Raw genomic sequence first — 57,671 nt, forward strand, 5'->3', positions numbered from 1 at the left:
TAACTTGACTCACAAAGATGCTACGCGTCCACTGTGCAGTTCCCGAGATACAAACGGGAACGCAACCACGACACCACCCGACGGGTGAGCTGTCCGCGTCCATGAAGATTTTGATATCTCCATAGAGTTTCGGCTGTCATAGCGAAGGGGAAACGCCCGGCTCCATTCCGAACCCGGAAGCTAAGCCCTTCAGCGCCGATGGTACTGCACTGGTGACGGTGTGGGAGAGTAGGACGCAGCCGGACACACTTTGTCAGAGCGCCCCAGACGGAACTTCATTGATCCGACTGGGGCGCTCTTTCTTTGTGCCCGATGAACGTAGAGGTGGCGCCGACCGAGGTCGGCGCGGAAGGATGCTGAACATGAGTGACCAGGACGGCAACGACAGCCGTAACGAGCGCCGCGACCGCGACGGCGGTCAGCGAGGCCCGGCGCGGGGCCATGGCGCCGGCCGTGGCTCCGGTGCTCCCCGGTCCGGTGGGCAGCGTCGCGACGACCGGGGGGGCTACCGGTCGGATGACCGCCGTTCCGGTGGCGGCCGCGACGACCGTGGCGGCTACCGCTCCGATGACCGCCGCTCCGGTGGCGGCCGCGACGACCGTGGCGGCTACCGCTCGGACGACCGCCGCTCCGGTGGCGGCCGCGACGACCGTGGCGGCTACCGCTCCGATGACCGCCGCTCCGGTGGCGGCCGCGACGACCGTGGCGGCTACCGCTCCGATGACCGCCGCTCCGGTGGCGGCCGCGATGACCGTGGTGGCTACCGCTCCGGCGGTGGCCGTGATGACCGTGGGCCTCGCCGCTACGACGACCGGCCGCGTCGGGACGACCGGCCCCGTGGCGGCGCCGGGCGACCGCACGAGGAGGAGCGCCGTGGTGGTCCCCGCCTGACGCCGAAGAGCCCCCGCAAGCCGGAACCGGCCATCCGGGAGGGCGTGACCGGCCATGAGGTGGACCGCGGCGTCAAGAACCAGCTGCGCACGCTGTCCAAGGAGAACGCCGAGGGTGTGGCCCAGCACCTTGTCATGGTGGCCGAGCTGCTCGACGTCGAGCCCGAGGCCGCCCTGGCGCACGCCGAGACCGCGGTACGTCGCGCCGGCCGTGTCCCGGCGGCGCGAGAGGCCCTCGGGCTCGTCGCCTACCGCCTCGGCGACTGGGCGCGGGCGCTGGGGGAGTTCCGCACCGTTCGCCGCCTCTCCGGGTCGAGCCACCTGCTGCCGCTCATGGTCGACTGCGAGCGGGCGCTGGGCCGCCACACCAAGGCGCTCGAGCTCGCCCAGACCGAGGAGGCGAACAACCTCGCCATCGACGACAGGGTGGAGCTGGCGATCGTCGTCTCGGGCATCCGCCGCGACCTCGGCCAGCTGGATGCTGCGGCCGCAGGGCTCAGCGACCTGGTCAAGCGGATCAACCCCAACCGACCGTCGGCTGCCCGGCTCTTCTACGCCTACGCGGACGCGAAGCTGGCTGCGGGTGACGCCGAGGCGGCTCGCGACTGGTTCGCCCGTGCCGCCGAGGCCGACCACGAGCTGACCACCGACGCCGCTGAGCGCCTGGAGGAGCTCGACGGCGTCGACGTCACCGACCTGCTCGGCGACGAGGACGACGAGGGCCACGACGAGGGCCACGACGAGGGCCACGAGTCCTGAGCGTGGCTGCCGGCGGATGGCTGAGGACGTGAAGGACGCCGCACTCATCGCGGCATACGACGGCGTGGTCTGCGACCTGGACGGCGTCGTCTACCGTGGTGACGACCCGGTGCCAGACGCCCCAAAGGTGCTGCGGGACTTGCGGACTCGGGGCGTCCAGGTCATCTATGCGACGAACAATGCGTCTCGGGTGGTGGCCGAGGTCGCCGAGCACCTCGCCGGTCTGGGCGTGCCCGCGACGCCGGACGACGTGGTCACCAGCGCCGAGGCCGGAGCAGCACAGCTCGCGCGGAGCCTTCCCGCAGGGACGCGGGTGCTCGCCCTCGGCGGTGAGGGCGTCGCGGAGGCCCTCACCCGGGCCGGCCTCGAACCCGTGCGGCCGCGGGACCGCGGCGACGACGCCGGGCCCAACCGTGTGGCGGCCGTGCTTCAGGGCCTCGGGCGCGACCTGACGGTGTGGGACTTCGAGACCGCGGCGCGGCTGCTCGGCACCGGTCTGCCCTGGGTCGCCACGAACGACGACGCGACCCTGCCGCTTCCGTGGGGGCAGGCGCCGGGCAACGGCGCCTACGTCGACCTGCTCGTCACGGCGCTCGGACGTCGCCCCGACGTCGTGGGCAAACCCCACCCGCCGCTCTACCGGCTCGCCCTCGACCACCTCGGCACCGATGCGTCGCGCACCCTCGCGATCGGCGACCGGCTGGCGACGGACATCGACGGCGCCGCCGCGGCTGGTCTCGACTCCGCCTGGGTGCTCACAGGCGTCGACCTGCCCTCCGACCTCATGCAGACGCAGGCCACGCCGACCTACGTGATCGGCTCGTTGACCGACCTGTTCCGGCCGTACGCGGCACCGGTGGAGAAGCACGGAAGCTGGCACTGCGGTTCGGCGCGCGCGCGGTTCGCCGACGGTGAGCTGCGTCTCGACGCCGGCGGGGCGAGCCCGGTCGAGGCCGTCCGGGCGGGAGTCGCAGCCCTGCTGGGGGAGCGTGAGGCCGGACGGTCGCCGGACGAGCTCTCCCACGCCGCTGAGGTCGTACTGAACCGCCTCCTCTGAGCCGTCGTGACGGGAGGACATCGTGACTCGAGGACGCGCGTGCCTGCTCGTCCGGTCGTTGCCAGCGACGGGGTAGCGTGAGCGGACGCAGGACTCGGCACGTACCGCACGGAGGAACCCATGTTTGGCGACACTGACGCCCGCCGCGAGGAGCACGAGGACGTCGACCACCCGGTCCCGCCCGTCACCGGCGACGAGGCCGTCGACGAGGCGATGATGCAGCTCGCCCGGTCGCAAGCGGGGTCGTTCGCCGAGCGCATCGAGTCGGGGGAACACGCGCACCGCAGCCTTCAGAGCCGCCTCGGCGGACTCGGTGGGGCGTGACGGCGCGTCGACTCGACGTCGAGCTCGTGGCCCGAGGCCTGGCCCGGTCACGCACCCAGGCCCGTGAGCTCGTCGCGGCCGGCGTCGTCCTCGTCGACGGCCGACCTGCCGCGAAGCCGGCCCAGCACGTGGACGACGCGTCCGCCGTCGAGCTGACGCGCGAGCCGGACCGGTGGGTCGGGCGCGCCGCGCTCAAGCTGCTGCACGCCGTGCAGCGGTGGCCCATCGAGGTTGCCGGACGCCGGTGCCTCGACGTCGGCGCGAGCACCGGTGGGTTCACGCAGGTGCTGCTGGAGCACGGCGCGGCCCACGTGACGGCCCTCGACGTCGGCCACGGGCAGCTGGTCTCGTCGGTGGCGTCCGACGAGCGGGTCCGTGACCTGCCGGGCACGAACATCCGCGACGTCGACGCCGACGCCCTCGGCGGGCAGTTCGACCTGGTCGTCTCGGACCTCAGCTTCATCTCGCTGGCCATAGCGCTGCCGGCCATGCGACCCCTCGTCACCGACGACGGCGACCTCGTCGTGCTCGTCAAGCCGCAGTTCGAGGTGGGCCGTGAGCGGCTCAGCCGCACCGGGGTCGTCACGTCACGGCACGAGCACCGCAGGGTGCTGCGCGACGTCGCCGAGGTCGCGACCGGGCAGGGGCTGCACCTGCACGGCGCCACGGCGAGCCCGATCACCGGGGGAGACGGCAACCGCGAGTTCCTCTTCTGGCTGGCGCCCCGGCCGGTCCCCGACGCGTCCCCGACCTCGACGGATGACATGCTGGAGGCCATCGACCTGGAGGGAGACCCGTGACGCGCCGGATCCTGCTCGTGGCACACCCGCGCCGTCCCGAGGCTCTCGCGGTCGCCAAGGGGGTGGTCCGTCGGCTCACCCACCTCGGCATCGAGGTGTCACTGCAGGCCGACGAGGCGAAGGCACTCGACCTCAAGGACACCGCCCGCGTCCACATCGCCCCCGCCGAGGAGCAGGTCGCCGAGGGGTGCGATCTCGTCGTCGTGCTCGGTGGCGACGGCACCATCCTTCGCGGCGCAGAGTTCGCCCGGAGCGTCGACGTGCCGCTGCTCGGCGTCAACCTCGGACACGTCGGCTTCCTCGCCGAGGCCGAGCGCGACCGTCTCGACGCGACCGTCGAGCACATCGCCAACAACGACTACGCCGTCGAGGAGCGCATGACGCTCCACGTCGACGCCAAGCTGCACGGAGAGCTCATCGCCAGCAGCTGGGCGCTCAACGAGGTGAGCGTCGAGAAGGCCGCCCGCGAGCGGATGCTCGAGGTGACGGTCGAGGTCGACGGTCGACCTCTCTCGAGCTGGGGCTGCGACGGGGTTATCGTGTCGACGCCGACGGGCTCGACGGCATACGCCTTCTCCGCCGGCGGACCGGTCGTGTGGCCGCAGGTCCAGGCGATGCTGCTCGTGCCGAGTGCAGCCCACGCCCTGTTCGCCCGGCCGCTCGTGCTCGGTCCGGACACCCACCTCGCCGTCGAGATCAAGGCGGCGACCGAGGGCGCCGGCGTCATGTGGTGCGACGGGCGCCGACACGTCGACCTGCCACCGGGCGCACGCATCGAGGTGCGGCGCGGCATCCGGCCGATCCGGCTGGCCCGGCTCACGAGCGCACCCTTCACCGACCGGCTCGTCGCGAAGTTCAACCTCTCGGTCGAGGGCTGGCGCGGCAACGGCGACACGGCGCTCACGGTGGACGGCGTCGACGGCGGTGAGGGTGCCCGGCCCTAAGGTGGTCCCGTGTTCAGCCAGATGAGGATCCGTGGCGTCGGCGTCATCGACGACGCCGTCCTCGAGCTGAGCCCCGGGCTCAACGTGCTCACCGGCGAGACCGGCGCCGGCAAGACCATGGTCGTCTCGGGGCTCGGGCTGCTGCTCGGCGAGCGCGCCGACTCCGGGCTCGTCCGCACCGGGTCCGACTCGGCCCTCGTCGAAGGCGTCGTCCAGCTGCCGGTCGACCACCCGGCGCTGGCCCGCGCCGACGAGGCCGGCGCCGACCACGACGAGGGCGAGCTCGTCATCGCGCGCACCATCGCCGCGGCCGGCCGCTCGCGCGCGCACGTCGGTGGCCGCACGGCGCCCGTCTCGGTCCTGGCCGACCTCGGGCAGCTGCTCGTCGCGGTCCACGGACAGGCCGACCAGTGGCGGCTCAAGCAGGGCGATGCCCACCGCGAGGTCCTCGACGACTTCGGCGGCTCCGAGGTCGTCGCCCTGCGAGACCGGGTGGCCGAGCTCTACGACCGGTGGCGCGACGCCGCCCGCGAGCACGACCGTCTCGTCGCCGAGGCACGTGACCGAGCCCGCGAGATCGACTCCCTCACGGCCTCGCTCGAGGAGATCGAGTCGGTCGACCCCCAGCCCGGCGAGGACCTCGCGTTGCGCGCCGAGGACGCGCGCCTCGCGCACGCCGACACCCTCCGTCTCGCCGCTGCACAGGCGCTGGCCGACCTCAGCGGCGACGAGTATGCCGCCGAGCCGGCTCCCAACGTGCGTGACCTCATCGGGTCGGCCAGGGGAGCCCTCGCGCCGGCCACCACCCACGACGACGCACTGTCCGGGTTCGACACCCGCCTGCACGAGCTGGGCACCCTGGTCACCGACCTGTCCGCCGACCTCACGGCATACCTCGAGGACGTCGAGCTCGACCCTGAGCGTCTCGGCTTCGTCCAGGAGCGCAGGGCGGCGTTGGGGGTGCTCACCCGCAAGTACGGCGAGACCGTCGACGAGGTGCTCGACTGGTCGCAGCGCGCCGCCGCGCGCCTCGACGAGCTCGTCACGGCCGACGACCGTGTCGAACGCCTCGGGGCCGAGGTCGCCGAGCTGCAGGAGGCCGTCGTCACGGCGTCGCTCGCCCTGTCGGACGCGCGGCGCTCGGCGGGGACCGACTTCGGCGGCAGGGTCTCCCAGGAGCTCGCCCACCTGGCCATGGGCAAGGCGGTCGTCCACGTCGACGTGCGACGCCGCACCGACCCCGAGGGTGTCGGCCTCCCGGACGGCGAGAAGGTGCGCCTCTCGCGTCACGGCATCGACGACGTCGAGATCCTCCTCGCCGCCAACCCGGGTGCCGCACCGCGCAGCGTCGCCAAGGCGGCGTCGGGCGGTGAGCTCTCCCGCGTCATGCTCGCGCTCGAGGTCGTCGGGTCGCGCAGCGCGGCGGCCGACGGAGTGAGCGGCCCGCCGACCTTCGTCTTCGACGAGGTCGACGCCGGCGTGGGCGGACGGGCGGCACTCGACGTCGGGGCACGCCTCGCCGCCCTGGCCCAGCACGCACAGGTCATCGTCGTCACCCACCTGGCCCAGGTGGCGGCGTTCGCCGACCGGCACCTCGTCGTGCACAAGGCCGACGACGGCCGCATCACCTCGAGCAGCGTGTCGGTCGTCGAGGGCGACGCGCGTCTGCGCGAGCTGTCGCGGATGATGGGCGGCGACCCTCACTCCGAGGCCGGCCTCGCCCACGCCGGCGACCTCCTCGAGCAGACCGGCGAGGCGCGGGCCGCCTCCCGCGGCTCGGCCAAGCGCGCCTCGTCACGCGCGTCGTCAGGCACGCCGGCGAGCACGTCGGCGAGCACGTCGGCGAGCACGTCGTCCGGTGGGCGGCGCACCCGGGCACGCAGCGGCGCCACGTCCTGACCGCCTCGGCCCCGGGGCGTCCGACGTGGCACGATTGAGCGCATCATGGCTCTCCCGATCCGCCGCCGCCCCGGCGCCCGCGACACCGCTCCAGGCGTCACCGGCCCGGCACGCGTCGACCGCCGCACCAAGCGCCTGACGAAGCGGCTCCAGCCGGGCGACATCGCCGTGATCGACCACGCCGACCTCGACAAGGTCAGCGCCGACGCCCTGGTGTCGATCCGCCCCGCCGCAGTGGTCAACGCCAGCGCCTCCATCACGGGGCGCTACCCCAACCTCGGGCCCCAGATCCTCGTCGACGCCGGCATCCCGGTGCTCGACGCCGCCGGTCCCGAGGTCATGGCGATCACCGACGGGGTGCCGCTGCGCCTCGATGGGACGGATCTCTGGTCGGGAGAGAGCAAGGTCGCGACGGGCGCCCTTCTCGACGGCCCTGCGGTGGCGGCGCAGATGCACGACGCGCGCGCGGGGCTGGCCGTCCAGATCGAGGCCTTCGCGACGAACACGATGGAGTTCATCCGCAAGGAGCGCGACCTCCTGCTCGACGGCATCGGGGTCCCGCCCATCACCACCGACCTCGACGGGCGGCACTGCCTCATCGTGGTGCGTGGCTACCACTACAAGGAGGACCTCGAGGCCCTCAAGCCCTACATCCGCGAGTACCGCCCCGTCCTCATCGGCGTGGACGGGGGCGCGGACGCCATCCTCGAGTCCGGGCACCGTCCCGACCTCATCGTCGGCGACATGGACTCCGTCTCCGACAAGGCGCTGCGCAGCGGCGCCGAGATCGTCGTGCACGCCTACCGCGACGGCAGAGCACCGGGGCTCGCCCGGGTCGAGGCGCTCGGCATCAGCCCCGTCGTCTTCCCCGCTGCCGGCACGAGCGAGGACGTCGCGATGCTCCTCGCCGACGACTCCGGTGCCGAGCTGATCGTCGCCGTGGGCACCCACGTGACCCTCGTCGAGTTCCTCGACAAGGGCCGGGACGGGCAGGCCTCGACCTTCCTCACGCGGCTGCGCGTCGGCGGCAAGCTCGTCGACGCCAAGGGCGTCAGCCAGCTCTACCGCGCCCGCATCCCCGGGCGGCTGCTCGTGACCATGCTGCTCGTCGGCATGCTGGCCTTCTTCGCCGCCCTCGCCTCCACCCCGGCCGGGCAAGCCTGGCTGCAGGTCCTCGCCGCCCGCTGGGACGACCTCTGGACCGCCGTCGTTGGGATCTTCGCGTGATCGACTTCCGCTACCACCTCGTCTCGATCATCTCGGTGTTCCTGGCCCTCGCGGTGGGCATCGTGCTGGGCGCCGGCCCCCTGCAGGCCAACCTCGGCGACCAGCTGAGCGACCAGGTGGCGGCGCTGCGCACCGAGAAGCAGGGCCTCAACGACAAGCTCACGACGAGCGAGAAGCTCGTCGACGCCTCCGACGAGTTCGCCACGGCCGTGCAGCCGCGTGTCGTCGGCGGGCGCCTCACCGGCCACCGCGTCGTCGTCGTCGTGATGCCCTCCGCCGACGGCACCATGGTCACGAACCTCGAAGAGGTCGTCCGCCAGAGCGGGGCCGCCCTCACCGGCACCGTGTCGATCGGGCCCGACTGGTTCGACGCCGGCCGGGCCACCGAGCGCGACCAGGCCGCGCGCGCCGGCGCCACGGCGCTCGGTCTCGACTCCACGGCGACCGGCGACGACCTGCTCACGACGGTGCTCACGCAGCTCACCGTCTCCAAGGCGCCGGCCAACGCGTCGCCGGCACGCGCCGCCGGGCTCAAGGCCCTCGTCGACGCCGACCTGCTCGACTCGTCCGTGGCCGACCTGCCCACCGCCGACGTGGCGATCGTCGTGTCGGGCGACTTCGCGGGCGACGACAGGGTGGTCGCCGCCCGGTCCGACGCGATCCGTTCCCTCGTCGAGGCGATGGCGGGCTCCTCGCGGGCCACGGTCGTGGCCGGTGGCAGCACCGTCGCCGCGGCCGGCCAGCCTGTCACGTCCAACGCCGTCCAGGCAGTCCGTGAGAAGTCCGAGACCGCGGGCGTCGTCGCCACGGTCGACCACGCCCGCTCGGGCGACGGTCCCGCCGCGGTCGTGCTCGCCGTCGAGGACGTCCTCGACGAGCGCATCGGTCACTACGGCGTCGACGCGGGTGCGACCGCCACCGTCCCGAGAGTGCTCCCGTGAGGTCCGGGCGCCGGCGCGCCGGTTCGGTCGCCGGGCCCGGCGACGAGCACCGCACCTCCTCCGCTTCGTCCGTCAGGTCGTCCGTCGGGTCGACCGTGGTGCCGTTGCTGGTGTCCGCGGCCACGTCCGCGGCGCTGTTGCGCCTCGGGCAACGCCTGCCCCGCGCGGCCGCCCAGCCGTGGGAACGCACCAACCACGCCGGACGTCCCGTCACCCTCCTCGAGGGGCCGGCCTGGGTCGGCGGCGCTGTTGGTGGGGCTCTCGCGGGCGCGGCCCTCGGCGCGCGGACGGGTGGGGTCGCGGCAGGCAGCGCCGTCGTGGTGGCCGTCGCCGCCGGGGCGCTCGGCGCACTCGACGACCTCACCGGCGGCGCCGACGACAAAGGCCTCAAGGGGCACCTCGGGGCTCTCTCCCGCGGTCAGGTGACCACCGGCGCGGTCAAGATCGTGGGCCTCGCGGCCTCCGGCCTCGTGGGTGCGGCCATGGCCGACGCCCGGACGGCCGACGGTGGCGGTCGCGGGGGAGCGCTCGCCACGCTGGTCGGCGGCGCCGTGGTCGCCGGTGCTGCGAACGCCGTCAACCTCTTCGACCTGCGTCCGGGGCGTGCGCTCAAGGTGACCACCCTCGCCGGACTGCCGCTCCTCGGCACGCTTCCCGGGGCCGTCGCCGTCGGGTCGTCGGCCGGCGTGGTGCGCGACGACCTCGCGGCCCGCTCGATGCTCGGCGACACGGGCGCCAACGCCGCCGGCGCGCTCGTCGGCCTGGCCCTCGTCGAGCGCACCCGCCTGCCCGGCCGGGTCGTCGCCCTCGCGGGGCTGGCCGCCCTGACACTCGCGTCGGAGCGGGTCAGCTTCACCCGCGTCATCGACGGCCATCCGGTGCTGCGGCGGCTCGACCGGTGGGGCCGGGGGAGCCGGTGACCCCCGCGGCCCCGGCGCGCAGTGGGTCCGCGCGCAGAGGTCTCCCGCGTGGGGGGCTCCTCGCCGCGGCCGGCACGATCGCCGTGCTCACGCTCCTCGCGCGCGTTGTCGGCTTCGGCCGCTGGTTCGCCTTCTCGCACTCGGTCGGCGCGACGTGCGTCGGCAGCGTCTACCAGTCCGTCAACGCCGTGCCCAACGTGCTGTTCGAGATCGCGGCGGGTGGCGTGCTCGCCGCCGTCGTGGTGCCCCTCGTCGCCGGTGCGCTGGCCCGCGGCGACCGTGCCCACGCCGACGAGACGGCCTCCGCGCTGCTCAGCTGGGCCGTGGTCGTGCTCGTGCCCCTCGGCGCCGTCGTGGCGCTGGCGGCGCGGCCCCTGGCGTCCGCGTTGCTCGGCACCGGCTGCTCGGGCGAGGTCGACCTCGGCGCCGAGCTGCTGCGCGTCTTCGCCGTGCAGATCCCGCTCTACGGCGTCGCGATCGTGCTGGCCGGCGTGCTGCAGTCGCACCGTCGCTTCGTCGGCGCCGCACTGGCTCCGCTGCTCTCCAGCGTCGTCGTCATCGCCGCCTACCTCGCCTACCGCGCGCTCGTGCCCGACCCGGCCGCAGCGATCGGCGACGTGCCGGGGTCGGCGACGGCCGTGCTCGGTGCCGGCACGACGTTCGGGGTCGTCGCGCTCGCGCTGCCTCTCGTCGTCCCCGTGCGCCGCGCCGGCATCCGCCTGAGGCCCCGGCTCAGGTTTCCCGACGGTGTGGCGCGGCGGGTGAGGGCCCTGGCCGTGGCCGGCCTGCTGGCGGTGGCGGGACAGCAGCTCGCGACGCTCGTCGTCATCCGGCTCGCCAACGACCGCGGCGGCTCGGGCACGCTCAACGTCTACACGTACGCCCAGGCGGTGACCCTCCTGCCGTATGCCGTCCTCGCCGTTCCGCTCGCCACCGCCGCGTTCCCGTCGCTGGCCGGCGCACAGGCCGCCGGAGGGACCGCCGGGCAGGGCGGCGACCAGACGGGGTCGGCCTCAGGAGGCGGCACGTCCACCGACAAGAGCGTCGACGCGTCCGCGACGCTGCGCCGGGCGTGGCTCGCCACGGTCGTCGTGTCGCTCTTCGGCGTGGCCGCGCTCGTCGCGGTCGCCGTGCCGGTCGGCGCGTTCTTCAGCGCCCTCGATGCCGGTTCAGACCGGGCCGCCTCGCTAGGGACGCTCTCGGCGATGGGTGACGCGGTCACCGCCTTCGCCCCCTCGGTGCTGGCCCTCGGCGCCATCGGGCTGCTCACGCGCGCGTCCTACGTGCGTGGCCGGGCCGTGGTCGCCGGTGGCCTCGCGGGCCTCGGGTGGCTGTCCACCGTCGTGGTGCCGCTCCTCGTCCTCGAGCCGGACGGGGCGGGGGGACCGGACACGCTCCGCGCCCTGGCCGCCGGGTCGAGCGCGGGCCTCGCGCTGGGCGCGGTGCTGCTCGTCGCGCTGGTCGCCCGCAGCTGGGGCTGGTCGTCGCTGCGGCTGCCGTGGCGGCCACTCGGCGCGGCACTCGCCGGGTCCGTCGCGGCCGCGGCCGCGGGCCGAGCGGTGAGCTCGTGGCTGGCGGCGCGGGGGGTCGGGCACACGCTGGGCTCGAGCCTCGTGGTGGGCGTCGGCGCGGGACTGCTGGCACTTGCCGTCATGGTCGGGGTGGCCCTGGCCATCGACCCGTCGCTCGGGCACCGGGTGCGTCGATCGCGCGCGGCCGTCGTCGCTGCCTCCGACGTCGAGGAGGTCGCCCCGTGAGGGTGCTCATGGTCGTCGGGCGTGCAGCGGGAGGGGTCGGCGCCCACGTCGACGCGCTCGTCTCCGGCCTGCGGGCCGAAGGCCATGACGTCCAGGTCGTGGCGGCCGGGTCGACCGCGGACACCTTCGGCTGGCACGACGCGCACCGGCTGTGGCCGGTCCATGCCGGCGCGCGCGCACCGCGAGGTCTGCTCGACTGGCACCGGATCATGCAGCTCGCCGGAACGGTCGACGTCGTCCACGCCCACGGCCACCAGGCCGCGGTCGTGGCTGCCGTCGCCGTGCTCCGCGCGCGTCCGCAACCGCGGCTGGTGGCGTCGTTGCACAACGACCTCCCGCCGGCGACCGGGGGACTGGGTGGCCTGAAGTCCTCGGTGGGGCGCTCCGCCGTCGGCTGGGCGCTGCGTCGGGCCGACCTCGTCACCGGGGCCAGCGACGACCTCGTCGCGCTGGCCGAGTCGCTCGGAGCCCAGCGCGCCGAGATCGCCCACGTCCCCTCGGCCCGAGTCGCCCCACTGCTCGACGCCGACCGCCTGACGCCCGACGAGCGGGCGCTGCTGCTCTCCGGAGCGGGCATCCCCTCCGGACCTCCCGTCGTGCTCGTGGTCTCGAGGATCGCCCCGCAGAAGGACCTCGGGACGCTGGTCGCCGCGGCGGGACTGTCGACGTCGGCCGCGTCCTGGGTCGTCGTGGGCGACGGAGACGCCGGCCTGCGCAGCCGCCTCGAGGAGGTCGCACACGGCATACGTGGACCCGAAGGACAGCCCGCCGGCGCGACACGCCCGAACGTGCACTTCGTCGGGGCTCGTGACGACGTCACGAGCTGGCTGCGTCTCGCGGACCTGTTCGTCCTCACGAGCCGCTGGGAGGCGCGAGCGCTCGTCGTGCAGGAGGCGATGGCGGCCGGAGTGCCGGTCGTCGCGACGCGGACCGGGGGCCTGCCCGGGCTGCTCGCCGGGGCGGGTGTGCTGGTGCCGGTGGGCGACCCGGCAGCCGCGGCAACCGCGGTCGACCGGCTCCTCGAAGACCCGGACGAGCGGGCCAGGCTGGGTGCCGCGGGCCGTGCCGTCGCGGCGTCCTGGGACTCGCCGCAGGACGAGGCGCGCCGATGGGCGGACCGGTATGCCCGAGACCCCCGCGCGATGACGTAGACTTAAAGCCCGTGGTGGAAACGACGAAGCACATCTTTGTGACCGGGGGCGTGGCCTCCTCGCTCGGCAAGGGCCTGACGGCCTCCAGCCTCGGACGACTTCTCAGATCGCGTGGCCTCAAGGTCACGATGCAGAAGCTCGACCCCTACATCAACGTGGACCCCGGGACGATGAACCCGTTCCAGCACGGCGAGGTCTTCGTGACCGACGACGGCGCCGAGACGGACCTCGACATCGGTCACTACGAGCGGTTCCTCGACGTGAACCTCGTCGGCGCGGCGAACGTGACGACCGGCCAGGTCTACAACAACGTCATCGCCAAGGAGCGCCGCGGCGAGTACCTCGGTGACACGGTCCAGGTGATCCCGCACATCACCAACGAGATCGTCGCCCGCATGCGGGCGCTCGCGACGGGTGGCGCCGACGCGCCCGACGTCATCATCACCGAGATCGGCGGCACCGTCGGCGACATCGAGTCGCTGCCCTTCCTCGAGGCGGCCCGCCAGGTGCGCCACCTCATCGGCCGCGACAACAGCTTCTTCCTCCACGTCTCGCTCGTGCCCTACCTCGCCCCGAGCGGTGAGCTGAAGACGAAGCCGACCCAGCACTCGGTGGCAGCCCTGCGCCAGGTCGGCATCCAGCCCGACGGCCTCGTGCTCCGCGCCGACCGCGACATCCCCGAGCCGATCAAGCGCAAGATCTCACTCATGTGCGACGTCGACGTCACCGCCGTCGCGGCGTGCGTCGACGCGCCGAGCATCTACGACATCCCCAAGGTGCTGCACCGCGAGGGCCTCGACGCCTACGTCATCCGTCGCCTCGGGCTCAACTTCCGCGACGTCGACTGGACCGAGTGGGACCAGCTGCTCGAGCGCGTGCACGACCCCGAGCACGAGATCGAGATCGCCCTCGTCGGCAAGTACATCGACCTGCCCGACGCCTACCTCTCCGTCACCGAGGCGCTGCGCGCGGGCGGATTCCACCACGACGCCAAGGTCAACCTCCGCTGGGTCGCCAGCGACGAGTGCCAGACCGAGGCCGGTGCCCAGCGCGCCCTCGGCGGCGTCGACGCGGTGCTCGTGCCCGGCGGCTTCGGCGTGCGCGGCATCGAGGGCAAGCTCGGGGCGCTGCGCTGGGCCCGCGAGAAGCAGGTGCCGACCCTCGGCATCTGCCTCGGCCTGCAGTGCATGGTCATCGAGTACGCCCGCACCGAGCTCGGCATCGCCGATGCGAGCTCGACCGAGTTCGACCCCGAGACCGCTCACCCCGTCATCGCGACGATGGAGGAGCAGAAGGCGTTCGTCGAGGGCGCCGGCGACCTCGGCGGCACGATGCGCCTCGGCCTCTACCCGGCGGCCCTCAAGGAGGGCAGCGTCATCCGCGAGGCGTACGGGCAGTCCGAGGTCAAGGAGCGCCACCGCCACCGCTACGAGGTCAACAACGCCTACCGCGCCGACCTCGAGAAGGCGGGCCTCGTCTTCTCGGGCACCTCGCCCGACGGCACGCTCGTCGAGTTCGTCGAGCTCCCGCGCGACGTGCACCCCTACTACGTCTCGACGCAGGCGCACCCGGAGTTCCTCTCGCGCCCGAACCGCGCGCACCCGCTCTTCGCCGGCCTCATCGGGGCGGCTCTCGAGCGGCAGCGCAGCGAGCGGCTCGTCGAGGTGGAGCGGCACCGCAGCCACGACGCCGCCGACGCGTCGGACTCCGATGACCAGGGCAGCCAGCGCGACGAGCTCGCGTCGGTCTCCGCCGGCGCCACCGACGTCGACTGACGGGCGGGGGAGCAGCGGTTGAGCCTCGGCGCGCCCATCGGCACCGGCAGCGACATCGTCGAGGAGTGGGCCGCCGAGCCCGTCCTCGAGTCGTCGACCCCGTTCGAGGGGATGATCTTCGACGTCGTGCGCGAGCGCGTCGACCTCGGCGCCGGGGGTGTCGTCACCCGTGACTTCGTGACGCACCCCGGCGCGGTCGCCATCCTCGCCCTGCGCGAGGTCGAGGGCGTGGACCATGTGCTGCTCATCAGGCAGTACCGCCACGCGAGCGGCGGGCACGTCTGGGAGCTGCCGGCCGGTCTGCTCGACGTGGCGGGTGAGCCGCCGCGCGACGCGGCCGCCCGCGAGCTCGCCGAGGAGGTCGACCTCGTCGCGGACGAGTGGCACGTGCTCGCCGACGACGTCACGTCGCCGGGCGCCTTCCCCGAGACCGTACGCATCTTCCTCGCCCGCGGCCTGAGTGACGTCCCCGAGGCCGAGGCGCACCAGCGCACCGCCGAGGAGCTCACGCTGCGGCCGCTGTGGGTTTCCCTCGACGACGCCGTCGACGCCGCGCTGACGGGGCGCATCAGCAACTCCGCCACGCTCGTCGGACTCCTCAGCGCCGGACTGTCGAAGAGCCGCGGCTGGTCGACGCTGCGACCCCACGACGCCCCGTGGCCCGCCCGCGAGGCGCAGGCCACCTCGGCCACCTCGTCGGCCTCGTCGGCCTCGTCGACACCGTGAGCGGCTCGTCCGCCGGTGGTTCCTCCGGTCGCACCGGCCGTTCCTTCGGCCGTGGTCGTGGTGGTGGTGGCACGACTCCCGTCCGCGGCTGCCCGTGCGGCAGCGGGACGGCATACGCCCTGTGCTGCGGGCCGGTGCTCGCCGGCGAACGCGACGCCGCCACGGCAGAGGAGCTGATGCGCTCGCGCTACACGGCCTTCGCCACGGGCGACGTCGACCACCTCGTGCGCACGTGGCACCCGCGCAGCGTCCCGAGGTGCTCGAGCTCGACCCGTCGACGACGTGGACGGGCCTCACCGTCGTCCGCACCGAGCGCGGCGCCGCCGCCGACGACGAGGGTGTCGTCGAGTTCGTCGCCGGGTTCGAGGAACCGTCAGCCGCCAACGGACGAGCGGCGACGGGTCGCCTGCACGAGCTCAGCCGTTTCGCCCGGCGTGCCGGTCGCTGGGTCTACGTCGACGGCGACCAGCGCTGAGCCGTCGCCCGGCCGGCCCGCCGTCGCGCCACGACGCCCGGCTCGCAGCACCGCGACTGCGACGCCGCCGAGGAGCACCAGCCCCCCGACGATCTCGAGGGCGTGCGGCCGCTCGTCGTAGACGAGTGCGGCAGCCGCCATGCCGAACACCGGCACGAGCATCGCGAACGGTGTGACCCTGGCGACGGGGTGGCGGCTGAGCAGGGTGTTCCAGATGCCGTAGCCGACGAGCGACGAGAGGTATGCCGTGTAGGCCGTCGACAGCACGGCGGACCACTGGACGTTGCCGAGCGCGTGCCCGATGGCAGCCGGTCCCTCGAAGACGAGGGAGAGGGCGAGGGCGGGAACCGGGACGACGAGACCCGACCACACCGTGACGCCCAGGCCGGAGCCCAGGCCGGAGCCCAGGCCGGAGCCCGCGCCGGTGAGCGAGCCGGAGCGCGAGCCGGCCCGACGGGTCAGCACGTTCCCGACGGCCCACGAGACGGCTGCCAGGACGAGCACCACGAGGGGGAGCACCGGGGCGCTCAGGCCACGACCGGCCGCGATGGTGACCAGCCCCGCACCGCTGAGGGCCACGCCGACGCGCTGGGCCACCGATGGCCGCTCGCGCAGCCACAGGGCGGCGATGACGACGGTGAGGAGCACCTGCGCCTGGAGCACGAGCGACGAGAGGCCGGGCGGCATCCCGAGCTCGAGGGCCAGGTACATGAGGGCGAACTGCCCGAGGCTCGTGAAGACGCCGATCAGGGCCAGGTCGCGCCAGGGCAGACCGGGACGGCGCACGAAGAAGACGGCGGGCACGCACACGACGACGAACCGCACCGCGAGGAAGAGCAGGGGTGGCACCGAGTCGAGGCCCGTGCGGATCGCGACGAAGTTCGTGCCCCAGATGATCGCGACGAGGACGGCGAGAGCGGTGTCACGAGGGCGCATGTCCACCATCGTGGGGGCGTGGACCGTTCACGTCCATCAAACTGTCATGACGTCGACTGTGTAGCATCGCTGCATGATCGATCCGGTGGCCCTGCGTTCGCTCGTCGCCGTCGAGACGCACGGCTCGGTCGGGGCCGCCGCGGCCGCCCTCGACTACACGCCCAGTGCCGTCTCACAGCAGATCAAGCGGCTCGAGGTCCAGACCGGCGTCCAGCTGCTCGAGCGTCAGGGTCGCGGGGTGCTGCTCACCGAAGCCGGTCGCACCTTGACCGAGTCGGCCCGCGACCTGCTCTCGCACATGGAACGCCTCGAGTCCCGGTTGCACGGCGTCAGCGGGGAGGCGGTGGGCACGGTGCGGCTCGCGACGTTCGCCACGGCATACCGGGGCATCGTGGTGGGCGCCTTGGCCCGGCTGCGCCAACAGGCCCCCGGCGTGACGGTGCGCCCCGACGAGATCGACCCGTGGGACGCCGTCGACGCCGTGGCGTCCGGGTCGCACGACCTCGCGCTCGTGCACAACTGGGAGCCCCTGCCGCTCGCGATCCCCGACCACCTCGAGGTGCGTCACCTCGGGCGCGACCGGGCCGACGTCCTGGTCCCCGCCGGCCACCGTCTCGCCCGCGCGACGAGCATCGGGGTCGGTGACGTGCTCGACGAGCAGTGGGCCAGCGTCGCACCCGGCTCGATCTGCCACCAGTGGCTCCAGAAGATGTACTTCGACGTGGGTCGTGCGCCGCGCATCGGCCACGTCGCCCTGGAGTTCGCCACCCACGTGGCCCTCGTCGCCGGCGGCGAGGCCATCGCGCTGGTGCCCCGGCTCGGCCGAGGCCCCCTGCCCGACGGCGTCGTCGCGGTGCCCATCGTCGACCCAGTCTCGGAACGAACCGTGAGCCTGGTCTGGCGCCGCACCATGACAGCCAGCCCAGCCCTCGCCGCGGTCACGGAATCCCTTGCCGCAGAGGGCTCCCGGGACCTGACGCCTGTCTAGCCGACCGCGTCGTCACTCGAGCACGACGAGCTGCTGGGTGGCCCGGGTCATCGCGACGTAGTGGTCGACCGCGCCCTCGATCCCCACGCCGAACGACTCCGGCGCGACGAGCACCACGAGGTCGAACTCGAGACCCTTCGAGAGCTCGGGCGTGAGGGACTGGACCCGGGGGCGTGGCGCGAACGACGGGTCACCGATGACGCAGGCCACGCCGTCGTCGTGCTCGGCGAGCCAGCGCCCGACGACCGTCTCGAGGTCGGCCCGCGACCCGTGCACGACGGGCACCCCGCTCCGGCGGATCGAGGTCGGGACGTTCGCGTCGGGCAGGGCCGCGCGGATGACCGGCTCGGCCTCGGCCATGACCTCCTCGGGCGTGCGGTAGTTGATGCTGAGCGAGCGCATGGAGACGCGGTCGAGGCCGACCCGCGCGAGCCGCTCCTCCCACGACTCGGTGAAGCCGTGCCGGGCCTGCGCGCGGTCGCCGACGATGGTGAGGCTGCGTGAGGGGCAGCGCGCGAGCAGCATCTGCCACTCGGCGTCGGTGAGCTCCTGCGCCTCGTCGACGACGACGTGTGCGAACGGTCCCGCGAGCAGGTCGGGGTCGGCGCCGCCGCCGTCGCCGTCGTCGAGGGCGCCCCGCAGGTCCTCTCCGCGCAGCATCGACATGAGGTGCATCTCGGAGTCGTCGCTGGCGATGAGGTGCTCGACCACCTTGGCCATCTCGTCGCGCTCGGCCGCCACGGCCGCCTCGTGACGGCGGCGGCGGGCAGACACCTCGGGGTCGCCCAGCCGCTGGCGGGCGGCGTCGAGCAGGGGCAGGTCGGACACCGTCCACGCGGTGGGTTCGGCCCGCTGGAGGGCGCGCACCTGCTCGACCGTGAGGGACGGGGCGCAGCGACGCAGGTACGCCGGGACCGTCCACAGGTCGCCCACCAGCTCGGCGGCGTCGAGCATGGGCCACGCCCGGGCCAGGGCGGTGCGGAGGCCTCGGTCGCGCTCGACCGAGGCCCGGACCATCTCGGGAGTCGCCTCCTCGTCGTCGTGCCGGTCGACGACGATCGTCACGAGCTCGTCCCAGATCACGTCGCGCGCCTCGTTGTGCGGCGTGCCGGGGGAGGGTGCGTCGAACGCGGCGGCCCAGTCGTCGGGTCCGAGCACGACGTCGTCCCAGGGCGTCGAGACCTCGACGCGCTCGGTGGGTGGCTCCTCGTAGAGCCGGACGGCCGGGTCGATGGCCCGCACCAGCTCGAGCGAGGCCTTGAGCCGGGCGACCTCCGGGTCCGTCTCGGTGGTGGCCGTCGCGCCCTCGGGCACGAGGTCACGCAGGGTGCAGGTCTGCACGCCCTCCTCGCCGAGGCTCGGGAGCACGTCGGAGACGTAGGCGAGGTATGGCTCGTGGGGTCCGACGAACAGCACGCCGCCGCGTCGGTGCCCGAGACGCGGGTCGGCGTAGAGCAGGTATGCCGTCCGGTGCAGGGCGACGACGGTCTTTCCCGTGCCGGGACCGCCGTCCACGACGAGCGGCCCCCAGGACCCGGCGCGCACGATGGCGTCCTGGTCGGCGTGGATGGTGCCGAGCACGTCGCGCATCCGGGCGGACCGGTTGGCGCCGAGGCTCGCGACGAACGCCGACTGGTCGTCGAGGGCTGCGTGGTGGTCGATGCCGTCCTCGACGAAGACCTCGTCCCAGTAGTCGCTGACACGCCCCCGGGTCCACCGGTAGCGGCGCCGGTTGGCCAGCCCCATCGGGTTGCCGTGGGTGGCGCCGAAGAAGGGCTCGGCGGCGGGGGAGCGCCAGTCGACGAGGAGCCGCCGGCCGTCCTCGTCGGTGAGGCCGAAGCGGCCCACATAGACCGGTTCCGCACTGTCCGTGTCGTCCTGGGCCACCATGCGGCCCAGGGTGAGGTCGATGCCGTAGCGCCGCAGCGCACGCAGGCGCGCCGTGAGGCGGTGCACCTCCTGGTCGCGCTCGAGCGCGGTCTGGCCGTGTCCGGCGGGTGCGCGGCGCACCGCATCCAGCCGGTCGGACAGTTCGGCGACGGTCTGCTCGAGGCTGCGGGCGATGGCGGCGAAGTGCGCCTCGTCGCGGGCGATGAGCACGGGGTCGGACTTGTGGGCGAGGTGGGCGGGAAGGTCGAAGGCGTCGGTGGTCAGAGGTGTCACGCGTGCTCCGCTCCGGAGTTGCGACCAAAGGTGGACCGTGATTCTGGACCACGAACCGGGCCTTGCCGCAAGGCCCCCCGTGCGCTATACGTTGGAAGTGGAGGGCCGTGGTCCCTCCTTCTTCCTGTCCACGGCGTCTGCGTCGCGCGACGCGGCATGCGCCTGCTGGCGGGCCGAGGGCCGGTCGAGGCGCAGGCGGCCACGCAGCCGGCCGACGGGACGCTCCACCAGCACCCACGACAGCCACGACACCACGATCGCCACGGCGATAAGCAGCAGGTTGCGTGGCGTCGAGTGCTCGCCCAGCAGCCGGCTGTTGATGAGCGTCTGGTGCCACAGGTAGAGCGCGTAGCTGATGGTGCCGAAGAAGACCATGACGCGGGATCCCACGATCCGCGAACGCCCCGTTGCCGCGGCATGCACGAGCCAGACCCCGATGAAGGCGTACACGGCCCCGAGCGGTCGGAAGAGCGGGTGGTCGACGTCCAGTCCGTGGCCCGGGAACGCCGACACCGCGACCATGACGACGAACGGCACGACGGGGTCCGCAGGGGGCAGCTCCCACCCGTGGCGGCTGACGGCCGCGAGCCCGAACGCCAGTGCCACACCGAGCAGCAGCGCGAAGGCGTTCGTCTCGGTGGAGATGTCGAGGCGGACCTCGGTGCCCTGCGTCCACACCGAGTAGAACGTCGCGACCGCGGCCAGGGCGAGGACGACCGCGAGCGCGCGGGAGCGCAGCCACGTCATCAGGGCGATGAAGACGGCGGGCCAGACGACGTAGAACTGCTCCTCGACCGAGAGCGACCACAGGTGGTTGAGCACCCCGAGGTCGGTGCCGGCGATGCGCACCCAGTTGCCGACGTAGAACAGGGACGCGAGCGCCGCGACCGGGTAGTCGGTGATGCGGCCGTCGCCCGTGGCGAGGAGCAGTGGCGGCACGAGCAGCAGCAGCAGGAGGAGCGCCGGCAGCAGGCGCAGGGCGCGCCGGCCCCAGAAGCGCCACAGGCTGATCGAGCCCCAGCGGTCCCACTCGCGCAGGAGCAGGCTGGTGATGAGGTAGCCCGAGAGGACGAAGAAGAGCGTCACCCCCGACAGGCCGCCCCAGCGCACGGGCAGGCCCGAGTGTGCGGCGACGACGAGGAGGATGGCGAGGCCTCGGACGCCGTCGAGGTCGCGGCTGCGGGTGTGCTGCACGCGGACAAGGCTAGGGGCGCACCCGGTCTAGGATGAAACCTCGGTGCCGCACGCCGACCGCGTGCGAGGCCACCCGAACCCCAGCGGCCCCACGGGTCGCGCCCACCCGTCCTCGGAAGGATTTTCCGTGCTCCGCACTCACGAGGCCGGCACGCTCCGTGCCGACCACGCAGGTCAGACCGTCACCCTCACCGGCTGGGTGGCGCGGCGTCGAGACCACGGCGGGGTCGCCTTCCTCGACCTGCGCGACGCCTCGGGGGTCGCCCAGGTCGTCGCCCGCGACGAGGTGCTCGCCCAGGGCGGCGCGCACGACGTGCGCAACGAGTACTGCGTCAAGGTGGTCGGCGAGGTGCGCGAGCGTCCCGAGGGCAACGCGAACCCCGACCTGCCGACCGGCGACATCGAGGTCATCGTCAGCGAGCTCGAGGTGCTCAACGCCGCGGCCCCGCTGCCGTTCCAGATCGACGAGCGCGTGACGGTCGGCGAGGAGGCCCGCCTCAAGCACCGCTACCTCGACCTGCGGCGCCCCGGCGCCAGCTCGGCCGGCTCGGCGATCCGACTGCGGTCCAAGGTCAACGCCGCTGCCCGCAAGGTGCTGGGCGGACGTGACTTCGTCGAGATCGAGACGCCCACCCTCACCCGCTCGACGCCCGAGGGTGCGCGCGACTTCCTCGTGCCGGCCCGCCTCGCGCCCGGCTCGTGGTACGCCCTGCCGCAGAGCCCGCAGCTGTTCAAGCAGCTGCTCATGGTCGCCGGCATGGAGCGCTACTACCAGATCGCGCGCTGCTACCGCGACGAGGACTTCCGCGCCGACCGCCAGCCCGAGTTCACCCAGCTCGACATCGAGATGAGCTTCGTCGAGCAGGCCGACGTCATCGAGCTCGGCGAGGCGATCGTCCGCGAGATCTGGTCGCTCATCGGTGTCGACCTCACCACGCCCTTCCTGCAGATGACCTACGCCGAGGCGATGGCCCGCTACGGCTCCGACAAGCCCGACCTGCGTTTCGGCAACGAGCTCGTCGAGTGCACCGACTACTTCACGGACACGACCTTCCGGGTGTTCCAGGCCGAGTACGTCGGCGCCGTCGTCATGCCCGGCGGCGCGAGCCAGCCGCGCAAGCAGCTCGACGCGTGGCAGGAGTGGGCCAAGCAGCGCGGCGCGCGCGGGCTCGCGTACGTCCTCGTCCAGGAGGACGGCGAGCTGGGTGGCCCCGTCGCCAAGAACCTCACTGACGCTGAGCGCGAGGGTCTGGCGGCGCACGTCGGCGCCCAGCCCGGCGACTGCATCTTCTTCGCGGCCGGCGCGACGAAGGCGAGCCGTGCGCTCCTCGGTGCCGCACGCCTCGAGATCGGCCGACGGTGCGAGCTCATCGACGAGGACGCGTGGAGCTTCCTCTGGGTGCTCGATGCTCCGCTCTTCGAGCCGGCCGCCGACGCCACCGCGTCGGGGGACGTCGCCCTCGGCTACAGCGCCTGGACCGCGGTGCACCACGCCTTCACCTCGCCGAAGAAGGAGTTCGAGGACACCTTCGACACCGACCCCGGCTCGGCGCTCGCCTACGCGTACGACATGGTCTGCAACGGCAACGAGATCGGTGGCGGCTCCATCCGTATCCACCGCCGCGACGTGCAGGAGCGCGTGTTCAAGGTGATGGGCATCTCCGAGGAGGAGGCCCAGGAGAAGTTCGGCTTCCTCCTCGAGGCCTTCCAGTTCGGCGCCCCGCCGCACGGCGGCATCGCGTTCGGCTGGGACCGCATCGTCTCGCTGCTGGCCCGCACCGACTCGATCCGCGACGTCATCGCCTTCCCGAAGTCCGGTGGCGGCTACGACCCGCTGACTGCGGCGCCGGCGCCGATCACCCCGGCCCAGCGCAAGGAGGCCGGTGTCGACGCGAAGCCGGCAGCCACCGCTCCGGCTCCGCAGGGGGCGCCCGAGGTCAGCCCGAACCGCAGCTGAGCCCGGCCCTGGAACCCGTCACGCGTCGGCGGGGCGCGGGCCGGTGAAGCCGTGCTCGCGCACGCCGTCGACAGTGGTCACGGTCCGCTCGGCCCAGAAGCAAAGAAGGTCGCGCACCGGCTCGGCCTCGCGCAACGGGCTGCGGTAGCACCAGGCGATGTCGCGGCCGTTGTCGCCCTCCGCGCTCAGGTACGAGGCATGACCCTTGTAGGCGCACGTCGTCCTCGTGTCGCTCGGCACGAGGAGGTCGGTGTGCACGTCGTGTGCGGGCAGGTACCAGCGCGTCGGCAGGCCCGTCTCGAAGAGCGCGACGGGCCGACGGGAGTGCGCGAGCTCGACGCCGTCGAGCTCGACCCTCACCTCGCGGGTGCTGTGCAGGATGTCGATGCGGGCGAACGGGTCGTGCGGGTGACCGACGACCGGTTCGTCCTCCTCGAGCCAGTCGAAGTCGCCGAAGGGCAGCAGCACGTGCCCCTCGACGCCTTCACCCTCGAGGACCACAGCCCCGTCGGGGAGGCTGTCGGGCAGGGCGGCCCGTGGCACGGCGTACTGCGGGACGACGTGGCGGGGGAGCCACACCACCAGCGCCTCGGTGGTGTCGCAGAGGGCGGCGCCGTCGCGGCTGGCCCGCAGGCGCTTGGCGGTGGAGGCGTAGCGCAGCCGGGCGCGCTGCTCCAGCTGCTGGGCACGCAGGTCGATCGTCATCGCCCCAGCATCCTCGCGGGTCGACGACGCCGACAAGGCCGACCCGGGCCGACCGGGCCGACCGGGCCGACCAGGCCGACCAGGGCGGCGAGGCCGGCCACGGCTCAGCGGCGCACGACCACGGGGCGGCTCGCCCAGGCGCAGACCCGCTCGTAGCCGAGCGAGAGGTAGAGCCGGCGTGCGACGTCGTTGTGCGAGTACATGCCGAGCGTGCAGACGCCCGCCTCGGCGACCGCCATTCGGGTGAGCGCGCCGACGATCGTGCGGCCGAGCCCTCGCCCCCGCTGCTGCGCGTCCACGGCGACCGACGAGAGGTGTGGCGCCCCGCCGCGCGTCGCGCCCCAGGCGGCCACGGCCACCAGACGATCGGGTCGCCCGGCCGCGCCCGGCTCCTCGACCGCGAACCACCGCTCGCCGCCACCCGGCGCGGTGTCGGCCGTGGGGGAGTGGGCCACCAGGAAGGCGCGCACCTCGTCGGCCCGCCCGACGTCGTCGAGGGGCCGCACGAGGTCATGCGCCGGGGCGGCCGGAGGGCCCGCCGTGGTGTGGAACCACTCCCAGTCGCCGCCCTCCAGCACCCGGTAGCGTTGACGTAGGAGCAGCTCGAGATGCTGGGGAACACTGACGGAGAAGGCTTTTCGTGTCGGGTCGACCTCGTCGGCGATCTGTGGGAGGGCGTCGATCAAGGCAGCGACGCCCCCGTCGTCCCCCAGCACGTTCACGGTGCGACGGACCGCCTTGCGGGTGCGCTGGAAGGCGACGGCGCCCGGCACGCTCCACCAGGTGTCGGCGAGCTCCTCGGTGACCTCCCAGCGGACGAAGGGATGGTCGCCGGTGCGGCGCAGCAGCTCGGTGAGACCGTGCCCGGTGACGACCGCCGTCACTCCGTGATCCCGAACCGGTCGTGCACGCGTCGCAGCGGCGCCGGCGCCCACCAGTTCCAGCGCCCGAGCAGCGTCATCGTGGCCGGCACCAGGAGCATCCGCACGAGCGTGGCGTCGATGGCCACCGCGGCGACGAGGGCCACGCCCATCTGCTTGATGATGAGGATGTCACCCGCGACGAAGCCCGCGAAGACGATGACGATGAGCAGGGCCGCCGAAGTGATGATCCGGCCCGTGCGCTGCAGACCGAGCGACACGGCGCGGTCGTTGACGGCCCCGTGCCGGTGGAACTCGACGATGCGCGAGAGCAGGAAGACCTCGTAGTCCATGGACAGCCCGAAGCCGAACGCGAGCACGAGGAAGGGGACCATGGACTCGACGGCCCCGACGGACGAGAAGCCGAGCAGCCCCTCCAGGTGGCCCTCCTGGAAGATCCACACGACCACGCCCAGGGCGGCACCGAGCGAGATGAGGTTGAGCAGCAGGGCCTTGAGTGGCACCACGACCGAGCCGGTCATCAGGAACAGCAGCACGAACGTGCCGAGCACGACCAGCCCGACGGCGTACGGGGCGCGGGCCGACATCGAGTCGAGGAAGTCGATCTGACCGGCCGCCTGTCCGGTCGTCAGCGTCTCGAACGGGGCGGTGCTGTCGCGCACCGCGGTGACGAGGTCCTGCGCCTGGTCGGAGGTCGGGCCACCCGCCACCCGCAGGTCGACGCGCTGGTGCGTGGCGCCGAGGGGCTGCACGGTGACGCTCTCGACACCGGGTGAGGTGCGGAACCCGTCGGCCCAGGCCGTGACCGCGTTGCGGTCGGGCGATGCGGCGACCACCGTCACCTCGGGTGCCGTCAGGGCCGGGTAGTCGCGTGCGAGGTCCTCGAAGAAGACACGCTGGTCGGCGCCCTTCGGCAGCAGCTCGGTGCCCGAGGAGGTGAGCTTCATCGACAGGGTGGGGAGCGCCAGCGTCACGAGGACGATGACGGTCGCCGCGATGACGAGGACGGGCCGCCGCTGCACCGCGTGCGCCAGCCGGGAGAAGAGGCCGACGTCGGATGGCCGCTCGACCGCCTTGCGGGAGAGGCGTTTTGCGCCGATGACGCAGAGCGCCGGCACGAGCGTGATCGCGACGACCATGGCGACGAGGACGATGGAGACACCGGCGACCCCGATGGCGCGCATGATCGACGCCTCGAACGTCAGCAGGCCGGCGAGGGCGATCGCCACGGTGAGGCCGGAGAACAGCACGGTGCGTCCCGCGGTCGCCACGGTGCGCTCGGTGGCGTGCGCCACCTCCTCACGTGTCGGCACCTCGTGCTGACGGTGGGCGAGCTCCTCGCGGAACCGGCTCACGGTGAGCAGCCCGTAGTCGATGGAGAGGCCGAGTCCGAGGAGCGTCACGATGTTGACCACCGTCGCGTCGAGCTCGACCGCGTGGGAGAAGCCGAACAGCGAGAGGAGGCCGCCGCCGATCGCCACGACCGCCCCGATGATCGGCATCCCGGCCGCGATGAAACCACCGAAGACGAAGACCATGACGAGGAACGTCAGCGGCAGCGCGATGCCTTCGCCGCGCAGCAGGTCGCGCTCGACCGTGCTCGTGATCGCGGTGATGACCTTGTCGGAGCTGCCCAGCCGGCCGGTGCCGCCCATCGCGTCCGGCACCGCGAGCAGCGCCTTCTCGGTGGCGGCCTCGGCGGCGTCCTGAGCCTGCTCGTCGAGATCGGGCCGGAAGTCCACGACGGTGACGAAACCGTCGGGTGCGCCGCTGGGGGAGCCGGCCCGCAGCAGCGGCGCGACGGAGGGGTCGGTGCGGCCTCCGGGCGCGAGCAGCGGCGACCGGACGTTCTTGACGCCGGGCACGGCTGCGACCGCGCGGGTGCGCTCGGTGCCGAGCGCGACGGCCTTCGCATCCCCGAGGTCGACGCCCGAGACCTGCATCGTCAGGGTCTGCAGCGTCGGGTTGCTCTCGGCGATGACGTCCTGGGCTCGCGAGGCCTCGGAGTCGACGGTCGGTGCGCCGGAGTGGAGGCGTTCGAAGAGGCTCTCGCCGGTGACCCCTCCGACGGCCACGGCGAAGCACGTGACGGCGACGACGACCCAGGCGAGGACCCACGACCGCGGGTGGCGGGCGAGCAGCCTTCCGAGGCGGGCCAGTCGCGAGGTCGGGACCGGCCCGGCAGGTGACGGTTTCAGCACGCGGATAGCCTTCCACAGTGATGTCGAACAGCACCGAGGACCTCTTCGGAGCAGCGTCCGCGGCCGAACGCGGTGAGCAGCCGGCGTCGGCCGGTGTGGCGCCGCTCGCCGTCCGGATGCGGCCGCGCAACCTCGACGAGGTGCGCGGCCAGGGCAAGGTGCTGCGCCCCGGAAGCCCGCTGCGGCGCCTCATCGAGGGGTCCGGTGGGGCGGCCGGCCCACTCTCGGCGATCCTCTGGGGCCCGCCCGGCACCGGCAAGACCACTCTGGCGCACCTCGTCGCGACCGTCGCCGACCGACGCTTCGTCGAGCTGTCGGCCGTCACGGCCGGTGTCAAGGACGTGCGGGCGGTCATGGAGGGGGCGGTGCGCGAGCGCGACCTCTACGGCCGCCAGACCGTGCTCTTCCTCGACGAGATCCACCGCTTCACCAAGGCGCAGCAGGACGCGCTGCTGCCCGGGGTCGAGAACCGCACCGTCATCCTCGTCGCCGCGACGACCGAGAACCCGTCGTTCAGCATCATCTCGCCGCTGCTCTCACGCTCCGTCCTCGTCACCCTCGAGTCGCTGTCGGACGAGGAGGTCGGCGACCTGCTCGCGGCAGCGCTGACCGACGAGCGCGGCTTCGACGGCGCCCACACGCTGGCACCCGACGCGACCGAGCACCTCGTGCGCATCGCCGGGGGAGACGCCCGACGGGCCCTCACCTCCCTCGAGGCTGCGGCCGGTGTGGCCGTCGACGCCCAGCCGGCCGGGCGCCTGTCCGACGAGCCCGTCGAGATCACCCTCGCCCACGTCGAGCAGGCCGTGGCGCAGGCGGCGGTGCGTTACGACCGGGCCGGTGACCAGCACTACGACGTCGCGAGCGCGCTCATCAAGTCGATGCGCGGCAGCGACGTCGATGCGGCCCTGCACTACCTGGCCCGGATGCTCGAGGCGGGGGAGGACCCGCGCTTCATCGCCCGGCGCATCGTCATCTCGGCGAGCGAGGACGTCGGCATGGGTGACCCCACGGCCCTGCAGACCGCTGTGGCGGCCATGCACGCCGTGGCCCAGATCGGCATGCCCGAGGCGCGTATCATCCTCGCCCAGGCGGTGGTGCACAACGCCATGGCGCCCAAGTCCAACGCGGCATACATCGGCATCAACGAGGCGATCGCCGACGTACGCGCGGGGCGGGGTGGCGTTGTGCCCGCCCACCTGCGCGGGAGCGGGTACGCCGGGGCCGAGCGCCTCGGCCACGGCAAGGGGTACGTCTACGCCCACGACGAGCCCGACGGCGTGGCCGAGCAGCAGTACCTGCCCGACGACCTCCACGACGCGGTCAGCTACTACCGGCCGACCGACCGGGGCTTCGAGGAGCGGCTCCGGGCGCGCTGGGAGTGGCTGTCGGGACGGTTGGGACGCACGCGCAGCGAGTGACGTCCGACGCGCTGCGACCTGCCGCGTCGGACGCCTACCAAGGCGTACTTTTCGCGTGCACTCGGTTCCCTAAGGACATTGTGTGGCGCATTCCGGGGTTCGGTAACGATTTGTCATCCATGCCTGTCCCGATGTTCGGACGCGGGAGTCTCTGTGGCAGGCTCACGTCGTCCCGGCGGGGGTGGAGCAGCGAAGCTCCGGTCTTCCCTCGGGGACGGCTCGGGTGACGACCAACCCCGGGCGAGATGTGATCCCACCAGGATGGAGAAAACGCGTTGAACGCCATGCCGGAGCCCTCAGCGACCGAGCTGAAAGAGGCATCCGATGAGAAGCCTTCGACGACCACCCAGCAGTCCCAGGAGAAGCGCACCGGCCGTTCTCCCGGCCAGGTGGCGTGGTCGCGGCTGAAGCAGGACAAGGTCGCGATCATCTGCTTCGTCGTCATCGTCTTCTTCATCCTCCTGGCGATCTTCGCCCCGCTCGTCGTCTCGCTCCAGGCCACCGACCCGATCACGAAGACCAAGGCCACGGTGGACGCGGTGCACACCGAGCTCGTCGACTTCAACGGCCTGCCCGAGCAGGGCTCGAGCTCGGCCCACTGGCTCGGCATCGAACCCCGCCTCGGCCGCGACCTCTTCGCCCGGTTCGCCTACGGAGCCCGCCCGTCGCTCGTCATCGGCTTCGTCGCGGCGGCCGTCTCGACGATCATCGGCGTGACGCTCGGCCTGCTCGCCGGCTACCTCGGCGGCGTCGTCGACAAGGTCATCTCCTGGGTCATCGACTTCTTCCTGTCGCTGCCCATCCTCATCGTCATCGTGGCGGTCGTGCCCCTGTTCCAGAAGAGCATCCAGGGTGACGGCAACCTCAGCGCCGAGGAGACGTCCAACCTGCGCTTCTGGGTGCTCATCGTCGTGCTCTTCGTCCTCGGGTGGATGGGCCTGGCCCGCCTCGTGCGAGGCGAGGTAAAGAGCCTGCGCGAGCGCGAGTTCGTCCAGGCGGCGCGCGCCATCGGCGTGCCGACCCGCGGCATCCTCTTCCGCGAGGTGCTGCCCAACCTCGTCGGCCCGATCATCGTCTCGGCCTCGATCGCCGTCCCCGCCTACATCACCTACGAGGCCACCCTGAGCTACCTCGGTGTCGGCCTCGTCGAGCCCACCGCGTCCTGGGGCCGCACCATCGCCGACGCCCAGACGCTCTTCGCCACCTACCCGCTGTGGTTGTGGCCCTCGGTCATCGGCCTCTCGCTGCTCGTGCTCTCGCTGAGCCTGCTCGGCGACTCGATCCGCGACGCCTTCGACCCCACCAGCCGCCGATAACCCCACGCGGGTTCGGTTCACAGATGTTCCCGGCAAAACGCCGGGACACGCACAAAGGGAGCAAACAACAATGCGCTGGACCAAAGTCCTGACCGTGGGGGCCGCGGCCTCCCTCGGCTTCGTCGCAGCCTGCGGCGCGCCGGCCGCCAACAACGGTGGTGCCGGTGGCACCAACGGCGCCGGCAACGGCGGCGCCGTCGAGGGTGCCTCCGCCGGCCTCATGCCCGACGCCAAGGGCCCGGCCCCGGAGATCCCCGGTGCCAAGAAGGGCGGAATCCTCACGGTTTCCAACTCCGGTGTCCCGGCCACCATGGACCCGAGCGACGAGTTCTACCAGGACTCCGCCGTCATCTTCTCGCTGTCGCACCGTGCGCTCACCACGTTCACGCAGCGCGACGGCAAGACCGTCCTCGTGCCCGACCTCGCCACCGACCTGGGCAAGGCGTCCGAGGACGGCCTGACGTGGACGTTCACCCTCAAGGACGGCATCAAGTACGAGGACGGCACGCCGGTCAAGGCCGCCGACATCGTCTACGCCGCCAAGCGCTCGTTCGACCCCGACCTCGCGGCGAACGGCCCCACGTACCAGCGCGAGTTCTTCAAGGGCGGTGCCGACTACCAGGGCCCGTTCAAGGGTGACAAGAACTGGAAGGGCGTCGAGGCCACCGACGACAAGACGATCGTCTTCCACCTCGAGAAGCGCTTCGAGACGCTTCCCTACTTCGTGTCCTTCAACCAGTTCACGCCGATCCCCGAGGCGAAGGACAAGAAGGCCGACTACAAGCTGCACCCGCTGGCGACCGGCCCGTACATGTTCGACAAGTACACCCCGGGCTCGGAGCTCACGCTCAAGCGCAACCCCAACTGGGACCCCAACACCGACCCGGCCCGTCACAACTACCCGGACGGCTACCACTTCAAGTTCGGTGTCGACACGGTCAAGACGCAGACGGCCATCCTCGCCTCCAACGGCGACGACGCCACGACGCTCAACTGGGAGCCGATCGACTCCTCGCTCATCTCGCAGATCGAGGGCGAGAAGAAGGCCCAGTACTCCGAGGGTCCCTCCTCCTGCGTGATCATGGTCAACATGGACGCGACGAAGATCCCGCTTCCCGTCCGCAAGGCGATCGCCGTCGCCTACCCGTTCGACTCCATGCACAAGGCGTCCGGTGACTCGACGCACTCGTTCTCCCCGGCGAGCACGATGATCCCGCCGCAGATCGCCGGCTTCCAGAAGTACGAGGCCGAGGCTGCCCCCGGCTTCAAGATGAACGGCCAGGGCGACGGCGACCCCGCCAAGGCCAAGGAGATGCTCGCCGCGGCCGGCTACGGCCCCGACAAGCCCTTCGAGCTCATCTACTACTACACGAACGACGACGACACCGCCCAGAAGGCGAACCAGGTCCGCAAGCAGAAGCTGCAGGCTGCCGGCTTCAAGGTCACCGACCTCGGTGTGCCGAACGCCGAGCGCCGCAAGCTCATCGGCAAGCCCAAGGGCAAGTACAACATGCTCCAGAGCCCGCGCGGCTGGTGCTTCGACTGGCCGTCCGCCGACTCGATCATCCCGCCCACCGTCGGCACCATCGCCCTCTCGCAGGGTGGCACGACGTTCGGCAACTTCTCGGACGCCAAGATCGACGCCGAGATCAAGCGCATCCAGCAGCTCTCCATCACGGAGCAGGGGCCGGAGTGGGCCAAGATGGACAAGTGGCTCACGGAGAACTACCTCCTCGCCATCCCGGACTACTACGACAAGGGCAACCAGGTCTTCGGCACGAAGGTCAAGAACGTCCGCAACAACCCCAACAAGGGCATGCCCGAGATCACCTCGATCTGGATCGACCAGTAAGAGGCAGTGACGCCGCCCCCTCGGGGGCGGCTCCGCTGAACTGACAGCCGCGGTGGGGGTCCGGGACATCCCGGACCCCCACCTCCGGCGCCCACCCCGTTCGGAAGGCAACCCGTGCTCACCTACCTCCTCAGGCGCCTGGCCCTCGCCCTGAGCGTCATCCTTGCCACCCTGGTCTCGACCTTCTTGCTGTTCTTCGCCGGGCCGGGAGATCCCGCACAGGCGATGTGCCCGGAGAGCCGGTGCACCCCCGAGCGTCTGGCGCAGATCAGCCGCAGCCTCGGTCTGGACAAGCCTCTGGTCACGCAGTTCACCGACTACTTCCAGGGTCTGATCGTCGGCCGTGACTTCGTCTACGCGGGCGACACCGTCCACTGTGGCGCCCCCTGCCTCGGGTTCTCGTTCGTCACCCGCCAGTCGGTCAACGACGAGCTCTTCTCGCGCTTCCCCAACACGGTCGTGCTGGCGCTGATGGCCGCCGTCATCTTCGTGACCGTCGGTGTCACGAGCGGCATCTTCGCCGCCACCCGACGCGGCACCCCGACCGATCGGATCGTCGTCGGCGTCTCGCAGGTCATGGGCGCCATCCCGTACTACGTGCTCGCGCTGCTCACCGCGCTCTACCCCGTGGTGCTCTGGGGCCTGCTGCCGCAGTACGCACCGTTGTCGAGCGGCGTCGGCCCCTACTTCGTGGGCATGGTCGCGCCCGCGCTCATCCTGGGGCTCGTCACCTCGTCCCAGTACACGCGCTACACCCGCAACTCGATGCTCGACACGTTGTCGATGGACTACATCCGCACGGCCCGGTCCAAGGGCATCACCGAGCGCACCGTGCTGTTCAAGCACGGCTTCCGCGCCGCGATGAGCCCGATCGCCACGATCCTGGGCCTCGACATGGCCGCCCTCCTCACCGGAACGCTCATCACCGAGCAGATCTTCGGCGTCGACGGCATCGGCCGGCGGACCATCACGGCGTTCCGCGCCCTCGACCTGCCCGTGATCATGGGTAGCGTGCTCATCGGAGCCACGGTCGTCGTCGTGATGAACCTCCTCGTCGACATCGCGTACTCCTTCATCGACCCGCGAGTGAGGCTCTCGTGACCGCAACCGCGAACACCATCTCGACCCAGACCGCCGAGGCGCGCGACGCCGGCGACGTCGTGCTCGACGTCAACGACCTCTCCGTCGCCTTCCCGACCGAGGAGGGTGTGGTCCGGGCCGTCTCGAACCTGACCTACCAGGCCCGCCTCGGCCGCACGCTCGCCATCGTCGGCGAGTCGGGCTCGGGCAAGTCCGTCAGCAGCATGGCCGTGCTCGGCCTGCACAACCCGAAGCGCACCCAGATCACGGGGAGCATCAAGCTCGACGGCCTCGAGCTCGTCGGCGCGCCGGCATCGACGTTCCAGAAGATCCGCAGCACCAAGGCGGCGATGGTCTTCCAGGACCCGCAGAGCTCGCTGCACCCGTTCCACAAGATCGGCAAGCAGATCGCCGAGGCGTACCAGGCGCACCACAAGGTCAGCAAGCAGATCGCCCACAAGCGCGCGGTCGAGATGCTCGACCTCGTCGGCATCCCGAACCCGCAGCGCCGGGCCAACCAGTACCCGCACGAGTTCTCGGGCGGCATGCGCCAGCGCGCCATGATCGCGCTCGGCCTGGTGAACAACCCGAAGCTGCTCATCGCCGACGAGCCCACCACGGCCCTCGACGTGACCGTCCAGGCGCAGATCCTCGACCTCGTCAACGACCTCCAGAAGGAGTTCGGCTCGGCGGTCATCCTCATCACGCACGACCTCGCGGTCGTCGCCGAGACCGCCGACGACATCCTCGTGATGTACGCCGGCCGTGGCGTCGAGAAGGGCAACGCGAAGGAGGTGCTGGCGCAGCCGTCCATGCCGTACACGTACGGCCTGCTGCAGTCGCTGCCGTCGCACTCGGAGGACCTCGACGAGCTCAAGGCGATCCCGGGCACCCCGCCCAGCCTGCTCAACCTGCCGTCGGGCTGCTCCTTCCACCCGCGGTGCGTCTTCAAGGACCAGGTGCCCGGCGACGCGTGCTCCACGACGCTGCCCGAGTGGCGGCCGACGCCGGGCCTGCACAACCGTGAGATCCGCTGCCACCTGGCCGACCCCGTGGCCACGCTGCAGAACGACGAGGGAGTCCGATGAGCGACCAGACGCTGCTCAAGGTCACCGACCTCCAGCGACACTTCCCGTTCCGCGAGGTCCAGGGCCTGAAGATGGTGCGCGCGACGGTCAAGGCCGTCGACGGCATCAGCTTCACGGTCAAGCAGGGCCAGACGCTGGGCCTCGTCGGCGAGTCCGGCTGTGGCAAGTCGACGACGTCGCGCCTCGTGACGCGCCTCGACGAGCCCACCGCCGGCACCATCGAGTTCGAGGGACGCGACATCACGCACCTCAAGGAGCGCGAGCTCCGAGGCATCCGCCGCGACGTGCAGATGATCTTCCAGGACCCGTACTCCTCGCTGAACCCGAGGCACACGGTCGGCTCGATCCTCTCGTCCCCGCTCAAGGTGCACGGCCTGCACCAGGGCAAGGAGAAGGCCCGGGTCCAGGAGCTCCTCGAGCTCGTCGGTCTCAACCCCGAGCACATCAACCGCTACCCGTCGGAGTTCTCCGGTGGGCAGCGCCAGCGCATCGGCATCGCCCGCGCGCTGGCGGTGGAGCCGAAGCTCATCATCGCCGACGAGCCGGTCTCGGCCCTCGACGTGTCGATCCAGGCGCAGGTGATGAACCTGCTGGCCAAGCTGCGCAACGAGCTCGGTCTCGCGTTCATCTTCGTCGCGCACGACCTCGGCGTCGTGCGGCACTTCTGCGACCAGGTCGCGGTGATGTACCTCGGCAAGATCGTCGAGTACGGCGACAAGAAGAAGATCTACGAGGCCCCCGAGCACCCGTACACCCAGGCCCTGCTCTCGGCGGCGCCCGACATCAACGTCGCGCGCGGCATCGCCCCGAAGGAGCGCATCCGTCTCGTCGGCGACGTGCCGAGCCCCATCGACCCGCCGAGCGGCTGCCGCTTCCGCACCCGGTGCTGGAAGGCTCAGGACATCTGCGCCCAGCAGGAGCCGCCGCTCGTCACGGCAACGGCCGAGGAGTCGACACGGGCCTTCCGCGAGGGTGGCGTGCACCTGCAGGCCTGCCACTTCCCGGAGGTCAAGACCGACCTCGTCGCCGAGGTCGAGCACTCCGCCTGAGCGCCGGCTCCGTCACACCTGCCGTATGCCGCTGGGCCGGCTCCCGCACGGGGGCCGGCCCAGCGGCATACGTGCGTGGTGCCCGGCACCGTCGCAAAGGTGGTGGGACTCGTGTCACGCGGTCGGTTAGGGTTGTCGGCGTGATGGACACGAAAAGCACGGTGGTGGCGAGCGTGGCGGCACGAGCCCGCTGGGGGTCGGTCGCGCCCTGCTGAGGCGCACGCCGACCCCGCCCCGAACCCACCAGCCACAGATCCACCTCGAGGACATCACATGGAAACCGCTGAGATCCGCCGCCGCTGGCTCTCCTACTTCGAGAACAACGGCCACACCGTCGTCCCGAGCGCTCCGCTCGTGCACGAGGACCCGAACCTGCTGTTCGTCAACGCCGGCATGGTCCCGTTCAAGCCGTACTTCCTCGGCCAGGAGACCCCGCCGTTCGACCGCGCCACGAGCGTGCAGAAGTGCGTGCGCACCCTCGACATCGAGGAGGTCGGCAAGACGACCCGCCACGGCACGTTCTTCCAGATGAACGGAAACTTCAGCTTCGGCGACTACTTCAAGGAAGGCGCCATCGGGCTCGCGTGGGAGCTCATCACGCGCAGCCAGTCCGAGGGCGGCCTCGGCTTCGACGAGAAGGACCTCTACGCGTCCGTCTACCACGAGGACGACGAGGCCATCGCGCTGTGGAAGAAGGTCGCGGGGCTCTCCGACGACCGCATCGTGCGCCTCGGGCGCAAGGACAACTACTGGAACATGGGCGTGGCCGGCCCCGGTGGCCCCTGTTCCGAGATCCTCCTCGACCGCGGCCCCGAGTTCGGCGCCGACGGGGACTGGGAGGCGGGCGACCGCTACCTCGAGTTCTGGAACCTCGTCTTCATGCAGTACGAGCTCGAGAACGTCAGGTCCAAGGAGGACTTCGACATCGCGGGCGACCTGCCCAAGCGCAACATCGACACCGGCATGGGCCTCGAGCGCGTCGCGTTCCTGCTCCAGGGCGTCGACAACATCTACGAGACCGACGAGGTCTTCCCCGTCATCGCGGCCGCCGAGGACCTCAGCGGTCGCCGCTACGGCGCCGACCACGACGACGACGTGCGCTTCCGGGTCGTGGCCGACCACGTGCGCAGCTCGCTCATGCTCATCGGTGACGGCGTGACGCCGGGCAACGAGGGTCGCGGCTACGTGCTGCGCCGACTGCTGCGTCGCGCGGTCCGCTCGATGCGCCTGCTCGGCGTCGACGCGCCCACCCTCGAGCAGCTGCTGCCGGTGAGCATGGAGCGGATGAAGGCGTCCTACCCCGAGCTCGAGACCGACTTCGCGCGCATCAGCCAGGTCGCGTACGCCGAGGAGGACGCGTTCCGTCGCACGCTGAGCTCTGGCACGACGATCCTCGACACGGCGGTGGCGAAGGCCAAGTCGTCCGGCTCGACCGTGCTCGGCGGCTCCGAGGCGTTCGCGCTGCACGACACCTACGGCTTCCCGATCGACCTCACGCTCGAGATGGCGGCGGAGCAGGGCCTTCAGGTCGACGAGGCGGGCTTCCGGCGGCTCATGGGCGAGCAGCGCGACCGCGCGAAGGCGGACGCCCGGGCGAAGAAGTCGGCGCACGGTGACACGAGCGTCTACCGCCGCCTCTCCGACGAGCTCGGTCGCCAGGTCGAGTTCACCGGCTACGACCAGACGCTCACCGACACCCGGGTGCGCGGCCTGATCCGCGACGGCGAGCTCGTCGACCGGGTCGGTCAGGGCGACGACGTCGAGATCGTGCTGGACCGCACCCCGCTCTACGCCGAGTCCGGTGGCCAGCAGGCCGACCACGGCCGCATCCGCCTCGCGAACGGCGCGCTCATCGAGGTGACGGACGTCCAGCGGCCGATCACGGGTCTCGTCGTGCACCGGGCGAAGGTGATCGAGGGCGAGGTGGGCGTCGGCGAGGACGCCGAGGCCGAGGTCGACGTGTTCCGTCGCCGGTCCATCTCCCGTGCCCACACGGCGACCCACATGGTGCACCAGGCGCTGCGCGACGAGCTCGGCGACACCGCGACCCAGGCGGGTTCGGAGAACTCGCCCGGCCGGCTCCGCTTCGACTTCAAGTCGCTGCAGGCGGTGCCTGCCGCGGCGATGGGTGAGATCGAGGCGCGCATCAACGCGGTGCTGCTCGACGACCTTCCCGTGACCGCCGACATCATGGACCTCGACGCGGCCAAGAAGCTCGGCGCGATGGCGCTGTTCGGCGAGAAGTACGGCGAGCGCGTGCGCGTCGTCTCCATCGGCGAGTGGTCGCGTGAGCTCTGTGTCGGCACGCACACGCCGCGTGTCGGTCAGATCGGCGTCGTCAAGCTGCTCGGCGAGAGCTCCATCGGCTCGGGTGTGCGGCGTGTCGAGGCGCTCGTCGGCGCCGACGCGTACTCCCACCTGGCCCGTGAGGCCACGATCGTCAGCCAGCTCACCGACACCCTCGGCGTGCGGCGCGACGAGCTCGCCGACCGCGTCGCCACGATCATCGGTCGCCTGCGCGACGCCGAGAAGGAGATCGCGGCCGTGCGCCAGAGCCAGGTGCTCGGTGCGGCGAGCGGGCTCGTCGCCTCGGCGCGCGACATCGGCGGTGTCACCTTCGTGAGCCACGACGCCGGTGTCGGCGTGACGGGCGACGACCTGCGCAAGCTCGTCACCGACGTACGCGGACGGCTCGGCAACGACCACCCCGCGCTCGTGTCGATGGCCGCCGTCAACAACGACCGTCCGGTCGTCATCGTCGCGACGAACGAGCGCGCCCGCGAGGCGGGGCTCAAGGCCGGGGTCTTCGTGAAGGTCGCCGCGCAGACGCTCGGCGGCGGCGGTGGCGGCAAGGACGACCTCGCCCAGGGCGGCGGCACCGACGCCGCGATGGTGTCGGCGGCTCTCGGTGCGGTCGAGGACCAGCTGCGGCAGCGGGGCGCGTGACCTCGCCCGGCGCCCATCCACCGCACGGCGGCCAACCCCGGCACGGCGTGCGCATCGGCGTCGACGTGGGCAACGCCCGCGTCGGTGTCGCGGCCAGCGACCCGTCGGGGGTGTTCGCGCACCCGATGCGCACCCTGCCCCGTGACGCCGAGGGCAACAGCGACGTCGACGCCCTCGTGGCGCTCGTCGCCGAGCTCGAGGCCATCGAGGTCGTCGTGGGGCTTCCCCGGCTCCTGTCGGGAGAGGAGGGCGAGGCCGCGCGGATCGCCCGGGCCTACGCGGCCGATCTGGCCTCTCGACTCGGTAGCGTGGGTGTGCGTATGGTCGATGAACGCTTGACGACCGTCGACGCGCACCGCAGACTTCGCGACAGCGGTGTCCCGGGCCGCGGGCAGCGTGCCGTCGTCGACCAGGCAGCAGCCGTGCTCATCCTCCAGTCCGCGCTGGACACCGAGGCACGATCAGGAAGACCAGCAGGGGAGACCGTCTCGCCAGGGGGCAAACGGAAGAAGGAACGCCGCCGATGAAGGACCATCTCGAGACCTCCATCTTCGGCGACCACGAGGAGCACCTCGACCACGCTGGCTACCCGACGCACGGCGAGCACTTCGACGAGCCGCACACCGCACCCGCCCCGATGAGCCGGCGCGAGATGCGCGAGGCGCAGGAGGCGGCGCGCAAGGGCGGGCGACGCAAGCGCGCCGCGGGCTCGACCCCCGGCAGCGGGCCTGGCAAGCCGTCCGTGTTCCGGCGCCTGCTCGTCATCGTGCTGGCCCTGGCTGTGATCGGCGGCGGCGTGGCCGTCGCCTACAAGGCGCTCCGCCCGGTCGTGGAGGGCTTGCTCGAGTCCAACGACTACCCCGGCCCGGGCAGCGGCGAGGTCAACGTCACCGTCGACGAGGGCGCCAGAGGCAGCGCGATCGCGAAGGCGCTGGTCGACCAGGACGTCGTCAAGTCGAGCAAGGCCTTCATCGAGGCCGCCAACGAGAACCCCAAGAGCGCGGGCATCCAGCCGGGCATCTACACGCTGAAGAAGCAGATGAAGGCGTCGGACGCCCTCGCCGTCCTCGTCGACCCGAAGAACCGGCTCATCACGCGGGTCGTGATCCCCGAGGGCCTCAGGGCCGACGAGATCTACGCCCGCCTGTCCAAGACCTCCGGCATCCCGGTCGCCGAGTACTCCGCCGCCGCCAAGAAGGTCGACGAGCTGGGGCTGCCGCCGTCGGCGCGCGGCAACATCGAGGGCTACCTGTTCCCGGCCAGCTACGAGTTCCCGCCCTCCACGTCGGCGCTCGAGCAGCTCAAGGAGATGGTGGCCGAGTCGACGAAGCGCCTCGAGACGCTCGGCATCACGCCCGCGCAGATGGAGCGCGTCGTCACCGTCGCCAGCCTGGTCGAGGGCGAGGCCCAGACCGACGCCGACCGCGCCAAGGTCGCCCGCGTCGTCGAGAACCGACTCGCCCAGAACATGTCGCTCGGCCTGGACTCGACGGTCAACTACATCTACCGCAAGCGTGGCGTGCCCACCCAGGAGATGCTCGACAACCCCAGCCCCTACAACACCCGTCGCTTCCCCGGCCTACCGCCCGGTCCCATCTCCAACCCCGGTGAGGGCGCGCTCAAGGCGGCCGCCAACCCCGCAGCAGGCCCCTGGCTCTTCTTCGTCACGGTCAACCTCGACACGGGAGAGACGAAGTTCGCGGCGACCTATCCCGAGCACCAGCGCTACGTCGCGGAGTTCCAGAAGTGGTGTGCCGACAACAAGGGCAAGTGCTGAGCGAGGGGTCGGCGCTCCACCGCTGTGCGGTGTGGGGCAGCCCCGTCGTGCACTCGCTGTCGCCTGTCCTGCACCGGGCCGCCTACGCCGCGCTGGGCCTCACCGGCTGGGAGTACGCGCGACGTGACGTCGACGAGGCCGCCTTCCCCGACGCGTTCGGCGGCCTCGACGGCTCGTGGCGCGGACTGTCCCTGACGATGCCGCTCAAGGAGGTCGGCCTGCGTGCGGCGCGCACCGTCACGCCGCTGGCCGCCGCGACGGGAGCGGCCAACACCCTCGTTCGCGACGCCGACGACCCGTCGGCGTGGACGGCCCACAACACCGACGTGCACGGCATCCGGACGGCGCTCGAGCTCGCCGGGTGCCCGGCGCCCTCGAGCCTTCTCGTCCTGGGGTCCGGCGCGACCGCGAGGTCGGCGCTGGCCACGATCACCTCGCCCCCGGCGAGGGTCGTCTTCATGGTGCGCGACCGCGTCCGTCCCGAGACCCTGGCGCAGGCCCGCGCGGCGGGCACGGCGGTCGAGGTGGTGCCCATGGGCCGGTGGGAGGCCGTGCGTGACGTCGACGCTGTCGTGAGCACCGTGCCCCCGTCGTCCGTGACGGGGCTCGAGAGGCTGGACCGGCTCGACCACGCCTCGGCACGAACCCCTCGCGGCCCCGCCGTCCTCGACGTCGTCTACGGCACGGGCCGCACCCCGCTGCAGCGGGCCGCCGCCGAGCTCGGCTGGCCGGTCGCCGAGGGCACCGACATGCTGCTGCACCAGGCCACCGAGCAGGTACGCCTCATGACGGGTCTGCCCGCGCCGCTCGCTGCCATGTCGGAGGCGTTGCGCGACGCCCTCGCGCAGCGCGCCACCACCGGTAGGCGCCGGCCCTCCCAGACACCGGACCCGGCTCGGTGAGCCTCCCCGTGACCTGGGTCGACGCACCGGGTGCGCCGGCATGGTTCGTGGTCGTCCTCGCTGTCGCAGGTGGTGCCGTCGGGGAGGTGCTGCGCAGGCGGCTCGCGACCGGTGGCTACCGCCTCGACGACGAGCTCGGGCGCCCGCCCCGGCTCTCGTCCGCTGCCGTACCGGTCGTCCTCGCGCTGCTGTGGGGACTGGTGGCCTGGCGCTTCGGCCCGCTGGCGCAGTGGGCGCTCGCCCCGGCCTACCTCGGGTTCGCCTTCGTGGCCGTCGCGCTCGCGTGGATCGACGCCGACGTCCACCGCCTGCCACGGGGACTGACCCGGCCGGCATACCCGATGCTCGTCGGGCAGCTCGCGCTGGCGTCGCTCGCCTCGGGCGACTGGGAGGCGCTGCGTCGGGCGGCCGTTGCCGGGGTCGTGCTGTGGGCGATCTACTTCGTGCTCGCCCTCGTCGCCGCCCTGCTCGGCAGCGGCTTCGGCTTCGGTGACGTCACCCTCGCCGGGCTGGTGGGGCTCGCCACCGGCTACGTCAGCGTGTCGACCACGCTCGTGGCGTCGTACGCCGCCTTCCTGCTCGCCGGTCTCTACGGCGTGGTGCGGCTCGTGCTGCGGCGCGGCACCCGGAAGGACGACATCGCGTTCGGGCCGTGGATGCTCGTGGGCCTGCTGGTCGCGCTCGTCGTTCAGGTGCGCCCCTTCCTGTGAGGCACCCGCGGGGACCGGGCGGGCGTCCCGGTCGCGCCCGGTCCCGCGGAGCGGGCGGGTCGGAGCCGCTGCGGGCCCGCGTGGGAGGATCGAGACATGTTGCGTTGGTTGACGGCCGGTGAGTCGCACGGGCCCGCACTCGTCGCCATGATCGAGGGCCTCCCTGCAGGGGTCGAGGTCGGCGCGAAGGACCTCCAGGCCGCCCTGTCCCGCCGCCGCCTCGGCTACGGTCGCGGCGCCCGGATGAAGTTCGAGCAGGACGAGGTCGAGTTCCTCGGGGGTCTGCGCCACGGCGTCACGCTCGGATCGCCGATCGCGGTCCGGGTCGGCAACAGCGAGTGGCCGAAGTGGACGACCGTCATGAGCCCCGAGGCGGTCACCGACGAGGCGTTCGCGGCGTCCGACGACGTCAATGCCGAGAAGGAGATCGCCCGCAACAAGCCGCTGACCCGGCCGCGTCCCGGGCACGCCGACCTCGTCGGCATGCAGAAGTACGGCCATGACGACGCACGGCCCATCCTCGAGCGCGCCTCGGCCCGCGAGACCGCCGCACGTGTCGCCCTCGGTGAGGTCGCCGCCCGGTTCCTCGAGCAGGCCTACGGCATCCGTCTCGTCTCGCACACGGTCTCCATCGGCACGGCCTCGGTGCCCGCCGACGCCGCGCTGCCCACCCCCGACGACGTCGAGCGGCTCGATGCCGACCCCGTCCGCGCGTTCGACCCCGCCGGGTCGGCTGCGATGGTCGCCGAGGTCGACGCCGCGAAGAAGGACGGCGACACCCTCGGCGGCGTCGTCGAGGTGCTCGCCTACGGGCTGCCACCGGGTCTGGGCTCGCACGTGCACTGGGACCGCAAGCTCGACGGGCAGCTCGCGCAGGCGCTCATGAGCATCCAGGCCATCAAGGGCGTCGAGGTCGGCGACGGCTTCGAGACCGCCCGTCGCCGCGGCTCCGAGGCGCACGACGAGATGGAGGTCGTCGACGGCGTCATCACCCGTCGCACGGGCCGCGCCGGAGGCACCGAGGGCGGCATGTCCACCGGCCAGGTGCTGCGCGTCCGGGCCGCCATGAAGCCGATCAGCACCGTGCCGAGGGCGCTCTCGACGGTCGACGTCGCCACCGGTGAGGCAGCGACCGCGATCCACCAGCGTTCCGACGTGTGCGCCGTGCCGGCCGCCGGGGTGGTGGCCGAGGCGATGGTCGCGCTCGTGCTGGCCCAGTCGTGCCTCGAGAAGTTCGGCGGTGACTCGGTCACCGAGACGGCACGCAACCACACGGCATACCTCGACGGCATCCGTGAGGGGCTGCGCACGTGGTGAACGACCCCGCTCCCGGCACCACCCGTCCCGTGGCCGTCGTCGTCGGGCCGCCCGGCGCCGGCAAGACGACCGTCGGCCAGGCTCTCGCGGCCCGGCTCGGCGTCGCGTTCCACGACGTCGACTCCGCGATCGAGGCCGCGCAGGGTCGCTCGATCTCCGACATCTTCGTCGACGACGGCGAGCCCGCCTTCCGCGCCCTCGAACGAGCCGAGGTGGCGCGGTCCCTCGTCGAGCAGTCCGGCGTCGTCTCGGTCGGCGGGGGAGCCGTGATGGACCCCCTCACCGAGGAGGCCCTCGCCGGTCACGTCGTCGTCTTCCTCGACGTCGCCATCGCCGACGCGAGCAAGCGCATCGGCTTCGACCGCTCCCGCCCGCTGCTGTCGGTCAACCCTCGCGCGTCGTGGGTGGCCATGATGAACTCCCGGCGGCCCACCTACGAGCGGGTCTCGACCCTGCGCGTCGACACCGCGGGGCGCACCCCCGACGAGGTCGTCGAGACCATCGTCGCCGCGCTCGAGGCGGCCAACGCGTGACCGCCAGGCAGGCGCCGACGACGATCGCCGTCGGCGCCGACTACGACGTCGTCATCGGGTCCGGCGTGCTCGACCGGGTGCCCGAGCTGCTCGGCGCCGACGTCGAGCGCGTCCTCGTCGTGCACCCACCCACGCTGCCCGAGCTGACGTCGCGCGTCACGTCGGCCCTCGAGGCCCGCGGGCTCACCGTCCACGCTGCCGAGGCGCCCGACGCCGAGGCGGCCAAGTCCGCCTCGGTCGTCGCGGACCTCTGGGGCCGGCTGGGCCGAGCGGGCTTCACCCGCACCGACGCCGTCGTCGGTGTCGGCGGCGGCACGGTCACCGACCTCGCCGGCTTCGTCGCCGCGTCCTGGCTGCGCGGCGTGCGCGTCGTGCAGGTGCCGACGACCCTGCTCGGCATGGTCGACGCCGCGGTCGGCGGCAAGACCGGCATCAACACGGCCGAGGGGAAGAACCTCGTCGGCGCCTTCCACCCGCCGGCCGGGGTGCTCTGCGACGTCGACGTGCTCGACACGCTGCCCCGGGCCGACCTCGTCGCGGGTCTCGCCGAGGTCGTCAAGTGCGGCTTCATCGCCGACCCCGTCATCCTCGAGCTCGTCGAGGCGGCCGTCGCCGACGACGCGGACCGCGCGCGCAGCGCCGCCAACCCGCACCTGCGCGAGCTCGTCGAGCGGGCCGTCCGCGTCAAGGCCGAGGTCGTCGCCGCCGATCTCAAGGAGAGCTCGCTGCGCGAGATCCTCAACTACGGCCACACCTTCGGCCACGCGATCGAGCAGGTCGAGCAGTACACCTGGCGCCACGGCGAGGCGATCAGCGTCGGCATGGTCTACGTCGCCGAGCTCGCCCGCCTCGCCGGCCACCTCAGCGGCCCCGACGGCGACGCGCTGGTCGCGCGGCACCGGGCGGTCCTCGAGTCGCTCGGGCTGCCCACGACGTATGCGGCCGGGCGCTGGGACGACCTCCTCGCAGCCATGCGCCGCGACAAGAAGTCGCGCGGGTCGACGCTGCGCTTCGTCGTCCTCGACGGGCTGGCCGAGCCCACCCGCCTGGTGGGCCCCGACGACGTGCTGCTCCAGGCGGCATACGGCCTCGTGTCGCGGCCCCACCAGGGCTCCGCTCACTAGACTGCCGGCCATGACGGCACCCACGGTCTTCGTCCTGTCGGGCCCCAACCTGAACCGTCTGGGCACGCGCGAGCCCGAGGTCTACGGCTCCGACACGCTCGACGACGTGCACGCCGCCGTCCAGCGCGAGGCCCGTGACCTGGGCCTCGTCGCCGACTGCCGGCAGACCAACCACGAGGGCGAGCTCATCGACTGGCTGCACGAGGCCGTCGACGCCGGCGCCGACGTCGTGCTCAACCCGGGCGCCTTCACGCACTACTCGTATGCCGTGCGCGACGCCTGCGCGATCGTCACCACGAGCGGGCGCAGCCTCGTCGAGGTGCACCTGTCCAACCCCGCCACCCGCGAGGAGTTCCGCCACACGTCCGTCGTGGCGGGCGTCGCCACCGGCACGGTCGCCGGGTTCGGCCTGCAGTCCTACCTGCTGGCCCTGCGCGCCCTCGTCTGAAGCGGCACAGCAGACCGACAGCCGTCGCACGGGAGGGCCACTGGCCCCCGGCCGACCATGGTGCGAGGAGGGGCTCGTCCGGCCCCGTGACGGAAGGCACGCCGATGACCCCCATGACGCCCGGACCCGAATGCGTCGACGAGCACGGCAACGAGATCGAGGACCACGACCGTGGCCTCGTGTTCGACCTCCGGACCCTCGTGGACCGGCGACGGGCGTTGACCCTGCTCGGGGGGCTTGGCGTCGCAGGTGCGCTCGCCGCGTGCAGCACGTCGTCGCCGACGACCGCCGGGTCGGCAGCGGCATCGGGCTCGGTCTCCTCGACCGCCGGCAGCGGCGCGGCGCTGGTCGAGGCTCCCGACGAGACGGCGGGACCGTTCCCGGGCGACGGCTCCAACGGCCAGAACGTGCTCGACGACTCGGGCATCGTGCGCCAGGACATCCGCAGCAGCATCGGCTCCTCGACCACGACGGCTGAGGGCGTCCCTCTCACCATCAAGCTGACGGTGAAGGACCTCTCGACGAGCTCGGCCCTCGTCGGGGCCGCCGTCTACGCCTGGCACTGCGACCGTGACGGGCTCTACTCGATGTACAGCCAGGGCGCCGAGGACGAGAACTACCTCCGCGGCGTGCAGGCCACCGACGAGTCCGGCACCGCGACGTTCACCTCGATCTACCCGGGCTGCTACGCCGGCCGTTGGCCGCACGTGCACTTCGAGGTCTACTCGAAGGTCGAGGACGCCACCTCCAGCGGACCCATCGTCAAGACGTCGCAGATCGCGCTGCCGCAGGCCGCCTGCGAGGCGGTCTACGCGACGAGCGGCTACGAGCAGAGCGTCGGCAACCTCTCGCGGGTGAGCCTGCAGAGCGACAACGTCTTCGGCGACGACGGGGGAGCGCACCAGCTCGCGACCATGTCGGGCAGCGCCTCGACCGGCTACACCGCCGCCCTCACCATCGGGGTGTGAACGAGGGCTCGCAGCCAACGCCGTGAGAGCCTGCCGGCATGGGCGAAGACGAGGAGCTCGTCGTCAGCGCGATGGCGATCAACGTGACGATCCCGGAGCCGCTGCGGTGGACGGACTCGCGGCGCGGGCAGACCTTCCGGCTCGACACCCTGAACGTCCGGATGCTCCCGACCGGGCACCTGGCGGTCAAGGCGTACGGGCGTCCCGTCGAGGGTGGGCGAGGGGCCTACACGTCCTTCACCGTGCCGGACAGGCCGGAGCTGGTCGCGCTCGTCGAGGCGGCTGCCGACCGGGCCGGCGCGCTGTGGGCGGCCCACCGGGGTCTCGGCTAGCGGTCAGTCGGTCGTGAGGGCCGTGGGCAGCGGCTCGGCGTGCACGATCGTCAGCTCGGACACCGCCCGGGTCAGCACGACGTAGAGGCGGCGCAGGCCGGTGCGCTCGTCGGGCTCGGCGGCCGCGATGGCGCTCGGCTCCACGACGACGGTCCGGTCGAACTCGAGACCCTTGGCGACGCTCGCCGGCACGACCTCGACCTGGCGGTCCTCGTCGTCGCCGTGGTCGACGTCGAGGCGCCCGTGCGGCACCGACGCTGCCGTCAGGGCTGCCGACACGGCCTCGACGGAGGCATCCGCGACGATGACACCCACCGAGCCCGGTGCGGCGGCCGCCGTCTCGACGGCGCGCACCACCTCGGTGTGCAGCTCGTCGGCGGCGGCCCGCCGCAGCTCGAGCCGGCCGGGGTTCTCGCGCACCGACACCGGGGCGCCCAGCCCCGGCGCCATGTGCGGCAGCAGGCGAGCCGCGTACTCGATGACGACGGCGGGCACGCGGAAGCCGCGGTCGAGCACGACGAGGTCGTGGTCTGCCTTGCCGAGGTGGCGCATCGCGTCGTCCCACGAGCCGGTCGCCCACGGCGTCGTGCCCTGGGCGATGTCGCCGAGCACGGTGACCGAGCCGGTCGAGGCTCGCCGACCGACCGCACGCAGCTGCATCGGCGAGAGGTCCTGCGCCTCGTCGAGGACGACGTGCCCAAGGCTGGGCACCCGGCGCAGCACGTCGTCGACCTCGTCGAGCAGCGCCATGTCGGCCCGCGACCACTTCGCGGACCCCTTGGAGCGAGCAGGCTTGTGCCACAACAGCATCGCCTGCTCGTCGGCGGTGAGGTCGTCACCCGCGGCCTCGCGCAGCGCCTCGGCGTCGGAGAGCAGCCGGTGCAGCACGCCCTGCGGGTCGAGGGCGGGCCACACGGCTGCGACGTACTTCTTGACCGCCGGCGACTTGGCGACAGCGTCCTGGACGCGGTCGTCGGGCGCCTCGCCCGACCGCTCCATCTCGAGGAGCACGTGGTGAGCGAGCCGCTGGGGGAGCAGGTCACGAGCGGCCGAGTAGCGCACGCCGCGGGCTGCGAGCTCGTCGAGGATCTCCTTCACCTCGTATGCCGGCACGCGCCACTTGCGCACCCCGCGCGGCACCACGAGCGGTTCCGACGGTCGGGCCACGTGCGACCAGACGGCGCGGTGCAGCACCGCCGCGAGACGCGCGTCGCCCTTGAGGGTCGCCACGTCGGCGGGCTCCTCGGCGCGCACCCGGCCGTGCTCGAGCAGCGTCTCGATCGTGGCGTGGCCGACCCGCACCTCACCCAGGGAGGGCAGCACCGCGCCGATGTGGTCGAGGAAGGCCCGGTTCGGACCGACGACGAGCACGCCCGACCGGTCGAGGCGCTCGCGGAACGAGTAGAGCAGCCAGGCCGCACGGTGCAGCCCGACCGCGGTCTTGCCGGTGCCCGGTGCGCCCTGCACGCAGACGCTCACCGCGACGTCGCTGCGGACGATCTCGTCCTGCTCGGGCTGGATCGTCGAGACGATGTCGCGCATCGGGCCCGTGCGCGGGCGCTCGATCTCAGCGGCGAGCAGCGATCCGGTCGCCGAGTCCTGCTGGTCGGGCTCGCGGAGGCGCTCGTCCTCGAAGGCCGTGAGCCGCCCGCGGTCGACGCCGAACCGGCGACGCAGCACGACGTCCATCGGGTCGAGGGGCGACGCCCGGTAGAACGCGGTCGAGATCGGGGCGCGCCAGTCGACGACCACCGCGTCACCGGCCTCGTCCGAGACGTGGCGGCGGCCGATGTGGAACTGCTCCGCCGGGGCGTCGGCCGGGTCGACGTCGATGCGGCCGAAGAAGAGGGTCGTGCGGGGGTCGTCCTGGAGCGACGCGATGCGCCGTGCCAGCACGCGGCCGAGCACCTCGCCCGAGATGGCGTCGCTCGCCTTCGACGCGTCGAGGGACTCCGCCAGCCGGCGCATCCTCGCCAGCTGCTCGCGCGCGTCGTCGAGGTAGGCCTGTTCACGGGCGAGCTCGCCGGTCAGGTCGGTGTCGGGGGCGAGCACGCGTCGAACCTCTCTGCGTCAGGGGAGGGGGGAGCGGGCCAGCGTACACCGGTGCCGGCGGGCGTCGGCCGGCGCGATTCCGCGATCAGGCGGCCCCGCGGCTAGACTCGTGCGGCAACTCCCCAAGTCAAGAACGCCCGGGGCTGCGGCGTGCCCATCGGCGCGCGCCGAGCCGGCCGGCATACGAAGGTGGACACACAACGATGGCTACGACCAACGACCTGAAGAACGGCATGGTGCTCAACATCGAGGGACAGCTCTGGTCCGTCGTCGAGTTCCAGCACGTGAAGCCCGGCAAGGGCCCGGCCTTCGTGCGCACCAAGCTCAAGGCCGTCCTTTCCGGCAAGGTCGTCGACAAGACGTTCAACGCCGGCACCAAGGTCGAGACGAGCAACGTCGACAAGCGCACGATGCAGTACCTCTACAAGGACGGCACCGACTTCGTGTTCATGGACACCGACACCTACGACCAGCTCCACGTGTCGGAGACCGTCGTGGGCGACGCCGCCAACTACCTCCTCGAGAACCAGAACGCCATCGTGGCCACCAACGAGGGCCTGCCCCTCTACGTCGAGCTGCCCGCGTCGGTCGTCCTCGAGATCACCCACACCGAGCCGGGCCTGCAGGGCGACCGCTCGACCGGCGGCACCAAGCCGGCCACGCTCGAGACCGGCGCCCAGATCAACGTGCCGCTGTTCCTCGAGTCCGGCACGAAGGTCAAGGTGGACACCCGCGACGGGTCCTACCTCGGCCGCGTCAACGACTGAGCGGACTCGAACTCCCTTGGCAGCACGCAGCAAGGCCCGCACGCGGGCCCTCGACATCCTCTTCGAGGCGGACCAGCGCGGGATGAACGCCGAGGCGCTCCTCGACGAGCGCCTGCGCGACCGTGAGTCGCGGGCGGCCAACAACCCCTACACGGCCGACCTCGTCCGCGGCGTCGTGAGCCGGTGGAACGACATCAACGGCGCCCTCACCGACTACAGCCAGGGCTGGACCCTCGACCGCATGCCTGCGGTCGACCGGGCCATCCTGCGGCTCGGCGCGTGGGAGGTGCTCTGGAACGACGAGATCCCCGACGCGGTCGCGATCTCCGAGGCCGTGGCGCTCGCGACCGAGCTGTCGACCGACGAGTCCCCGGCGTTCGTCAACGGCCTCCTCGCCCGGCTCGCCGAGGTCAAGGCGACCATCGTCTGACCGGTCCGGGCACCGCCCGCGCCGTGCCGAAGGGCACCCACCGATCCCGGTGGGTGCCCTTCGGCGTCGGGGCACGTCAGCGTCAGGTGTCGAGCACCGCGGAGAGGGGACGGCCCAGCAGGACCGCCAGTCGGTCGACCTCCGCCTCCAGGGCGCTGATGGGGGCCCGCCCGTCGTCGGTCGACCACGCGACGTGCACCTCGTCCCGGCGCACGGTCCACGTCCCGCCGACGACACCGCCGACCACGACGACGTCGGCGCCGTTCGTGACCTGGGTGCGCAGCGCGGGAGGCACGATGCTGTCGTCCTTCGTGCCGGGCCCCATGACCCACGGGTCGTGGCCCGGCAGCAGCCGCACGGCATCCGTCGGCTCCGTGGCGCGCAGGTCGTCGAGGTCCTCGGCGAGGACGTATGCCGTGCGGCCGGCGACGTCGACGGCCTCGAGGCGCTCGCGCAGGCCTTCCCACCAGCGGTCGATGCGGCGGCGGCCGGCGCTCAGGCCGGCGCCGAGCCAGTAGTGCACGTGCTCGGGCGTCGCCGGACCGTACGCGCGCAGGTAGGCGCTGACGGCATACGGGCCCGCCTCCTCAAGCTCCCAGACCCCGGCCCAGCGCGGGTTGTCGTCGAGGCGCTGGAACGTCGCCCGACCGTCGCGCGGTGGCCCGAAGCCCATGTCGCCCTGCCACGTGAGCGGCTTGACGAGCGTGCCGGCGCCGTCGGCGAAGACGCTGCGCAGATGGCGGTATGCCGGCCGGCGGGTCACGGCGGCGCCCAGCTCGGCGAGGGTCAGCGGGCCGCCCGCCAGCGCCTCGCGCACGGTCGTGCGGAAGGCGGGCCAGTCCTGGGGGCGCAGGCGGTAGTGGTCCTGCCAGCTCTTGAGCTCCCACTGCCGACCGGCGGCGCGGAGGGCGAGGTACGCGCCGCCGTCCTCGGGGGACAGGTAGTGGGCGCCCCCGCGGAACGCGAACGCGTTGACCAGGTGCCCGTCGGCGAGCGCCCTGGCGACCTCTCCGGGGCGCGGGCGCGCGCGACGCAGGCCGACCGTGAGCTCTGCGAGCCGCTGCTGCTTGGCGGGAACCGCCCCGAGGCGCTGCACGACCTCGACGACGGGCTCGTGCCCCACCGGCGCGACCAGCTGTCGCTCCAGCCGCCAGGCCAGCGCCTGCTCCCACGTGGTCGCCACCGTCGACATGGTCGGAGGCTAACCGCCGACCAGGACGATCTGCGGCCGGGACGTCGACGTGCCGAGGACTGGACCGATTCGGGGCCACGCGGGTGTGGCCGCTAGACTCCACGGCGACGACATCCTTTAACCACCGTCCTGTGAGGCGGGGAAGGAGGTCCAGCGGCTGTGACCTGCCCTGACCTGAGTGCATCTGCCCAGTCATCGACCGATCGCTCGAGCATCCCCGACGACGCTCGCGACGTGATGACCGAAGGAGACGTCTCCCGGGCGCTGCGGCGCATCGGGCACGAGATCCTCGAGCGCAACAAGGGGAGCGAGGGGCTCGTCCTCCTCGGGATCCCCTCGCGCGGCGTCCCGCTCGCCCGCCGCCTCGCGGCCGGCATCGAGCAGGTCGAGGGCCGTCCCGTCCCGGTCGGCGAGCTCGACATCACGCTCCACCGCGACGACCTGCGCCGCAACCCCGTGCGCACCGCCCACCGCTCGCGCATCCCCGACGGTGGCATCGACGACAAGGTCGTCGTCCTCGTCGACGACGTGCTCTACTCGGGGCGCACGATCCGGGCCGCCCTCGACGCGCTCTCCGAGCTGGGGCGACCGCGTGCCGTGCGGCTGGCGGTGCTCGTCGACCGCGGCCACCGCGAGCTGCCGATCCGCGCCGACCACGTCGGCAAGAACCTGCCGACGTCGCGCGAGGAGCGGGTGCACGTGCGCGTCGCCGAGCTGGACGGGCTCGACGTCGTGCGCATCAGCGGGGGCGAGGCCCGATGACCAGGCACCTCATCTCGTCGGCCGACCTCAGCCGTGCGGAGGTCGAGGACATCCTCGAGACCGCCGCGTCGATGCACGACCTCCAGCGCCGCGAGGTCAAGAAGGTGCCGACCCTGCGCGGCCGCACCGTCATCAACTTCTTCTTCGAGGACTCGACCCGCACCCGCAGCTCGTTCGAGATCGCGGGCAAGTGGATGTCGGCCGACACCATCAACCTCTCGGCCAAGGGCTCGTCGACGAGCAAGGGCGAGAGCCTGCGCGACACCGCGATGACGGTCGACGCCATGGCCGTCGACGCCCTGGTGATCCGGCACAACGCCTCCGGCGCCTGCCAGCAGGTGGCCCAGTGGGTGCGCTGCAGCGTCATCAACGCCGGGGACGGCACCCACGAGCACCCCACGCAGGCGCTGCTCGACGCGTACACCCTGCGCACGCGGCTCGGCGACCTCGACGGCAAGCACGTCGTCATCGTGGGCGACCTCACCCACTCGCGCGTCTTCCGCAGCAACGTCATCACGCTGAAGACGCTCGGGGCCAAGGTCACCGTCGTCGCCCCGCCCACGCTGATGCCGAGCGGCATCGGCGCGTGGAGCACGGCGGACGGCTTCGCCACGAGCTGGGACCTCGACCCGGTGCTCGACGGCGAGGGCGAGCACGGCCCGGTCGACGCGGTCATGATGCTGCGCGTCCAGCGTGAGCGGATGAGCGGCGGGTTCTTCCCGACGCCCCGCGAGTACACCGTCGGCTACGGCCTCACACGCGACCGGCTCGACCGGGTCGTCGCCCGCAACGACGGCGTGCTCGTGCTCCACCCGGGCCCGATGAACCGTGGCCTCGAGATCGCCCCCGAGGCGGCCGACTCGCCGCAGTCCGTCGTGCTCGACCAGGTCTCCGCCGGCGTCGCCGTGCGGATGGCCGTGCTCTACCACCTGCTGGCCGGCGACGACACGCCTGCCCCCGTCGCCGCCTCCCCCGTGACCGAAGGAGCCGCCCGATGAGCCGCCTCGTGATCCGCGGCGCCCGCCTGCTCGGTGCCGACGCCGCCGACCTGCTCGTCGAGGACGGCGTCGTCACGGAGGTCGGCTCGGTCTCGGCCCCGTCCGACGCCGAGGTGCTCGACGCCGACGGCCTCGTCGCGCTGCCAGGTCTCGTCGACCTGCACGTGCACCTGCGCGAGCCCGGTCGCGAGGACGCCGAGACGATCGCCACCGGGTCGGCGGCCGCCGCAGCCGGCGGCTTCACGGCCGTCTTCGCGATGGCCAACACCAACCCCGTCACCGACACGGCCGAAGCGGCCGAGCGCGTGCTCGACCTCGGGCGCGCCTGCGGCCTCACCGAGGTCGTGCCGGTCGGCGCCGTGACGAAGGGTCTGGAGGGGGCCGAGCTCGCCGAGCTCGGCCTCATGGCCCGGTCGCGCGCCAAGGTCCGGGTCTTCAGCGACGACGGACACTGCGTCCACGACGCACGCATCATGCGGCGGGCGCTCGAGTACATCAAGCCCTTCGGTGGCGTCATCAGCCAGCACGCGCAGGACCCGCGCCTCGCCGGCCGCGAGGCCTGCTGCCACGAGGGCGAGGTCTCCGGCCGCCTCGGGCTGCCCGGCTGGCCCGGCATCGCCGAGGAGTCCGTGGTCGCCCGCGACGTCATGCTCGCCCGCCACACCGGCTCGCGCGTCCACGTCGCACACGTCTCCACGGCCGGCACCGTCGAGGTGATCCGCTGGGCCAAGGCGCAGGGCATCGACGTCACCGCCGAGGTGACGCCGCACCACCTCGCACTCACCACCGACCTGCTGGTCGGCTACGACCCCGTCTACAAGGTCAACCCGCCGCTGCGGCCGACCGAGGACGTCGAGGCGCTGCGAGCAGCCCTGGCCGACGGCACGATCGACGCGGTCGCCACCGACCACGCACCGCACGCCCGCCACGACAAGGAGCACGCCTTCGTCGACGCGGCGTTCGGCATGCTCGGGCTCGAGACGGCGCTCTCGGTGGTCAGCGACGTGATGGTCCACGGCGGTCTGCTCGACTGGGCCGACGTCGCCCGGGTCATGTCCACCACTCCGGCCCGCATCGGCGGGCTGGCCCACCAGGGAAGGGGACTCGCCGTCGGCGCCCCCGCCCACATCACCCTCGTCGACCCCGACCGCGAGGTCACGGTCGACGCCGCCGCGAGCCGCAGCCGCTCGCGCAACAACCCGTGGCACGGGCGCACGCTGCGCGGAGCCGTCGAGGCGACGGTCTACGCAGGGCGCGTCACCCACGACGCCCGCAACGGGGCGGGCACCCGACGAGAACTGACGAACGCGACGACCTCAGGGGCAGACCTGTGACGACCCAGACACCGCTGACCGTACCCACCCGCGACGGGCACCCGGGCCGCACCCGCGTGGCGGCGACCCTCGTGCTCGAGGACGGCCGCACCTTCCGCGGCGCCTCCTACGGAGCGCTCGGCCAGACGGTCGGCGAGGCGGTCTTCTCCACCGGCATGACCGGCTACCAGGAGACCCTCACCGACCCCAGCTACCACCGCCAGGTCATCGTCATGACGGCGCCGCACGTCGGCAACACGGGCGTCAACACCGAGGACGACGAGAGCACCCGCATCTGGGCCGCCGGCTATGTCGTGCGCGACCCCGCGATCCGCTCGTCGAACTGGCGCGCCACCCGCGACCTCGAGGACGAGCTCGCCGACCAGGGCGTCGTCGGCATCTGCGACATCGACACGCGCGCGCTGACCCGCCACCTGCGCGAGCGCGGCGCCATGCGCGTGGGCATCTTCAGCGGCGACGCCGCCGAACGGGGCGACGACGAGCTGCTCGACGCCGTCCGCACGAGTCCGCAGATGGCGGGCGCGGCCCTCGCCGCCGAGGTCACCACCGCCGAGCCGTATGCCGTCCCGGCCGTCGGCGAGAAGCGCTTCACCGTCGCGGCCATCGACCTCGGCATCAAGGCGATGACGCCGCAGCTCATGGCGCAGCGCGGTATCGAGGTGCACGTCCTGCCTGCCGCCGCCACGATCGACGACGTGCTCGCGGTGGGGGAGTCCGGCCCCGACGGCGTGTTCTTCTCCAACGGCCCCGGTGACCCGGCGAGCGCCGAGCACGAGGTGACGCTGCTGCGCCAGGTGCTCGACCGCGGCCTGCCGTTCTTCGGCATCTGCTTCGGCAACCAGCTGCTCGGCCGGGCCCTCGGCTTCGGCACCTACAAGCTGAAGTACGGCCACCGCGGCATCAACCAGCCGGTCATGGACCGCACGACCGGCAAGGTCGAGGTCACGGCCCACAACCACGGCTTCGCCGTCGACGCGCCCCTCGACGAGGACAGCGACACGGCATACGGCCGGGTGCGCGTCTCGCACGTGTGCCTCAACGACGACGTCGTCGAGGGCCTCGAGTGCCTCGACCGGCCCGCGTACTCCGTCCAGTACCACCCCGAGGCAGCAGCGGGTCCCCACGACGCCGCCTACCTCTTCGACCGCTTCGTGGAGCTCATGACCACCAGACAGACCACCCACCAGACCAGTCCGGCGCGCGTAGCGCCTGGACTGACGAGCGATGCGAGCGAAGCGAGCGAGCCGAGGAGGGAAGGCGCTACGCACCAGAGCGCCGGACGCGCGAGCGAAGCGAGCCACGAGCAGAGCGGGAGCAATTGAGCATGCCGAAGAGAAGCGACATCAAGAGCGTCCTCGTCATCGGGTCGGGGCCGATCGTCATCGGCCAGGCGTGCGAGTTCGACTACTCGGGCACCCAGGCCTGCCGCGTGCTGCGCGAGGAGGGCATCCGCGTCATCCTCGTCAACAGCAACCCGGCGACGATCATGACCGACCCCGAGTTCGCCGACGCCACCTACGTCGAGCCGATCACGCCCGAGGTCGTCGAGGCGATCATCGCCAAGGAGCGCCCCGACGCCGTGCTCGCGACGCTCGGTGGCCAGACCGCCCTGAACTGCGCGATCGCCCTGCACGAGAACGGCGTCCTCGAGAAGTACGGCTGCCCGCTCATCGGCGCCAACGTCGACGCCATCGAGCTCGGCGAGGACCGCGAAGCCTTCAAGGGCGTCGTCGAGCGCTGCGGCGCCGAGTCGGCCCGCTCGATCATCTGCCACTCGATGGACGAGCTGCTCGCCGCCGCCGAGGAGCTCAGCTACCCCGTCGTCGTGCGCCCGTCGTTCACGATGGGCGGGCTCGGATCCGGCTTCGCCTACGACGAGGCCGACCTGCGCCGCATCGGCGGTCAGGGGCTGCAGTACTCCCCGACGACCGAGGTGCTCCTCGAGGAGTCGATCCTCGGCTGGAAGGAGTACGAGCTCGAGGTCATGCGCGACCACGCCGACAACGTCGTCGTCGTCTGCTCCATCGAGAACCTCGACCCCATGGGCGTGCACACCGGCGACTCGATCACCGTCGCACCGGCGCTGACGCTCACCGACCGTGAGTACCAGCGGCTGCGGGACATCGGGATCGCCGTCATCCGTGAGGTCGGCGTCGACACCGGCGGCTGCAACATCCAGTTCGCCGTCAACCCGCGCGACGGCCGCATCATCGTCATCGAGATGAATCCGCGCGTCTCCCGCTCGAGCGCCCTGGCCTCCAAGGCCACCGGCTTCCCGATCGCGAAGATCGCCGCGAAGATGGCGATCGGCTACACGCTCGACGAGGTGCCGAACGACATCACCCGTGAGACGCCGGCGAGCTTCGAGCCGTCGCTGGACTACGTCGTCGTGAAGGTGCCGCGCTTCGCCTTCGAGAAGTTCCCGGCCGCCGACCCGACGCTGACGACGACGATGAAGTCGGTCGGCGAGGCCATGGCCATCGGCCGCAACTTCACCGAGGCCCTGCAGAAGGCTCTGCGCTCGCTCGAGAAGAAGGGCGCGAGCTTCCACTGGGACGGCGAGCTGACGAAGGTTGCCGCCGAGCGCGCGCTCGAGGAGGCCAAGACCCCCACCGACGGCCGGATCGTGTTGGTGCAGCAGGCCCTTCGAGGCGGCTGCACCGTCGAGGAGGTCCACGAGGCCACCGGTATCGACCCGTGGTTCCTCGACCAGATCGCGCTCGTCAACGACGTCGCGGCGATGCTCGCCGAGGCCGACCAGCTGACGCCCGAGCTGCTGCGGCTCGTCAAGCGCCACGGTTTCAGCGACGCGCAGATCGCGAGCATTCGGCGTATGCCGCAGGCCGTGGTCCGCGGCGTGCGCCACGCGCTCGGGGTGCGCCCGGTCTACAAGACCGTCGACACGTGCGCGGCCGAGTTCGCGGCCGCGACGCCCTACCACTACAGCTCGTACGACGAGGAGACCGAGGTGGCGCCGCGAGAGCGGCCCGCCGTCATCATCCTCGGCTCCGGGCCCAACCGCATCGGGCAGGGCGTCGAGTTCGACTACTCCTGCGTGCACGCGTCGTTCTCCTTGCGCGACAAGGGATTCGACACGGTCATGGTCAACTGCAACCCCGAGACGGTGTCCACCGACTACGACACGAGCAGCCGCCTCTTCTTCGAGCCGCTGACGCTCGAGGACGTGCTCGAGGTCATCCACGCCGAGAGTCAGGCCGGCCCGATCGCCGGTGTCATCGTGCAGCTCGGCGGCCAGACCCCGCTCGGCCTGGCACAGGCGCTGGAGGACGAGGGCGTGCCCATCGTCGGCACCTCGCCGGGCGCCATCCACCTCGCCGAGGACCGCGGCGCCTTCGGGCAGGTGCTCGCCAAGGCGGGGCTGATCGCCCCCAAGCACGGCACGGCCTTCAGCGCCGACGAGGCCCTGGCGGTCGCCCGCGAGATCGGCTACCCGGTGCTCGTGCGCCCGTCGTACGTGCTCGGCGGGCGCGGCATGGTCATCGTCTACGACGACGACTCCCTCGTCACGTACGTCGAGAAGGCCACCGAGGCGAGTCCGGACCACCCGATCCTCATCGACCGCTTCCTCGACGACGCCATCGAGATCGACGTCGACGCGCTGTTCGACGGCGAGGAGATGTACCTCGGCGGCATCATGGAGCACGTCGAGGAGGCCGGCATCCACTCCGGCGACAGCTCGTGCACGCTGCCGCCGGCGACGCTCGGCGACGGCGAGCTCGAGCGGGTGCGGGTCGCGACCCGCAAGCTCGCCGAGGGCATCGGCGTCCGCGGCCTCATGAACGTCCAGTTCGCGCTGGCCCAGGACATCCTCTACGTCATCGAGGCCAACCCGCGCGCGTCGCGCACGGTGCCGTTCGTCGCGAAGGCGACGGGCGTGCCGCTCGCCAGCGCCGCCGCCAGGGTCATGCTCGGCGCGACGGTCAAGGAGCTGCGCGAGGAGGGCATGCTGCCCCCTTCCGGCGACGGTGGCGCCATGCCGGCGCACGCCCCGGTGTCGTGCAAGGAGGCGGTGCTTCCCTTCAAGCGCTTCCGCACGAAGGAGGGCGTCGCGGTCGACTCGCTCCTCGGGCCCGAGATGCGCTCGACGGGCGAGGTCATGGGCATCGACGTCGACTTCGGCTCGGCCTTCTCCAAGGCCCAGCAGGGCGGTGGCTCGGCGCTGCCGCGCTCGGGCGCGATCTTCGTGTCGGTCGCCAACCGTGACAAGCGCGCGATGCTCTTCCCGGTCAAGCGCCTCGTCGACCTCGGCTTCACGATCCTCGCCACGAGCGGCACGGCGGCCGTGCTGAAGCGCAACGGCATCGAGGCCACGGTGGTCCGCAAGATCACCGAGCGCGACGGCGACGCGCCGGGGGAGAAGTCGATCGTCGACCTCATCCTCGACGGGACGGTCCAGATGGTCGTCAACACCCCGAGCGGCCAGGACGCTCGCGCCGACGGCTACGCCATCCGCGCGGCCACGACGAGCGCCGACAAGCCGATCATCACGACGATCGCCACGCTGGCGGCGGCCGTCCTCGGCATCGAGGCCGGCCTCACCGAGGAGATCCGGGTGAAGTCGCTCCAGGACCACGCGCGCGAC

General features: G+C 72.2%; 47 protein-coding genes, 1 rRNA gene and 1 pseudogene (1 of these 49 running past the window's edge). 41 read left to right on the forward strand and 8 right to left on the reverse strand.

The genetic code is table 11. The features are described from left to right. Positions 1 to 128 precede the first annotated feature (128 nt). The 15 genes and pseudogenes from rrf to ACYVNR_RS17830 all read left to right on the forward strand — a co-directional run bounded on the left by rrf (position 129) and on the right by ACYVNR_RS17830 (position 15,645). Positions 129 to 245 (forward strand): 5S ribosomal RNA (gene rrf / locus ACYVNR_RS17760). A 117-nt stretch (positions 246 to 362) separates the two neighbouring features. Further along, positions 363 to 1,649 carry a tetratricopeptide repeat protein gene (locus tag ACYVNR_RS17765; RefSeq protein ID WP_461049825.1) on the forward strand — a complete coding sequence of 429 codons (1,287 nt, stop codon included), beginning with the start codon at positions 363 to 365 and terminating at the stop codon, positions 1,647 to 1,649. Positions 1,650 to 1,665: 16 nt separating this feature from the next. After that, positions 1,666 to 2,706, forward strand: coding sequence for an HAD-IIA family hydrolase (locus tag ACYVNR_RS17770; protein WP_461049827.1), 1,041 nt, complete (start codon positions 1,666 to 1,668; stop codon positions 2,704 to 2,706). A 120-nt stretch (positions 2,707 to 2,826) separates the two neighbouring features. Continuing rightward, positions 2,827 to 3,030: a hypothetical protein gene (locus ACYVNR_RS17775; protein ID WP_045192228.1), complete on the forward strand. Its 204-nt coding sequence runs from the start codon at positions 2,827 to 2,829 to the stop codon at positions 3,028 to 3,030. Beyond that, positions 3,027 to 3,830: a TlyA family RNA methyltransferase gene (locus tag ACYVNR_RS17780; RefSeq protein ID WP_045192229.1), complete on the forward strand. Its 804-nt coding sequence runs from the start codon at positions 3,027 to 3,029 to the stop codon at positions 3,828 to 3,830. Before ACYVNR_RS17775 ends, ACYVNR_RS17780 begins: the two co-directional genes overlap by 4 nt. Beyond that, on the forward strand, positions 3,827 to 4,774 hold the full coding sequence (locus tag ACYVNR_RS17785) for an NAD kinase (protein WP_045192230.1): 948 nt from the start codon (positions 3,827 to 3,829) through the stop codon (positions 4,772 to 4,774). Before ACYVNR_RS17780 ends, ACYVNR_RS17785 begins: the two co-directional genes overlap by 4 nt. Before the next feature lie 9 nt (positions 4,775 to 4,783). After that, a complete protein-coding gene (gene recN / locus ACYVNR_RS17790) occupies positions 4,784 to 6,673 on the forward strand; it encodes a DNA repair protein RecN (RefSeq protein WP_461049830.1) in 1,890 nt (629 codons plus the stop codon). A gap of 45 nt (positions 6,674 to 6,718) precedes the next feature. Beyond that, entirely contained in the window at positions 6,719 to 7,900 is a 1,182-nt protein-coding gene (gene steA, locus ACYVNR_RS17795) for a putative cytokinetic ring protein SteA (protein ID WP_045192231.1), read from the forward strand. Beyond that, positions 7,897 to 8,841: a copper transporter gene (locus ACYVNR_RS17800; protein WP_461049832.1), complete on the forward strand. Its 945-nt coding sequence runs from the start codon at positions 7,897 to 7,899 to the stop codon at positions 8,839 to 8,841. The genes steA and ACYVNR_RS17800 overlap by 4 nt, the downstream gene beginning before the upstream one ends. Further along, complete coding sequence (locus tag ACYVNR_RS17805; protein WP_461049834.1) at positions 8,838 to 9,761, forward strand: hypothetical protein; 924 nt, start codon at positions 8,838 to 8,840, stop codon at positions 9,759 to 9,761. Before ACYVNR_RS17800 ends, ACYVNR_RS17805 begins: the two co-directional genes overlap by 4 nt. 83 nt (positions 9,762 to 9,844) lie before the next feature. Beyond that, positions 9,845 to 11,518, forward strand: a complete 1,674-nt coding sequence (murJ, locus tag ACYVNR_RS17810; RefSeq protein WP_461049836.1) for a murein biosynthesis integral membrane protein MurJ — start codon at positions 9,845 to 9,847, stop codon at positions 11,516 to 11,518. Next, positions 11,515 to 12,669, forward strand: a complete 1,155-nt coding sequence (locus ACYVNR_RS17815) for a glycosyltransferase family 4 protein (RefSeq protein ID WP_461049838.1) — start codon at positions 11,515 to 11,517, stop codon at positions 12,667 to 12,669. The genes murJ and ACYVNR_RS17815 overlap by 4 nt, the downstream gene beginning before the upstream one ends. Then, a complete protein-coding gene (locus ACYVNR_RS17820; protein WP_461049840.1) occupies positions 12,627 to 14,444 on the forward strand; it encodes a CTP synthase in 1,818 nt (605 codons plus the stop codon). The genes ACYVNR_RS17815 and ACYVNR_RS17820 overlap by 43 nt, the downstream gene beginning before the upstream one ends. Before the next feature lie 18 nt (positions 14,445 to 14,462). Beyond that, entirely contained in the window at positions 14,463 to 15,170 is a 708-nt protein-coding gene (locus tag ACYVNR_RS17825; RefSeq protein ID WP_045192235.1) for an NUDIX domain-containing protein, read from the forward strand. A gap of 176 nt (positions 15,171 to 15,346) precedes the next feature. Further along, positions 15,347 to 15,645: pseudogene (locus ACYVNR_RS17830) on the forward strand (YchJ family protein). Here ACYVNR_RS17830 and ACYVNR_RS17835 read toward each other — a convergent pair. Next, positions 15,544 to 16,581, reverse strand: coding sequence for an EamA family transporter (locus tag ACYVNR_RS17835; RefSeq protein ID WP_461049843.1), 1,038 nt, complete (start codon positions 16,579 to 16,581; stop codon positions 15,544 to 15,546). The pseudogene ACYVNR_RS17830 and the gene ACYVNR_RS17835 sit on opposite strands and share 102 nt — an antisense overlap. A gap of 73 nt (positions 16,582 to 16,654) precedes the next feature. Between ACYVNR_RS17835 and ACYVNR_RS17840 the strand changes: the two genes are divergently transcribed. Next, positions 16,655 to 17,569, forward strand: a complete 915-nt coding sequence (locus ACYVNR_RS17840) for a LysR family transcriptional regulator (RefSeq protein ID WP_461049845.1) — start codon at positions 16,655 to 16,657, stop codon at positions 17,567 to 17,569. A 12-nt stretch (positions 17,570 to 17,581) separates the two neighbouring features. Here the strand turns inward: ACYVNR_RS17840 and helR are convergent, their stop codons facing one another. Beyond that, positions 17,582 to 19,732 (reverse strand): RNA polymerase recycling motor ATPase HelR, encoded by a 2,151-nt coding sequence (gene helR / locus ACYVNR_RS17845; protein WP_461049847.1) that lies wholly within the window; start codon positions 19,730 to 19,732, stop codon positions 17,582 to 17,584. A gap of 84 nt (positions 19,733 to 19,816) precedes the next feature. Beyond that, positions 19,817 to 20,926 carry an acyltransferase family protein gene (locus ACYVNR_RS17850; RefSeq protein WP_461049849.1) on the reverse strand — a complete coding sequence of 370 codons (1,110 nt, stop codon included), beginning with the start codon at positions 20,924 to 20,926 and terminating at the stop codon, positions 19,817 to 19,819. Positions 20,927 to 21,053: 127 nt separating this feature from the next. Between ACYVNR_RS17850 and aspS the strand changes: the two genes are divergently transcribed. Beyond that, positions 21,054 to 22,883 (forward strand): aspartate--tRNA ligase, encoded by a 1,830-nt coding sequence (aspS, locus tag ACYVNR_RS17855; protein ID WP_461049851.1) that lies wholly within the window; start codon positions 21,054 to 21,056, stop codon positions 22,881 to 22,883. Positions 22,884 to 22,901: 18 nt separating this feature from the next. Here the strand turns inward: aspS and ACYVNR_RS17860 are convergent, their stop codons facing one another. The 3 genes from ACYVNR_RS17860 to ACYVNR_RS17870 form a co-directional block, all read right to left on the reverse strand. Beyond that, the gene (locus ACYVNR_RS17860) at positions 22,902 to 23,588 is read right to left on the reverse strand and encodes a DUF427 domain-containing protein (protein WP_045192239.1); all 687 of its coding nucleotides are present in this window, start codon (positions 23,586 to 23,588) and stop codon (positions 22,902 to 22,904) included. A gap of 104 nt (positions 23,589 to 23,692) precedes the next feature. Next, positions 23,693 to 24,472 (reverse strand): GNAT family N-acetyltransferase, encoded by a 780-nt coding sequence (locus tag ACYVNR_RS17865; RefSeq protein ID WP_461049853.1) that lies wholly within the window; start codon positions 24,470 to 24,472, stop codon positions 23,693 to 23,695. Continuing rightward, on the reverse strand, positions 24,469 to 26,670 hold the full coding sequence (locus tag ACYVNR_RS17870; protein WP_461049855.1) for an MMPL family transporter: 2,202 nt from the start codon (positions 26,668 to 26,670) through the stop codon (positions 24,469 to 24,471). The genes ACYVNR_RS17865 and ACYVNR_RS17870 overlap by 4 nt, the downstream gene beginning before the upstream one ends. A 20-nt stretch (positions 26,671 to 26,690) precedes the next feature. Here ACYVNR_RS17870 and ACYVNR_RS17875 point away from each other — a divergent pair, with 20 nt between their 5' ends. The 17 genes from ACYVNR_RS17875 to ACYVNR_RS17955 all read left to right on the forward strand — a co-directional run bounded on the left by ACYVNR_RS17875 (position 26,691) and on the right by ACYVNR_RS17955 (position 45,533). Next, on the forward strand, positions 26,691 to 28,091 hold the full coding sequence (locus ACYVNR_RS17875) for a replication-associated recombination protein A (protein WP_461049857.1): 1,401 nt from the start codon (positions 26,691 to 26,693) through the stop codon (positions 28,089 to 28,091). 284 nt (positions 28,092 to 28,375) lie between these two features. Then, complete coding sequence (locus ACYVNR_RS17880; RefSeq protein ID WP_045192242.1) at positions 28,376 to 29,407, forward strand: ABC transporter permease; 1,032 nt, start codon at positions 28,376 to 28,378, stop codon at positions 29,405 to 29,407. Positions 29,408 to 29,477: 70 nt separating this feature from the next. Beyond that, the gene (locus tag ACYVNR_RS17885; RefSeq protein WP_461049859.1) at positions 29,478 to 31,259 is read left to right on the forward strand and encodes an ABC transporter substrate-binding protein; all 1,782 of its coding nucleotides are present in this window, start codon (positions 29,478 to 29,480) and stop codon (positions 31,257 to 31,259) included. A gap of 114 nt (positions 31,260 to 31,373) precedes the next feature. Further along, positions 31,374 to 32,360: an ABC transporter permease gene (locus ACYVNR_RS17890; protein WP_045192244.1), complete on the forward strand. Its 987-nt coding sequence runs from the start codon at positions 31,374 to 31,376 to the stop codon at positions 32,358 to 32,360. Continuing rightward, positions 32,357 to 33,427: an ABC transporter ATP-binding protein gene (locus ACYVNR_RS17895; protein ID WP_052677420.1), complete on the forward strand. Its 1,071-nt coding sequence runs from the start codon at positions 32,357 to 32,359 to the stop codon at positions 33,425 to 33,427. The genes ACYVNR_RS17890 and ACYVNR_RS17895 overlap by 4 nt, the downstream gene beginning before the upstream one ends. After that, positions 33,424 to 34,476 (forward strand): ABC transporter ATP-binding protein, encoded by a 1,053-nt coding sequence (locus ACYVNR_RS17900; RefSeq protein ID WP_045192245.1) that lies wholly within the window; start codon positions 33,424 to 33,426, stop codon positions 34,474 to 34,476. The genes ACYVNR_RS17895 and ACYVNR_RS17900 overlap by 4 nt, the downstream gene beginning before the upstream one ends. A gap of 273 nt (positions 34,477 to 34,749) precedes the next feature. Further along, positions 34,750 to 37,422: an alanine--tRNA ligase gene (gene alaS, locus ACYVNR_RS17905; protein WP_461049862.1), complete on the forward strand. Its 2,673-nt coding sequence runs from the start codon at positions 34,750 to 34,752 to the stop codon at positions 37,420 to 37,422. Then, on the forward strand, positions 37,419 to 37,949 hold the full coding sequence (gene ruvX / locus ACYVNR_RS17910) for a Holliday junction resolvase RuvX (RefSeq protein ID WP_461049864.1): 531 nt from the start codon (positions 37,419 to 37,421) through the stop codon (positions 37,947 to 37,949). Before alaS ends, ruvX begins: the two co-directional genes overlap by 4 nt. Then, on the forward strand, positions 37,946 to 39,199 hold the full coding sequence (gene mltG / locus ACYVNR_RS17915; RefSeq protein ID WP_461049866.1) for an endolytic transglycosylase MltG: 1,254 nt from the start codon (positions 37,946 to 37,948) through the stop codon (positions 39,197 to 39,199). Before ruvX ends, mltG begins: the two co-directional genes overlap by 4 nt. Continuing rightward, the gene (locus ACYVNR_RS17920; protein WP_461049868.1) at positions 39,193 to 40,101 is read left to right on the forward strand and encodes a shikimate dehydrogenase; all 909 of its coding nucleotides are present in this window, start codon (positions 39,193 to 39,195) and stop codon (positions 40,099 to 40,101) included. Before mltG ends, ACYVNR_RS17920 begins: the two co-directional genes overlap by 7 nt. Before the next feature lie 8 nt (positions 40,102 to 40,109). Beyond that, entirely contained in the window at positions 40,110 to 40,811 is a 702-nt protein-coding gene (locus ACYVNR_RS17925; RefSeq protein WP_461049870.1) for a prepilin peptidase, read from the forward strand. A 96-nt stretch (positions 40,812 to 40,907) separates the two neighbouring features. Continuing rightward, entirely contained in the window at positions 40,908 to 42,128 is a 1,221-nt protein-coding gene (gene aroC, locus ACYVNR_RS17930; RefSeq protein ID WP_045192250.1) for a chorismate synthase, read from the forward strand. Further along, positions 42,122 to 42,661: a shikimate kinase gene (locus ACYVNR_RS17935; protein ID WP_461049872.1), complete on the forward strand. Its 540-nt coding sequence runs from the start codon at positions 42,122 to 42,124 to the stop codon at positions 42,659 to 42,661. Before aroC ends, ACYVNR_RS17935 begins: the two co-directional genes overlap by 7 nt. Next, positions 42,658 to 43,785: a 3-dehydroquinate synthase gene (aroB, locus tag ACYVNR_RS17940; RefSeq protein WP_461049874.1), complete on the forward strand. Its 1,128-nt coding sequence runs from the start codon at positions 42,658 to 42,660 to the stop codon at positions 43,783 to 43,785. The genes ACYVNR_RS17935 and aroB overlap by 4 nt, the downstream gene beginning before the upstream one ends. 10 nt (positions 43,786 to 43,795) lie before the next feature. Further along, complete coding sequence (aroQ, locus tag ACYVNR_RS17945) at positions 43,796 to 44,233, forward strand: type II 3-dehydroquinate dehydratase (RefSeq protein WP_045192253.1); 438 nt, start codon at positions 43,796 to 43,798, stop codon at positions 44,231 to 44,233. Between the two features lie 104 nt (positions 44,234 to 44,337). Beyond that, the gene (locus tag ACYVNR_RS17950) at positions 44,338 to 45,201 is read left to right on the forward strand and encodes an intradiol ring-cleavage dioxygenase (protein ID WP_461049877.1); all 864 of its coding nucleotides are present in this window, start codon (positions 44,338 to 44,340) and stop codon (positions 45,199 to 45,201) included. Positions 45,202 to 45,239: 38 nt separating this feature from the next. Beyond that, positions 45,240 to 45,533 (forward strand): hypothetical protein, encoded by a 294-nt coding sequence (locus ACYVNR_RS17955; protein ID WP_045192255.1) that lies wholly within the window; start codon positions 45,240 to 45,242, stop codon positions 45,531 to 45,533. A 3-nt stretch (positions 45,534 to 45,536) separates the two neighbouring features. Here the strand turns inward: ACYVNR_RS17955 and ACYVNR_RS17960 are convergent, their stop codons facing one another. Then, complete coding sequence (locus tag ACYVNR_RS17960) at positions 45,537 to 47,585, reverse strand: HelD family protein (protein ID WP_461049879.1); 2,049 nt, start codon at positions 47,583 to 47,585, stop codon at positions 45,537 to 45,539. 203 nt (positions 47,586 to 47,788) lie between these two features. On the opposite strand from ACYVNR_RS17960, the gene efp reads away from it, so the two are divergent. Both efp and nusB read left to right on the forward strand, forming a co-directional pair. Next, entirely contained in the window at positions 47,789 to 48,352 is a 564-nt protein-coding gene (gene efp, locus ACYVNR_RS17965) for an elongation factor P (RefSeq protein ID WP_045192257.1), read from the forward strand. Between the two features lie 16 nt (positions 48,353 to 48,368). Then, positions 48,369 to 48,782, forward strand: a complete 414-nt coding sequence (gene nusB, locus ACYVNR_RS17970) for a transcription antitermination factor NusB (RefSeq protein ID WP_458799644.1) — start codon at positions 48,369 to 48,371, stop codon at positions 48,780 to 48,782. An 82-nt stretch (positions 48,783 to 48,864) separates the two neighbouring features. On the opposite strand, the gene ACYVNR_RS17975 is transcribed toward nusB, so the two are convergent. Next, positions 48,865 to 49,974, reverse strand: a complete 1,110-nt coding sequence (locus ACYVNR_RS17975; protein WP_461049881.1) for a DNA glycosylase AlkZ-like family protein — start codon at positions 49,972 to 49,974, stop codon at positions 48,865 to 48,867. A gap of 159 nt (positions 49,975 to 50,133) precedes the next feature. Here ACYVNR_RS17975 and pyrR point away from each other — a divergent pair, with 159 nt between their 5' ends. The 5 genes in view from pyrR to carB are tightly spaced (at most 2 nt apart) and all read left to right on the forward strand, a layout consistent with a single transcriptional unit that may run on beyond the window. Then, a complete protein-coding gene (gene pyrR, locus ACYVNR_RS17980) occupies positions 50,134 to 50,736 on the forward strand; it encodes a bifunctional pyr operon transcriptional regulator/uracil phosphoribosyltransferase PyrR (protein ID WP_045192260.1) in 603 nt (200 codons plus the stop codon). Then, entirely contained in the window at positions 50,733 to 51,734 is a 1,002-nt protein-coding gene (locus ACYVNR_RS17985; protein WP_461049883.1) for an aspartate carbamoyltransferase catalytic subunit, read from the forward strand. Before pyrR ends, ACYVNR_RS17985 begins: the two co-directional genes overlap by 4 nt. Then, the gene (locus tag ACYVNR_RS17990) at positions 51,731 to 53,068 is read left to right on the forward strand and encodes a dihydroorotase (RefSeq protein WP_458799649.1); all 1,338 of its coding nucleotides are present in this window, start codon (positions 51,731 to 51,733) and stop codon (positions 53,066 to 53,068) included. Before ACYVNR_RS17985 ends, ACYVNR_RS17990 begins: the two co-directional genes overlap by 4 nt. Then, positions 53,065 to 54,390 (forward strand): glutamine-hydrolyzing carbamoyl-phosphate synthase small subunit, encoded by a 1,326-nt coding sequence (carA, locus tag ACYVNR_RS17995; RefSeq protein ID WP_461049886.1) that lies wholly within the window; start codon positions 53,065 to 53,067, stop codon positions 54,388 to 54,390. Before ACYVNR_RS17990 ends, carA begins: the two co-directional genes overlap by 4 nt. A gap of 2 nt (positions 54,391 to 54,392) precedes the next feature. Then, positions 54,393 to 57,671: the 5' portion of a carbamoyl-phosphate synthase large subunit gene (gene carB / locus ACYVNR_RS18000; protein ID WP_461049888.1), read on the forward strand. It continues 54 nt past the right edge of the window; 3,279 of the gene's 3,333 nt are visible here — the first part of the coding sequence; it begins with the start codon at positions 54,393 to 54,395; its stop codon lies off the right edge, out of view.

The sequence above is a fragment of the Terrabacter koreensis genome, from assembly GCF_054783315.1.

Bases quoted from the DNA above. Each gene is read 5' to 3' on its own strand.
- ACYVNR_RS17765 (WP_461049825.1), top strand. From the start codon at position 363: ATGAGTGACCAGGACGGCAACGACAGCCGTAACGAGCGCCGCGACCGC.
- ACYVNR_RS17770 (WP_461049827.1), top strand. From the start codon at position 1,666: ATGGCTGAGGACGTGAAGGACGCCGCACTCATCGCGGCATACGACGGC.
- ACYVNR_RS17775 (WP_045192228.1), top strand. From the start codon at position 2,827: ATGTTTGGCGACACTGACGCCCGCCGCGAGGAGCACGAGGACGTCGAC.
- steA (WP_045192231.1), top strand. From the start codon at position 6,719: ATGGCTCTCCCGATCCGCCGCCGCCCCGGCGCCCGCGACACCGCTCCA.
- ACYVNR_RS17820 (WP_461049840.1), top strand. From the start codon at position 12,627: ATGGGCGGACCGGTATGCCCGAGACCCCCGCGCGATGACGTAGACTTA.
- ACYVNR_RS17835 (WP_461049843.1), bottom strand. From the start codon at position 16,581: ATGCGCCCTCGTGACACCGCTCTCGCCGTCCTCGTCGCGATCATCTGG.
- ACYVNR_RS17840 (WP_461049845.1), top strand. From the start codon at position 16,655: ATGATCGATCCGGTGGCCCTGCGTTCGCTCGTCGCCGTCGAGACGCAC.
- ACYVNR_RS17860 (WP_045192239.1), bottom strand. From the start codon at position 23,588: ATGACGATCGACCTGCGTGCCCAGCAGCTGGAGCAGCGCGCCCGGCTG.
- ACYVNR_RS17875 (WP_461049857.1), top strand. From the start codon at position 26,691: ATGTCGAACAGCACCGAGGACCTCTTCGGAGCAGCGTCCGCGGCCGAA.
- ACYVNR_RS17880 (WP_045192242.1), top strand. From the start codon at position 28,376: ATGCCGGAGCCCTCAGCGACCGAGCTGAAAGAGGCATCCGATGAGAAG.
- ACYVNR_RS17885 (WP_461049859.1), top strand. From the start codon at position 29,478: ATGCGCTGGACCAAAGTCCTGACCGTGGGGGCCGCGGCCTCCCTCGGC.
- ACYVNR_RS17900 (WP_045192245.1), top strand. From the start codon at position 33,424: ATGAGCGACCAGACGCTGCTCAAGGTCACCGACCTCCAGCGACACTTC.
- alaS (WP_461049862.1), top strand. From the start codon at position 34,750: ATGGAAACCGCTGAGATCCGCCGCCGCTGGCTCTCCTACTTCGAGAAC.
- mltG (WP_461049866.1), top strand. From the start codon at position 37,946: ATGAAGGACCATCTCGAGACCTCCATCTTCGGCGACCACGAGGAGCAC.
- aroC (WP_045192250.1), top strand. From the start codon at position 40,908: ATGTTGCGTTGGTTGACGGCCGGTGAGTCGCACGGGCCCGCACTCGTC.
- aroQ (WP_045192253.1), top strand. From the start codon at position 43,796: ATGACGGCACCCACGGTCTTCGTCCTGTCGGGCCCCAACCTGAACCGT.
- ACYVNR_RS17950 (WP_461049877.1), top strand. From the start codon at position 44,338: ATGACCCCCATGACGCCCGGACCCGAATGCGTCGACGAGCACGGCAAC.
- ACYVNR_RS17955 (WP_045192255.1), top strand. From the start codon at position 45,240: ATGGGCGAAGACGAGGAGCTCGTCGTCAGCGCGATGGCGATCAACGTG.
- efp (WP_045192257.1), top strand. From the start codon at position 47,789: ATGGCTACGACCAACGACCTGAAGAACGGCATGGTGCTCAACATCGAG.
- ACYVNR_RS17975 (WP_461049881.1), bottom strand. From the start codon at position 49,974: ATGTCGACGGTGGCGACCACGTGGGAGCAGGCGCTGGCCTGGCGGCTG.
- ACYVNR_RS17985 (WP_461049883.1), top strand. From the start codon at position 50,733: ATGACCAGGCACCTCATCTCGTCGGCCGACCTCAGCCGTGCGGAGGTC.
- ACYVNR_RS17990 (WP_458799649.1), top strand. From the start codon at position 51,731: ATGAGCCGCCTCGTGATCCGCGGCGCCCGCCTGCTCGGTGCCGACGCC.